The organism is Streptomyces sp. NPDC020898 (assembly GCF_044333925.1).
Lineage (GTDB): Bacteria > Actinomycetota > Actinomycetes > Streptomycetales > Streptomycetaceae > Streptomyces.
Window position 1 is genome coordinate 496,179 of record NZ_JBIRRV010000002.1, and the last position, 57,671, is coordinate 553,849.

Annotated in this window: 45 protein-coding genes (2 of these 45 cut by a window edge); 20 read left to right on the forward strand and 25 right to left on the reverse strand. The window is 72.0% G+C overall.

The features are described 5' to 3' along the window. Positions 1-249: the final stretch of an anthranilate synthase component I family protein gene (locus ACH4TV_RS10160; RefSeq protein ID WP_398396180.1), read on the forward strand. It extends 1,278 nt beyond the left edge of the window; 249 of the gene's 1,527 nt are visible here — the last part of the coding sequence; the start codon falls outside the window, past its left edge; it ends in the stop codon at positions 247-249. Continuing rightward, positions 246-827: an anthranilate synthase component II gene (locus tag ACH4TV_RS10165; RefSeq protein ID WP_398396182.1), complete on the forward strand. Its 582-nt coding sequence runs from the start codon at positions 246-248 to the stop codon at positions 825-827. Before ACH4TV_RS10160 ends, ACH4TV_RS10165 begins: the two co-directional genes overlap by 4 nt. Here the strand turns inward: ACH4TV_RS10165 and ACH4TV_RS10170 are convergent. After that, on the reverse strand, positions 820-2,202 hold the full coding sequence (locus ACH4TV_RS10170) for a PLP-dependent aminotransferase family protein (RefSeq protein ID WP_398396184.1): 1,383 nt from the start codon (positions 2,200-2,202) through the stop codon (positions 820-822). The genes ACH4TV_RS10165 and ACH4TV_RS10170 overlap by 8 nt on opposite strands. A 99-nt stretch (positions 2,203-2,301) precedes the next feature. On the opposite strand from ACH4TV_RS10170, the gene trpD reads away from it, so the two are divergent. Then, a complete protein-coding gene (gene trpD, locus ACH4TV_RS10175; protein ID WP_398396186.1) occupies positions 2,302-3,372 on the forward strand; it encodes an anthranilate phosphoribosyltransferase in 1,071 nt (356 codons plus the stop codon). A gap of 284 nt (positions 3,373-3,656) precedes the next feature. Here the strand turns inward: trpD and trpC are convergent, their stop codons facing one another. The 12 genes from trpC to ACH4TV_RS10235 form a co-directional block, all read right to left on the reverse strand. Beyond that, a complete protein-coding gene (gene trpC, locus ACH4TV_RS10180; protein WP_398396189.1) occupies positions 3,657-4,436 on the reverse strand; it encodes an indole-3-glycerol phosphate synthase TrpC in 780 nt (259 codons plus the stop codon). 85 nt (positions 4,437-4,521) lie between these two features. Next, positions 4,522-5,472 carry a TauD/TfdA family dioxygenase gene (locus tag ACH4TV_RS10185; RefSeq protein WP_398396191.1) on the reverse strand — a complete coding sequence of 317 codons (951 nt, stop codon included), beginning with the start codon at positions 5,470-5,472 and terminating at the stop codon, positions 4,522-4,524. A gap of 1 nt (position 5,473) precedes the next feature. Then, positions 5,474-6,721: a cytochrome P450 gene (locus ACH4TV_RS10190; protein WP_398396193.1), complete on the reverse strand. Its 1,248-nt coding sequence runs from the start codon at positions 6,719-6,721 to the stop codon at positions 5,474-5,476. A gap of 43 nt (positions 6,722-6,764) precedes the next feature. Continuing rightward, on the reverse strand, positions 6,765-7,643 hold the full coding sequence (locus tag ACH4TV_RS10195; RefSeq protein ID WP_398396195.1) for an ABC transporter permease: 879 nt from the start codon (positions 7,641-7,643) through the stop codon (positions 6,765-6,767). Positions 7,644-8,009: 366 nt separating this feature from the next. Then, positions 8,010-19,280 carry an amino acid adenylation domain-containing protein gene (locus ACH4TV_RS10200; RefSeq protein ID WP_398396197.1) on the reverse strand — a complete coding sequence of 3,757 codons (11,271 nt, stop codon included), beginning with the start codon at positions 19,278-19,280 and terminating at the stop codon, positions 8,010-8,012. A 43-nt stretch (positions 19,281-19,323) separates the two neighbouring features. Beyond that, positions 19,324-20,028, reverse strand: a complete 705-nt coding sequence (locus tag ACH4TV_RS10205; protein ID WP_398396199.1) for a 2-hydroxychromene-2-carboxylate isomerase — start codon at positions 20,026-20,028, stop codon at positions 19,324-19,326. 18 nt (positions 20,029-20,046) lie between these two features. Then, positions 20,047-20,793: a 3-oxoacyl-ACP reductase FabG gene (gene fabG, locus ACH4TV_RS10210; RefSeq protein ID WP_398396201.1), complete on the reverse strand. Its 747-nt coding sequence runs from the start codon at positions 20,791-20,793 to the stop codon at positions 20,047-20,049. 63 nt (positions 20,794-20,856) lie between these two features. Continuing rightward, on the reverse strand, positions 20,857-22,107 hold the full coding sequence (locus tag ACH4TV_RS10215) for a beta-ketoacyl synthase N-terminal-like domain-containing protein (RefSeq protein WP_398396203.1): 1,251 nt from the start codon (positions 22,105-22,107) through the stop codon (positions 20,857-20,859). Then, entirely contained in the window at positions 22,107-23,387 is a 1,281-nt protein-coding gene (locus ACH4TV_RS10220) for a beta-ketoacyl-[acyl-carrier-protein] synthase family protein (RefSeq protein ID WP_398396205.1), read from the reverse strand. The genes ACH4TV_RS10215 and ACH4TV_RS10220 overlap by 1 nt, the downstream gene beginning before the upstream one ends. Before the next feature lie 32 nt (positions 23,388-23,419). After that, positions 23,420-23,698, reverse strand: coding sequence for an acyl carrier protein (locus ACH4TV_RS10225; RefSeq protein ID WP_389348509.1), 279 nt, complete (start codon positions 23,696-23,698; stop codon positions 23,420-23,422). Between the two features lie 103 nt (positions 23,699-23,801). Next, positions 23,802-24,737 carry a LysR family transcriptional regulator gene (locus tag ACH4TV_RS10230; RefSeq protein WP_398396207.1) on the reverse strand — a complete coding sequence of 312 codons (936 nt, stop codon included), beginning with the start codon at positions 24,735-24,737 and terminating at the stop codon, positions 23,802-23,804. 192 nt (positions 24,738-24,929) lie between these two features. Beyond that, the gene (locus ACH4TV_RS10235) at positions 24,930-25,715 is read right to left on the reverse strand and encodes a BTAD domain-containing putative transcriptional regulator (RefSeq protein ID WP_398396209.1); all 786 of its coding nucleotides are present in this window, start codon (positions 25,713-25,715) and stop codon (positions 24,930-24,932) included. Positions 25,716-26,059: 344 nt separating this feature from the next. Here ACH4TV_RS10235 and ACH4TV_RS10240 point away from each other — a divergent pair, with 344 nt between their 5' ends. From ACH4TV_RS10240 to ACH4TV_RS10260, 5 genes are all read left to right on the forward strand, one after another. Then, positions 26,060-27,610, forward strand: a complete 1,551-nt coding sequence (locus ACH4TV_RS10240; protein ID WP_398396211.1) for a tryptophan halogenase family protein — start codon at positions 26,060-26,062, stop codon at positions 27,608-27,610. Between the two features lie 21 nt (positions 27,611-27,631). Beyond that, the gene (locus ACH4TV_RS10245; protein ID WP_398396213.1) at positions 27,632-28,924 is read left to right on the forward strand and encodes a cation:proton antiporter; all 1,293 of its coding nucleotides are present in this window, start codon (positions 27,632-27,634) and stop codon (positions 28,922-28,924) included. Continuing rightward, positions 28,921-29,442: a flavin reductase family protein gene (locus ACH4TV_RS10250; protein WP_398396215.1), complete on the forward strand. Its 522-nt coding sequence runs from the start codon at positions 28,921-28,923 to the stop codon at positions 29,440-29,442. Before ACH4TV_RS10245 ends, ACH4TV_RS10250 begins: the two co-directional genes overlap by 4 nt. Positions 29,443-29,529: 87 nt before the next feature. After that, complete coding sequence (locus ACH4TV_RS10255; RefSeq protein ID WP_398396217.1) at positions 29,530-30,327, forward strand: ABC transporter ATP-binding protein; 798 nt, start codon at positions 29,530-29,532, stop codon at positions 30,325-30,327. Continuing rightward, a complete protein-coding gene (locus ACH4TV_RS10260; RefSeq protein WP_398396219.1) occupies positions 30,324-32,855 on the forward strand; it encodes an FtsX-like permease family protein in 2,532 nt (843 codons plus the stop codon). Before ACH4TV_RS10255 ends, ACH4TV_RS10260 begins: the two co-directional genes overlap by 4 nt. 132 nt (positions 32,856-32,987) lie before the next feature. Here the strand turns inward: ACH4TV_RS10260 and ACH4TV_RS10265 are convergent, their stop codons facing one another. The 7 genes from ACH4TV_RS10265 to ACH4TV_RS10295 all read right to left on the reverse strand — a co-directional run bounded on the left by ACH4TV_RS10265 (position 32,988) and on the right by ACH4TV_RS10295 (position 39,240). Further along, positions 32,988-34,010: an ArsR/SmtB family transcription factor gene (locus ACH4TV_RS10265; RefSeq protein ID WP_398396221.1), complete on the reverse strand. Its 1,023-nt coding sequence runs from the start codon at positions 34,008-34,010 to the stop codon at positions 32,988-32,990. A gap of 41 nt (positions 34,011-34,051) precedes the next feature. Further along, complete coding sequence (locus tag ACH4TV_RS10270; protein ID WP_398396589.1) at positions 34,052-34,990, reverse strand: ATP-binding cassette domain-containing protein; 939 nt, start codon at positions 34,988-34,990, stop codon at positions 34,052-34,054. 42 nt (positions 34,991-35,032) lie between these two features. Then, complete coding sequence (locus tag ACH4TV_RS10275; RefSeq protein WP_398396223.1) at positions 35,033-35,254, reverse strand: MbtH family protein; 222 nt, start codon at positions 35,252-35,254, stop codon at positions 35,033-35,035. 142 nt (positions 35,255-35,396) lie between these two features. Beyond that, positions 35,397-36,947, reverse strand: coding sequence for an amino acid adenylation domain-containing protein (locus ACH4TV_RS10280; RefSeq protein WP_398396225.1), 1,551 nt, complete (start codon positions 36,945-36,947; stop codon positions 35,397-35,399). Between the two features lie 120 nt (positions 36,948-37,067). Beyond that, the gene (locus ACH4TV_RS10285; protein WP_398396227.1) at positions 37,068-37,715 is read right to left on the reverse strand and encodes a 4'-phosphopantetheinyl transferase; all 648 of its coding nucleotides are present in this window, start codon (positions 37,713-37,715) and stop codon (positions 37,068-37,070) included. After that, a complete protein-coding gene (locus tag ACH4TV_RS10290; RefSeq protein ID WP_398396229.1) occupies positions 37,700-38,551 on the reverse strand; it encodes an alpha/beta hydrolase in 852 nt (283 codons plus the stop codon). Before ACH4TV_RS10290 ends, ACH4TV_RS10285 begins: the two co-directional genes overlap by 16 nt. Next, a complete protein-coding gene (locus ACH4TV_RS10295) occupies positions 38,548-39,240 on the reverse strand; it encodes a tryptophan 2,3-dioxygenase family protein (RefSeq protein ID WP_398396231.1) in 693 nt (230 codons plus the stop codon). Before ACH4TV_RS10295 ends, ACH4TV_RS10290 begins: the two co-directional genes overlap by 4 nt. A 255-nt stretch (positions 39,241-39,495) precedes the next feature. Between ACH4TV_RS10295 and ACH4TV_RS10300 the strand changes: the two genes are divergently transcribed. Together ACH4TV_RS10300 and ACH4TV_RS10305 are read left to right on the forward strand one after the other, a co-directional pair. Beyond that, on the forward strand, positions 39,496-39,687 hold the full coding sequence (locus tag ACH4TV_RS10300; RefSeq protein ID WP_398396233.1) for a hypothetical protein: 192 nt from the start codon (positions 39,496-39,498) through the stop codon (positions 39,685-39,687). 59 nt (positions 39,688-39,746) lie between these two features. Beyond that, positions 39,747-42,014 (forward strand): TOMM precursor leader peptide-binding protein, encoded by a 2,268-nt coding sequence (locus ACH4TV_RS10305; RefSeq protein WP_398396235.1) that lies wholly within the window; start codon positions 39,747-39,749, stop codon positions 42,012-42,014. Between the two features lie 223 nt (positions 42,015-42,237). Here ACH4TV_RS10305 and ACH4TV_RS10310 read toward each other — a convergent pair whose 3' ends face one another. After that, positions 42,238-43,158, reverse strand: a complete 921-nt coding sequence (locus tag ACH4TV_RS10310; RefSeq protein ID WP_398396237.1) for a LysR family transcriptional regulator — start codon at positions 43,156-43,158, stop codon at positions 42,238-42,240. Positions 43,159-43,480: 322 nt separating this feature from the next. Here ACH4TV_RS10310 and ACH4TV_RS10315 point away from each other — a divergent pair, with 322 nt between their 5' ends. The 6 genes from ACH4TV_RS10315 to ACH4TV_RS10340 all read left to right on the forward strand — a co-directional run bounded on the left by ACH4TV_RS10315 (position 43,481) and on the right by ACH4TV_RS10340 (position 51,255). Then, positions 43,481-45,946, forward strand: coding sequence for a CaiB/BaiF CoA transferase family protein (locus tag ACH4TV_RS10315; protein WP_398396239.1), 2,466 nt, complete (start codon positions 43,481-43,483; stop codon positions 45,944-45,946). After that, positions 45,943-46,743, forward strand: coding sequence for a crotonase/enoyl-CoA hydratase family protein (locus ACH4TV_RS10320; protein ID WP_398396241.1), 801 nt, complete (start codon positions 45,943-45,945; stop codon positions 46,741-46,743). Before ACH4TV_RS10315 ends, ACH4TV_RS10320 begins: the two co-directional genes overlap by 4 nt. 199 nt (positions 46,744-46,942) lie before the next feature. Further along, a complete protein-coding gene (locus ACH4TV_RS10325) occupies positions 46,943-48,124 on the forward strand; it encodes a thiolase family protein (RefSeq protein ID WP_398396243.1) in 1,182 nt (393 codons plus the stop codon). Between the two features lie 12 nt (positions 48,125-48,136). Next, positions 48,137-48,553 (forward strand): Zn-ribbon domain-containing OB-fold protein, encoded by a 417-nt coding sequence (locus ACH4TV_RS10330; protein ID WP_398396245.1) that lies wholly within the window; start codon positions 48,137-48,139, stop codon positions 48,551-48,553. 55 nt (positions 48,554-48,608) lie between these two features. Next, positions 48,609-50,081 carry an aldehyde dehydrogenase gene (locus ACH4TV_RS10335; RefSeq protein ID WP_398396247.1) on the forward strand — a complete coding sequence of 491 codons (1,473 nt, stop codon included), beginning with the start codon at positions 48,609-48,611 and terminating at the stop codon, positions 50,079-50,081. 85 nt (positions 50,082-50,166) lie between these two features. Next, complete coding sequence (locus tag ACH4TV_RS10340; RefSeq protein ID WP_398396249.1) at positions 50,167-51,255, forward strand: NAD(P)-dependent alcohol dehydrogenase; 1,089 nt, start codon at positions 50,167-50,169, stop codon at positions 51,253-51,255. A gap of 222 nt (positions 51,256-51,477) precedes the next feature. Here the strand turns inward: ACH4TV_RS10340 and ychF are convergent, their stop codons facing one another. Further along, positions 51,478-52,566 (reverse strand): redox-regulated ATPase YchF, encoded by a 1,089-nt coding sequence (ychF, locus tag ACH4TV_RS10345; RefSeq protein ID WP_398396251.1) that lies wholly within the window; start codon positions 52,564-52,566, stop codon positions 51,478-51,480. A gap of 196 nt (positions 52,567-52,762) precedes the next feature. Here ychF and ACH4TV_RS10350 point away from each other — a divergent pair, with 196 nt between their 5' ends. Next, on the forward strand, positions 52,763-53,302 hold the full coding sequence (locus ACH4TV_RS10350; RefSeq protein ID WP_398396252.1) for a DUF6542 domain-containing protein: 540 nt from the start codon (positions 52,763-52,765) through the stop codon (positions 53,300-53,302). Between the two features lie 38 nt (positions 53,303-53,340). Here ACH4TV_RS10350 and ppgK read toward each other — a convergent pair whose 3' ends face one another. Beyond that, positions 53,341-54,096: a polyphosphate--glucose phosphotransferase gene (ppgK, locus tag ACH4TV_RS10355; RefSeq protein WP_398396254.1), complete on the reverse strand. Its 756-nt coding sequence runs from the start codon at positions 54,094-54,096 to the stop codon at positions 53,341-53,343. Positions 54,097-54,125: 29 nt separating this feature from the next. After that, positions 54,126-55,142, reverse strand: a complete 1,017-nt coding sequence (locus tag ACH4TV_RS10360) for a 4-hydroxy-3-methylbut-2-enyl diphosphate reductase (protein ID WP_398396256.1) — start codon at positions 55,140-55,142, stop codon at positions 54,126-54,128. Between the two features lie 105 nt (positions 55,143-55,247). Here ACH4TV_RS10360 and xseA point away from each other — a divergent pair, with 105 nt between their 5' ends. The 3 genes from xseA to ACH4TV_RS10375 all read left to right on the forward strand — a co-directional run bounded on the left by xseA (position 55,248) and on the right by ACH4TV_RS10375 (position 57,439). Continuing rightward, on the forward strand, positions 55,248-56,456 hold the full coding sequence (xseA, locus tag ACH4TV_RS10365) for an exodeoxyribonuclease VII large subunit (protein ID WP_398396258.1): 1,209 nt from the start codon (positions 55,248-55,250) through the stop codon (positions 56,454-56,456). Between the two features lie 9 nt (positions 56,457-56,465). Then, complete coding sequence (locus tag ACH4TV_RS10370; protein WP_398396260.1) at positions 56,466-56,708, forward strand: exodeoxyribonuclease VII small subunit; 243 nt, start codon at positions 56,466-56,468, stop codon at positions 56,706-56,708. A gap of 140 nt (positions 56,709-56,848) precedes the next feature. After that, a complete protein-coding gene (locus tag ACH4TV_RS10375) occupies positions 56,849-57,439 on the forward strand; it encodes a malonic semialdehyde reductase (RefSeq protein WP_398396262.1) in 591 nt (196 codons plus the stop codon). A gap of 82 nt (positions 57,440-57,521) precedes the next feature. On the opposite strand, the gene ACH4TV_RS10380 is transcribed toward ACH4TV_RS10375, so the two are convergent. Continuing rightward, positions 57,522-57,671 carry the 3' end of a DUF4245 domain-containing protein gene (locus ACH4TV_RS10380; RefSeq protein ID WP_398396264.1) on the reverse strand. Its footprint extends 381 nt past the window's final position, so 150 of the gene's 531 nt are visible here — the last part of the coding sequence; the start codon falls outside the window, past its right edge — the gene reads right to left on this strand; it ends in the stop codon at positions 57,522-57,524.

The following is a 57,671-nucleotide window of genomic DNA, read 5'->3' on the forward strand; positions in this document are numbered from 1 at the left end:
GAGATCATCGACGGCCTGGAGACGGAACGCCGCGGCAGCTACGCGGGCGCGGTGGGCCTGATCGACGTACGGGGCCGGTGCGAACTCGCCCTGTGCATCCGCACGATCGAGTACGACGGCGCCGTCTACTCCACACAGAGCTCGGCCGGCATGGTCGCCCAGTCCGATCCGGAGGCGGAGTGGCGGGAGACCCTCGCGAAGATGGGCGCGGCGTACTGGGCGCTGACCGGAGAGGAGCTGCTGCCGTGAAGGTGCTGCTGATCGACGCGTACGACAGCTTTGTGCACATCATCGACCAGTACCTGCGCACCCTCGGCGCCGACACCCTGGTCGTCCGCTCCCTGACCCGGACACCCGCCGCTCTGGCGGGGCTGGAGCCGGACGCCGTGGTGCTCGGGCCGGGTCCCGGGCATCCGGCCGACTCGGGGCACGTGGAGCTGGTGCACGAGTTCGCGGGGCGGGTGCCGCTGCTCGGCGTGTGTCTGGGGCACCAGGCCATCGGGCTCGCGTACGGCGGACGGATCGAGGTGGCCGAGCGGGTGATGCACGGGCGGACCAGCACCGTGCGGCACGACGGGGCGGGGCTGTTCCAGGGGCTGGGCCACACGCTGGAGGCGACCCGGTACCACTCGCTGCTGGTCGCCGAGCCGCTGCCGGAGGAGCTGATCACCACGGCGGTGGCCGCCGACCACGGCTATGTGATGGGGCTGCGGCACCGGACGCTGCCCGTCGAAGGGGTGCAGTTCCACCCGGAGTCCGTGATGACGACGGGCGGGCTGACCATGATGCGCAACTTCCTGGAGCTCCGCACCTCCCCCGTCAGCTGAGGAGCGCGCCCAGCTCCGCGACGGCCTCCCCGATCCCCGTACGCGGAAGCTGGGCATGCCCCACCACCAGCGCGGGCGGCCCCTCCCCCGGCCGCGCGTGGAACGCCGCCGCGCCCCGCACCAGGACGGAGCGGCCGAGCGCCCCCGCCACCAGCGCCGCCTCGTCGGTGCGCGGGGGCAGCTGTATGCAGGCGTGCAGTCCGGCCGCCGGTCCCAGGACCGTGGCACCGGGCAGATGCCGTCGCACCGCCGTGTCCAGGACCTGTCGGCGGTCCCGGCACAGGGAGTTGAGGCGGCGCAGATGACGGTCGTACAGGCCGCTGCGCAGGAACTGTGCGAACGCCAGCTGCGCCAGGCTGTCGGTACCCAGGTCGTGCCGGGCGCGGGCACGCAGCAGCGGGGCGAGGATGGCCGGCGGTGCCACGAGCCAGCCCAGGCGCAGGCCGGGGGCGAGCGTCTTGCTGGCGGTGCCCGCGTAGACGACGTGGTCCGGGGCGAGCCGACGCAGGGCGAGCGGCCGGGGCGTGCCGCGCTCGTACCAGAGGCCGCCGTCGTAGTCGTCCTCCACGATCCAGCCCCCGGTCTCCCGTGCCCACGCGACGAGTTCGGCCCGCCGCCGCATGGAGAGGGTGACACCGGTCGGGTACTGGTGGGCGGGCGTGACGAGCACGGCACGCACCCCCGACGCCCGTAACGCCGCCACATCGAGGCCCTCCGCGTCGACCGGCAGCGGCACCGGCCGCAGTCCGCACTCGCGCACGAACTGGCGCTGGCGCGGATGCCCCGGGTTCTCCATTCCCAGGGCGTCCACGCCCAGTTCGGGCAGCGCCGCGCCGAGCAGCCCAAGGGTCTGGGCGAAGCCCGCGACGACCATGATCCGGTCCGGTGCGCCGGGCACACCGCACACCCGGCCCAGGTAGTGGGCGAGTTCGGTGCGCAGGGCCGGCACCCCGGCGGGCGGCGGGTAGTCGTGGTCGGCCGGGTCCGCGGACTGCAGGGCCCGCTGGTAACAGGTGAGCCAGTCGCGGCGCGGGAAGTGCGGGAACACGGGGGCGTTGGGACGCAGGTCCCAGCGCACGTCCGGCACCCGGCAGTCCTCCAGCAGGGTCGGTACGACCGGCTCGGGCCGCAGATGCCGTACGACGCGGGTGCCCGCGCCCTGCACCGCCTCCAGATAGCCCTCGGCGACGAGTTGTCCGTACGCCTCGACGACCACACTGCGGGAGACGCCGAGGTCGTCGGCGAGGCTGCGGCTGGAAGGCAGCCGGCTGCCCGGGTGCAGCACTCCGGCAGCGACCTCGCTCTTGATGAATCGCTGGATCTGTGACGTCAGCGGGACGTCGGAGTCCCGGACGACGTTCATCGCCACCTGCATGCCGCTCACATCCCTTTCGCCGAATTGGACCGTACGAACAATGCGGCGGTGGTCTGGAAAGGACCCGTCGCATTTCCCAGACTGAAACCGGACGGAAAAGTGAACCCATTCGCGCAGGAGGAGAACGCCGTGGAGAACTGGCCCCAATTACTGAACGCTCTGCTGGCCCGCCAGGACCTGTCCGCGCCCCAGACCGAATGGGCGATGAACGAGGCCATGTCCGGTGCGGCGGGTCCGGCACGCCTCGCCGCCCTGATGATGGGGCTGCGCGCGAAGGGCGAGACGGCCGCGGAGATCGAGGGCCTGGCGCGCGGCATGCTCCGGCACGCGGTGCCGCTGACCGTGCCGGGCCGCTGCCTCGACATCGTGGGGACCGGCGGCGACGGCTCGCACAGCGTGAACATCTCCACGATGTCGGCGCTCGTGGCGGCCGGGGCCGGCGCACGGGTCGTCAAGCACGGCAACCGCTCCGCGTCCTCGGCGTGCGGATCGGCCGACGTACTGGAGGAGCTGGGGGTGGCACTCGACCTGCCGGCCGCCGAGGTGGGAGCGGTCGCCGAGGAGACCGGCATCACGTTCTGCTTCGCCCCGCTGTTCCACCCGGCGATGCGGCATGCCGCCGGGCCGCGCCGCGAACTCGGCATCCGTACGGTGTTCAACGCCCTCGGTCCGCTGACCAATCCGGCGCGGCCGGCGGCCCAGGCGATCGGGGTCGCCGACCCGGCACTGGCCGAGCGCATCGCCGAGGTTCTCGCGCGGCGGGGCACGGACGCGCTGGTGTTCCGCGGCGACGACGGGATGGACGAGCTGACGGTCACCACTACCTCCACCGTGTGGTCGGTCACCGGCGGCGAGGTGCGCCGGGAGTCGTTCGATCCGCGGGACATCGGTGTCCCGCGGGCCGCCGCGGGGTCGCTGCGGGGCGGGGACCGGGTGTACAACGCCCGGGTGGCCCGGGACGTCCTGGCCGGGGCGCGGGGGCCGGTCAGGGATGCGGTGCTGTTGTCGGCGGCGGCGGGGCTGGCGGCGCTGGACGGTGGTACGGCGCCCCTGACCGAACGCCTGGCGGCCGGTCTGGACCGTGCGGGGCGCTCCGTGGACTCGGGGGCGGCCGCGGGGGTGCTGGAGCGGTGGGTGGCTCTTGCGGGGCGGGGAGTCGCGGTCGCGTGAGCGGGGTGGGTGCGGGTGTCGCTGGGCGGCTGCGGGTGCGTCGTGGCTGGTCGCGCAGTTCCCCGCGCCCCTGAAACGGCGCACTCCGTGCACCGTTTCAGGGCACGCTTCCCGCCCCGCCGTTTCAGGGCACGCTTCCCGCGCCGCCGTTTCAGGGCGCGCTTCCCGCGCCGCCGTTTCAGGGCGCGCTTCCCGCGCCGCTTGAGTGCGCGGCGGAGCCGCGCATCTCAGGGGCGCGGGGAACTGCGCGATCGGCCACGACGGGCCCGCAGCCGGCGACGGCGTCAACCCCGCAGGCGCGAGACCGCCGACGCCGCGTCACCGTCGGTGACCAGTAACGAGCCCACCAGCACCGCATCCGCCCCGAGCGCCCCGTACTCGGCCACGTCGGCAGGCGTCCGCACCCCCGACTCCGCGACCCGCACGACGTCGGCCGGCAGATACGGAACGACCCGGGCGAACGTCGACCGGTCGACCCTCAGCGTCCGCAGATCACGCGCGTTGACGCCGATCACCCGCGCCCCGGCCGCGAGCGCGCGCTCGGCCTCCGCCTCGTCGTGGGTCTCCACCAACGGCGTCAGGCCGACCTCCGTGGCGAGTGCCGACAGATCGGCCAGCAGCGGCTGTTCGAGCGCCGCCACGATCAGCAGCACCAGGTCCGCGCCGTGTGCCCGCGCCTCCCAGACCTGGTACGGGTCGACGACGAAGTCCTTGCGCAGCACCGGCAGGGCGACCCTGGCCCGCACCGCGTCCAGGTCGGCGAGGCTTCCGTCGAACCTGCGACGCTCGGTCAGCACACTGATCGCGGCCGCGCCGCCCTTCTCGTACGCCGCGGCGAGCCCGGCCGGGTCGTCGATCGCGGCCAGCGGACCGCGGGAGGGACTCGCGCGTTTCACCTCGGCGATGACCCGGGGGCGCCCGTCCGCGGCCCTCAGCAGGGGCACGCAGTCCGCACCCGGGCCGCGCGCCGCCGCCCGCTGCCTCACCTCTCGTTCCGGCACGGCGCGCCGGCGCTCCGCGAGGTCCTCGCGCGCGCCCGCCACGATGTCGTCGAGCACTGTCATCCGTACGCTCCCCCTGGTTGTCTGCCGTGCCGGAGGGACCCGGCACTCTGGGCCGGGCCCCTCCGAACCGTTCGGTGCGCCCCGCTCAGGTCATCGAGACGACGACCTTGCGCGTGCCGGTGAACGCCTCCCGGCCGTGCAGGACGGAGAGGTTGTGGACGATCATCACGTCGCCCCGCTGCCAGGGCTCGGTCAGCAGGTGCTCGCGCTGCGCCGCGCGGACCTCGGCGAGGTCCTCGTCGGAGAGGGGGGTGCCGTCGGCGTACGTCACCCAGTGCGGCAGGTCGTCGACCGAGTCGGTCAGGGACAGGAGCAACTCCCCTTCGTCGTCGGGGAGGTTGGAGGGATGCCACTGGTCGGCCTGGTTGAACCAGGTGTCGCGGCCGGTGCGCGGGTTCTTGCGGACGCCGGGGCGGTGCTGGCTGACCCGCAGGCCGCCGTCGGCCGTCCACACGAAGTCGGCGCCCGACTCCGTGAGGAACTCCTCGACTGTCGCCCTGTCGTCCGTCTCGAAGGTGTCCTGCCAGGACTTGCCGAGCCCGGCCCCGCCGTGCAGGTACTGGCGGTAGACGACCCCGGCGGCGAACCGCTCCCGTACCTCGGGGGAGAGCGCGCCGAGCAGGGCCTCGCCGTCGCAGACGGGGGTGGCGCCGCCGGTGTCGGGTGCGTCCAGGCAGCAGAAGTACAGCCGGTCGGGCCAGCTACGGGCGTACGACAGCTCGTTGTGCAGGGTGATGTCGTAGCGCGCCGGGTACTCGGTGGAGGTGAAGACGCCGTCGGAGAGCGTCTTGCGGGGGGTGTTGCCGCCGCGATAGCTCTCGATGAGGTCGTCGCCGAAGCCGCTGACGGCGGCGTGGAACGCGGTGGCGTCGGGGATTCCGGCGCCGCGCAGCAGGACCACCCCGTACGAGTCGAGCAGCACCCGCGTCCGGCCGCGCACCTCCTCCCAGCGTGCCTCGTCCCAGGCGTCGGCCGGGGTGTCGGTGTGCAGGATCGCGAGCGTGGTGCCGCCCGTGGTCCGTGTCGTGTGCCGCATCTCAGCGAACCTCCTCGACGGCCGGCTCCGCGCGCAGTGCGACGGGCAGGCCGCTGTAGCCCTGGATGAAGTTGGAGTAGAGGCGCCGCGGGGGGCCGAGCAGCGTGATGTCGGCGACCATGGCGCGCAGCGCCTCCACCATGGCGTTCACATGGACCCGGCCCAGGAAGGCGCCGAGGCAGAAGTGCGGGCCGTGGCCGAAGACCACGTGCTTGTTGGGGGTGCGGCCGACGTCGAAGGCGCACGGGTCGGTGAACACGTCCTCGTCGAAGTTGGCGGAGGCGTTCCACAGGGTGACCACGTCACCGGCCCGGACGATCCGGTCCCCGAGTTCCACGTCGGTCAGGGCACGGCGTCCGAAGTGCATGGCGGGCGTCGTCCAGCGCAGGATCTCCTCCGTGGCCGACTCCGAGGTGACGTCGCCGCTCTTGAGGCGGCGCCACTGTCCGGGGTTCTCGGCCAGCGCGATGAGCCCGCCGGTGATCGACATCCGGGTCGACTCGTCGCCGCCGAGGATGAGGCTGTAGCTGTTGAGGACGATCTCGTCGTCGGTCAGGAGTTTGCCGTCGATGGTGGCGGTGGCCAGGGTGCTGAGGACGTCGTCGCCCGGCTTCGCCCGGCGCTCGGCCGCGAGTTGGGAGAGGTAGAGCAGGATCTCGTTGCGCGCCAGGAGCGATTCGAACTCGCTCTCCTCGGAGCTGTGCCGCGACAGGGTCCGGGTGTTCCACTCGACCAGCTGCGGGCGGTCGGCGGCCGGGATGTCGAGAAGGTCGCCCATGGTGTGCATCGGAATGTGGTCGACCACGTCGGTGACGAAGTCGATCCGGTCCGACTCGACGGCCGCACCGAGCAGTTCACGGGTGTGCCGGTGCACGCCGTCCACGACGGGCGCGAGGACGCGCGGCGAGAACGACTTCAGCATCAGGTTGCGGATCTCGCGGTGGCGCACTCCGTCGGTGACGGCGAGCATCTTGCCGGAGGCCGAGTCCGCGCCCTGGAGCAGCGTGGTGAGGACGGTCCCCTTCTCGGAGGTGAACCGCTTGTTGTCGCGGTAGACGGCGACCGCGTCGGCGTACCGGGAGATCACCCAGAAGCCGGGGCCGGCCGGGCCCGCCGGGTGCCAGTGCACGGGGCTCTCGGTGCGGAACCTGCGCCACATGGCGTGCTGGTCGACGTCGAGGAAGGTCTGCGGATCGGTGAGGTCGAGCGAGGCGGGATCAGGTGCCGCCGCGCGTTCTGTGACAGGCATGGTGGGTGTTCCTCACGGCTATCGGGGCTCAGGGCTTCGGGGCTCAGGGCTTTCGGAATCGGCGCAGGCTGAGGGTGAGGCAGGCCGCGAACAGCACGCTCAGGGTCACCGCGACCACGATCAGCGGGTGCTCGCCGACGAAGCCGGGGCTCGTGGTGGCGGGGTTGCCCCACAGGTCGCGGCAGGCCGCGATGACGGCGCTGACCGGGTTCCACTCGGCGATCGGGCGGATGGCGCCCGGCATGGACTGCGGGGAGAGGAAGGCGCTGGACAGGAAGGGCAGCACGACGACGATGAACGGCGCGACGACGCTGATCGTCTCGATGCTGCGCAGGGTCATGGCGAGCAGCACGCCGAGCCACAGCATCACGTACGTGAAGACCGCGACCAGGGCGAACCCGGCGAGCGTGGGCAGCGGCCCGGTGTGCGAACGCCAGCCGAGCAGCAGCCCGGCGCCCGTGGTGACGGCGAGCGCGGCCAGGGCGACCAGGAAGTCCGCGCCGGTGTGCCCCAACGGCACGGCGGACCGGCTGATCGGCAGCGAACGGAACCGGTCGATGATGCCGCCCTGCAGGTCCATCGCCATCGACACGGCGGTCGGTCCCACGCAGGCGAGCCCCACCTGGACGGCGCCGCCGGCGAAGACGTACTCCACGTAGCTTCCGCCGGCGGGCAGCGTGATGGCGTCCCGGAACAGATAGCCGAGCAGCACCATCGACACGAGCGGGTTGAGCACGACGCCGATGGCCCGGCCGGGCCCCCGGCGCAGCCGCCTGAGCCTGCGTCCCAGTACGGCGAGCACCTCGGTCCCGAAGGTCCGGGCTCCGCCCGGCCGGGCCCCGTCGAGGAGGGGGTTCGCGACGAGGGCCCGGCCGGGGCCGGGCGCCGCGGGGGGCGGCGCCTGCGGGAGGGTGGTCGTCATGAGGGCTTCCGTTCGTCCGGGGCGGGGTCCGCCGGCCGCCACGGCGCGCGGGGCGACGGGCCGTCGTGGGTGTCCCGTGCCGCGCCAGGGCCTGTCCGGCGGATCAGGTCGCAGGAAATCGGCGGCACTCCATCAGCGCCGGAGAGCGGGGTCATGGGGCTCCCCCCGCGCGAGGGTGTTCGAGCGTGGGGGAGTCGGCGACCGACGACAACGCGGCAGACGAGCGTGCCAGACCCCGCGTCTGCGGCATGATCCGCCGGACAGGCCCTAGGTCCGGCGTCAGGAGGACGCCCTTCCAGCCGGCCCGGCGGGCGGCCGCCCACAGGCGACGCCGGCGCACGGCCCGGGCGCGGGCGGCCGCCGCCGTCACCGCCCGCTCCTGTCCGACTCCGCGTGCAGCCGTTCCAGCTGGGCCGCGACCGCGCGTCCTATCTCGTCCAGCGGGCCGGGGCTGAGCATGTCGTCGTGGGCGCAGTCGACGTGGTGCGTGGTCACGGTGCCGTTGGTGTACGGGGCCCAGAGGCGTTCCTTGTCCGTCTCCTCGCCCCACGGGGAGCGGTCGGCCAGGAACAGATGCATCTCGCCGTCGTAACCGCGGGGCCGGTAGCGGGTGTTGAGGATCTGGTGGCGGGCCATCAGATCCACCATGCGGGCCATCCGCTGCTCCCCCGTCCGGGCCAGCGCGCTGCCGTCCCGGCGCAGGGCGTCGACGATGTCCGCCGGGGTGAGTTCCCGGTCGCCGAACTCGTCACGGCTGTGCCCGATGCCCTCCAGCAGCCAGGCCAGGCTGCCCTGCACGTCCCGCTCGTCGACGGCGCCGGTCCGGGGGTAGGAGTCCAGGTTGGCCAGCAGGCCCACCTGGTGTCCGGCGGCCCGCAGTTGCACCGCGATCTCGTACGCGAGCAGTCCGCCGAACGACCAGCCGAGCAGGTGGTACGGCCCTTCCGGCCGGACCTGGCGGATGAGGTCGATGTACGCGGCGGCGTTCGCCTCGATGCTCTCGGGCAGCGGCGCGCCGTCGACGACGCTGGGCGACTGGATGCCGTAGACCGGATGGTCCGGCCCGATGTAGCGGGCCAGCGGCAGGTACGAGAGCGCGAGGCCCACACCGCTGTGGACGCAGAAGACGGGCGGGCGCCCGCCGGTCGGACGGATGCACAGCATCCGTGCGAACGTGTCCGCGTGGTCGAGGCTGTCGATCTCCTCGATCGCCTCGGCCGCCAGGCGCATGGTGTCCCTGGGGGCGGGGGCCGTCGGCTCCTGCGCCGTCCCGGGATCCGGTTGTGGGCGCAGCGCCGTCGCGAGCGCGGCCACGCTCTGGTGGGTGAACACGTCGGCGATGCTGAGCTCGATACCGGCCTTGCGGGCCCGGGCCACCAGGCGCAGCGACTTCATGCTGTCCATGGACCGGGTCTCGAAGAAGTTCTCCGACGGGGCCACGGACTCCGCCCCGACCACCTCGGCGACGATCTCGCAGAGCCGGGCCACGAGCGGGTCGACCGCCTCGGCCGCGTCGGCGACCGGCCGCGGCTGTACCGGCTGTGCCGGCTGCGTCATAGCGTTGGCGCCCCGGGTCACCTTCCGGCCCGTCCGCCACATCCGGGCCCCCGCCTCGCCCCATGGATCGGCGACGAACCGCTCGGCGGTGACGCCGCCCCGGCCCGCGTAGGACCGGGCGACGGCCGCCCCCGCGAGATACAGCTCGCCCTCCGTGGCCGGGCTCAGCGCCTCGTCCAGTACGTAACCGTGGGCCGGCCATCGGTCCGTGTCCGCCGGGAACGTGTCCGGTGCGGCCCATGCCGCGGACGGGCGCTCCCGGGTGGCGACGCCGGTCCCGGCGAGCAGCGCCCCGAACAGCCCGGCCTCGCCGGGCCGTCCGCCGTCGAGCGCGGCGGCGACCCGGGCGGCGGCCGTGCGGTGCTCCACCACCGTGCCCGCCGTGCCGCCGCGGATCACATACGCGGCCTGCTCGGGCCGTGCCGTGGCGGTCACGGGCCGGCCCGCGTCGCCGGCCGTGCCGCGCAGCCCGGGGACGTCGAGGACGAGCACCGGCACCCCGGTCGTCCGCAGCCGTCCCGCCATGCCCACCGTCGTCAGGACGCACACGGGGTCGGTATCCGCGAACAGCGCCCGGATCCCGTCACCCGGTTCGTCCGCGGCCAGCGGCACGTACGCCGCGCCCGCCTTGAGGATCGCGAGCGCCGCGAGGGCCTGGTCGGCCGCGCGCGGCACGGCGAGCGCCACGGTGCGCTCGGGGCCGGCCCCGGCCGCGACCAGGGTGTGCGCCAACGCGTCGGCGCACCGGTCGAGTTCGGCGTAGGTCAGCGCCTGGGGCCCGCTGCCGGTGGCGACGGCGTCGGGTTTCTGGGCGACCAGTTCGGCGAACAGGTCGATCAGGGTCACCTCGGGCAGCTCCCGTACGACCTCGGCGAAGTCCTGGGCGGAGGCCTCCGGGGCCCGGGCCGGCGCCGTCGGCTCGTCCGCGCCCGCGATCTCCAGGTCCCCGATCCGTACGCCGGGATCGGCCACCGCGTCCCGCAGTACCTGCGTGAACTGCCGCACCAGGCCCTCGGCCGTCTCCCTCGTGAACAGGTCCTTGCTGAAGGTCAGCAGCCCCTGCATGCCGTCCTTGTCGGGCCACGGCACCAGTTCGACGACGAGGTCGAGCTTGGCCTGCCGGGACGGGACGTACTCGGGGCGCGCCGTCAGGCCGGGCAGGCCGAGGTCGCGTACGCCGTCGTACTGCACGGTCAGCGACACCTGGAACAGCGGGTGCCGGTTCAGTGCGCGGGCCGGCCGCAGCGCGTCGACGACCTGGTCGAACGGCACGTCCTGGTGGGAGAAGGCCGCGAGGTCGGTCTCCCGGAGCCGGTCGAGCAGTTCGCGGAAGGTCGGGTCGCCGCTCGTGTCGCCGCGCAGCACCAGGGTGTTGAGGAACATGCCGACGACGTCCGAGAGCGCGTCGTCCGTGCGGCCCGCCACCGAGACACCCACCGGGATGTCGGTACCCGCGCCACGCCGGGTCAGCAGGGCCGACAGCGCCGCCTGGAAGACGATGAACTCGGTCGTACCGGTGGCGCGGGCCAACTCCCCTGTCGCCGAACGGAGGTCGGCGTCCACGTCGAACAGCACCGCGTCGCCCTCCCGCGTACCCCGCGCCGGGCGGGTGAAGTCGGCGGGCAGCGGTGTCTCGTCGGGCAGGCCCGCGAGCGCGTCGCGCCAGAAGTCGAGCTGTTCGGTGGCGAGGCCGTCGGGGTCGTCGCCGCCGAGCAGTTCGCGCTGCCAGACGGCGAAGTCCGCGTACTGGACGGGCAGCGGCTCCCAGCGGGGGGCGCGGCCCTCGCTCCTGGCCCGGTAGGCGGCGGTGAAGTCGCCGAGGAACGGGCCCATCGACCAGCCGTCGAACGCGATGTGGTGGATCACGAACAACAGCACGCACTCGTCGGGTCCCACCGGGAAGAGCCGGACGCGCAGCGGGGTCTCCTCGGTGAGGTCGAAGCCGCGGTCGGCCTCGGCGGCCACCGCCTCGGTCACCTCGTCGGCCGGCACCGACACCACCTTGACGGCGGGCGCACCCGCGGCGGTGTCCAGGACGCGCAGCGACGGCACCCCGTCGGTGTCCGGCATGACGGTGCGCAGCACCTCGTGCCGCCCGGCGACGTCGCGCAGCGCGACCCGCAGGGCGTCCGTGTCGAGTTGCCCGGTGAGCCGGAACGCGAGCACCGAGTTGTACGAGCCGTCCGCCGCGCCCTCGCGGCGGTTGAGGAACCACTGCCGTTGCTGGGTGAAGGAGAGCGGCCGCTCGGTTCCGGCGGGCGCGGGTGCCAGCGGCGGCCTGGCCCGGTCCGCCTGCTCCACCCGGGCGGCGAGGGCGGCCGCGGTGCGGGCCTCGAAGAGGGCGCGGATGGGCAGTTCGGCGCCGAGGACTCCGCGGACCCGGCTGACCAGCCGCGTGGCGAGCAGCGAGTGCCCGCCGATCTCGAAGAAGTCGTCGTCGGCGTGGACCTGGTCGCGGCCGAGGATGTCGGCGAAGAGGCCGCACAGGATCTCCTCGACGGGCGTGCGCGGGGCGCGGCCTCGCGCACCGGCGCCGAGGTCCGGGTCGGGCAGGGCGGCGCGGTCCAGCTTTCCGTGGGCGGTCAGCGGGAGCGAGTCCAGGGCGACGACGGCGGACGGCACCATGTAGTCGGGCAGTTCCCGGGCGAGGCGGTCGCGCAGTGCTCCGGTGTCCGCCCCGGCCCCGGCTCCGGAAGCGACCACGTACGCCACCAGGCGCCGCTCCCCCGCCTCGTCCTCGCGCATCACCACGGCGGCCTGCTCGACCGTGGGCATGGCCGTCAACGCGGCGGAGATCTCGCCGAGTTCGATGCGGATGCCGCGCAGCTGCACCTGGTCGTCGGCGCGGTCCAGGTAGTCCAGCTCGCCGTCGGGCAGCCAGCGCACCAGGTCGCCGGTGCGGTACATGCGGCTGCCGGCCGGCCCGTACGGGTCGGCCAGGAACCGCTGGGCGGTCAGCCCCGGCCTGCCGAGATAGCCGCGGGCCAGTCCTCCGCCGACGTACAGCTCACCGACGCAGCCGACCGGTACGGGCCGCAGCGCGCGGTCCAGGACGTACGCGCGGTGGGCGTTGGTCGGGCGGCCGATCGGCGGCCGGCCGCGGCCGGGGACGAGGGGGCCGCTGACGGTGCAGCCGACGACGGCCTCGGTGGGGCCGTACCCGTTGAACATCCGCACGGAGCCCGCCCAGCGGTCGACGACCTGGGTGGGGACCGCCTCGCCGGTCACCACCATGCGCAGGTCCGCGGGGAGCGTGCTGCCCTCCGGGAGCGCGCCGACGACGACGGGCGGCAGCGCCGCCAGGTTGATCCGGGCGTCGTTGATCAGGTCGACCAGGGGACGGCCCGGGGTGCGGTGCTCCTCGTCGGCGATCACGAGGGTGCCGCCGTTGAGCAGCGCCAGCATGATGCCGAAGACCGACGCGTCGAAGCTGAAGGACGCGAACTGCAGGACGCGCACGTCGTGGTCGAGGTCGAATCGCTGGGTGAGGCTGTCGACCATCGCCATCAGCCCGGCGTGCGGCACGGTCACGCCCTTGGGGCGGCCGGTGGAGCCGGAGGTGTAGATCATGTACGCGGTGTGCAGCGGGTGCAGTGTTCCGTTCCGGTCCGCGTCGGTGAGGTCGGCGCCGGAGAGTCCGTCCAGCTCCGCCACGGTGTCGGGGGCGTCGAGGATCAGGGGCACGTCGGTGCGGCCCGGCCGTTGCGGCAGCCCTGTCGCACGGGCGGCGGTCGCGGTGTCGGTGAGCAGCACCGCGGGGCACGCGTCGTCGAGGAGGTGGCCGACGCGGTCGGCCGGGTAGCCGACGTCGACGGGCAGGAACACGGCGCCCGCCTTCAGCGCGGCCAGGGCCGCCACCACCAGCTCCACGGAGCGCGGCAGCATGACGGCGACCGGTTGCTCGGGACGCACCCCTCGGGCGACGAGGAGCCGGGCGATCCGGTTGGCCCGGGTGTTCAGCTCGGTGTAGTCGAGGACCTCGGCACCGAGGGAGACCGCGGGCTTGTCCGGGAACCAGGTGGCCCACCGCTCGAAGGTTTCGGTGGCGAGCAGGGCGGGCTCGGGCAGTGCGGCCTCGGCCCCCGCCCAGTCCGCGGTGAGCAGGCGCCGCTCGTTCTCGTCGAGGGTGTCGAGGCGGCCGAGCGGGACCCCCGGGTCGGCCGCCAGGCGCTCCAGGACACGGAGGAAGCGGCGGACGAACGCGTCCGTCTGCTGCTCGGTGAACACGTCGGGCCGGTACTGGGCCTCCACCCTCAACTCGCCGTCCGGGGCCGGGAAGACGCCGATCGCCAAGGGGTACTCGGCGACGACGCGCGCCTTCCAGCCGAGCATGGTCAGGCCGGGGATGTGCTCGCCGATGCGGTCGAGGGCGCCCGTCGGATAGTTGTGGAAGCTGACGACGGTGTCGAACAGCTCGCCCGTGCCGGCGCACTGCTGTACCTCGGCGAGGCCCAGGTGGTGGTGGGGTTCGAGGCCGAGCTGGCGGTCCTGGAGGTCGGCGAGCATCGCCTCGAAGGGCTGCGCGGCATCGAGCCGGGCGCGGACCGGGAGGGTGTGCAGGAACGCGCCCACCATCCGTTCCACCTCCCGGAGTTCGGCCGGCCGGCCGGAGACGACGGCGCCGAAGGTGACGTCCCGTCGTCCGGTGAGCGCGCCCAGGACCGCGGCCCAGGCACCCTGCATCACGGTGTTCATGGTGAGACCGCGGGTGTGCGCCCAGGGGGTGAGCGCGGCGGTGACCTCGGCGGGCACGTCTGCCACGAGGGTCTCGGGCAGGCCGGAGACGCGGTCGCGGTCCGCGGGGCCGAGCCGGGTCGCACCGCCTGCTTCCTCGATGTCGGCGAGTTCGGCGCGCCATGCCTCGCGGGCGGCGTCCTTGTCCTGGGCCGCCGACCACTCCAGATGGCGGTGGGCGGGGGCGACGCGGGCGAGGGCGGTGGTGTCGGCACCGTTGGACCACAGGGTGACGAGTTCCCCGGCGAGCACGGCGGACAGGGACCAGCCGTCGACCAGCATGTGGTGCGTGGTCCACACGACACGGTGCCGGTCGTCCGCGATCCGGTAGACGGTGAACCGGGTCAGCGGACCGCGGGTGACGTCGAAGCGGTGCAGCCACTCCTCGTCGGTGCGGCGGGCCACCTCGGCGTCCACGTCGGCTGCGGCGACGCCGGTCAGGTCGACCTCCGTCCACGGCAGTTCGACGTGCTCGGGGATCAGCTGGACCGGGTCGCCGGTGTCGCGTTCGCGGAAACTGGCGCGCAGAGCCGGATTGCGGTCGAGGAGCGCGACGGCGGCGGCCCGCAGCGCCGAGCGGTCCATGGCGCCGCCGACGTCCATGACGACCTGGAGGGTGTACGCGTCCATGCCCTGACGGTCGAACTCGGCCTGGAAGAGCAGTCCGCGCTGCAACGGGGAGAGCGGCAGGATGTCGGTGACACCGCGCAGTTCGCTCTCGTACGCGTCGATCTCCCGCTGTTCGACCTGGACGAGCGGGAAGTCGGACGGAATGCGCCCGGTGGTGCCCGGCCGGTCCGCGTGCCCGACCAGGGTTTCCAGGGCGCGGAACCAGGTCTCGGCGAGATCCCGTACGTCGGCCTCGTCGAGCAGGGCGGAGGCCCAGGTCCATTCGGCGACGAGGACGGGGCCCTCAGGGCGGTCCTCGGTGACGGCCACGAGGTCGACGGGCTGTCGCAGCGGTGTGCTGGGGGCCGCGGTCTGGCCGGCGCCGCCGGCCTGCATGGACCAGTCGCCGCCGCTCGCGGCGAACCGGCCCAGGTAGTTGAAGCCGAGCTGCGGGACGGGGGTGCGGGCGAGAACGGCGGCGGTCTGCGGGTTGAAGTGGCTCAGCAGACCGTGGCCGATGCCGTGGTCCGGCAGGGCGCGCAGGGTGGCCTTGACCCGCTTGAGCGCGGCCGTGAGGGAGGGGCCGCCCTGCCACACGTCGGCCCGGTCGAGCTCGCCCACGTCGAGGCCGACGGGGAAGACGCTGGTGAACCAGCCGACCGTACGGGACAGGTCCAGGTCCCCCGCGATCTGCTCGCGGCCGTGTCCCTCCAGTTCGATCAGTGCTCGGGTGGCATGCGGGGCTCCGGTGCGGCGAGCCCGTTCGACGAGTGCGAGGGCGAGGCCGGTCAGGAGCACCTCGTTGATCTCGGCGTGGAAGGCGGCGGGCACCTGGGTGAGCAGGGCCGCCGTGTGCTCGGCCGGCAGTTCGACGCGCAGCCGGCCGGCGCTGCCGTGCACGTCACGGGCCGGGTCCAGCGGCTGTTCGGTGAGCGCTGCGGACGTCCCGCTCGACTGCTGTGTCCACAGCGGCAGTTCGGCCATGCGGTCCGCGGTGCGGGCCTCCTCGGACAGGGCCTTCGCCCAGCGGCGGTAGGAGGTCGGCACGGGGTCGAGCCGCGGTTCGCGGCCCTCGGCGACGGCTTCCCAGGCGGCCTGGAGGTCGGGCAGCAGAATCCGCCAGGACACGCCGTCGACGGCGAGGTGGTGGATGACGAGGAGCAGGGTGCCGGTGCCTTCCTCCGTCAGGAGCACCGCCTGCGCGACGAGGCCGTCCTCGGGACGCAGGCGGGCGCGGGCCGCGGCCAGTTCCTCGGCCAGGCGTACGGCCCGGTCGGCGCCCTCGGGAACAGTGGCGGTGGTGAGTACGTCGGACGCCGCGACGGCGCCCGGGGGCCGGGTGCTCAGGGACCACAGACCGGGAACCGGGCAGGCGAGGCGCAGACGCAGCGTGTCGTGGCGGTCCAGGACGGCCTGCAGCGCGCGTTCCATCCTCGGGGCGTCCACCGCGGCGGGCACGGTCACGGCGAAGTGCTGCGCGAACTCCTTGGTCTCGTCCGGAAGATGGGACAGGAGTTCACGCAACTGCTCAGCCACGGGAAGGAGTTCGACTTCTCCGATGCCGTCCTCCTCGGCTGTGGGCGCTGCCTGTCCGGCGTGTCCCGCGACGGCGGCGATGGCCGCCGGGGTGCGGTGCCGGAAGACGTCGCGGGCCGTGACGACCAGGCCTTCCCTGCGCGCCCTGCTGACCACCTGGAGGGAGCTGATGCTGTCGCCGCCGAGGGCGAAGAAACTGTCCTCCGGGCCGACTTCGGGCACCCCGAGGACCTCGGCGAGGACCTGGCACAGGATGCGCTCGTCGTCGGTGCGCGCGGCGCGCCCCTGTGCGGAGGCCCCGAAGTCGGGGACCGGCAGGGATGAGCGGTCGACCTTGCCGTGCGCGGTCAGCGGCAGTTCGTCCAGGGCGACGAGGACGGTCGGCACCAGGGCACCGGGCAGCCGCTCGGCCAGCAGGGCGCGGGCGGCCGCGGTGTCCGGGCGGGCTGTGTCCCCGACGACGTACCCGACGAGCCGCTGCTGTCCGGCCGGGTCGGTGACGGCGGCGGCCACCGCGTCGGCGACGCCGGGCAGCTGACGCAGGGCCGTCTCGACCTCGCCGAGTTCGATGCGCTGGCCGCGGATCTTGACCTGGTGGTCGACGCGGCCCACGAAGGCGAGCTGTCCGTCGGGGCGCAGGACGACATGGTCGCCGGTGCGGTACATGCGGGAGCCGTCGGCGGCGAACGGGTCGGGCACGAACGTGGTGGCGGTGCGGCGCGGGTCACCGAGGTAGCCGCGGCCGACTCCCCGGCCGGAGATGAACAGTTCGCCCTGCGCGCCGCGCGGCACCGGCCGCAGGTCGGCGCCGAGGACATGGAGGCGGGTGTTGCGCAGCGGCCGGCCGATCGGCACGACGGGCGCGTCCAGATCGCCGGTGGTGCGGACGTAGGCGTGGGTGACGTCGTCGGAGCACTCGGTGGGGCCGTAGAGGTTGGCGAGCGGGATGTCCGGATAGCGGGCGAACCAGCGCCTGCAGAGGTCGGCGGGAAGGGCCTCGCCGTTGGAGATCATCCAGCGCAGGGCGGGGAGTCCGGGTGCCGAGCCCGCCGCGTCCCAGACGTCGAGGGTGGCGCGCAGCAGCGACGGCACGACCTCGATGACGGTCAGCTTCTCGGCGCCGATGGCGGGGAACAAGGCGTCCGGGTCGGCGGCGTCACCGCGGCTGAAGGCGCGGACGCGTCCGCCGACGAGCAGCGTCGTCAGGGTCTGCCAGACGGTGACGTCGAAGGTGACGGGTGCGTTGTGGACGAGCGCGTCGGCGCTGGTGAGCCCGAACTCCTCGATCTTGGCGAGGAGATGATTGACCATGCCGCCGCGCTGCACCATGGCGCCCTTGGGCTTGCCGGTGGAGCCGGAGGTGTAGATGACGTACGCGAGGTCGAGCGGGCCGCCGGTGACGGGGGCCAGTTCACCGGCGGTGTCGGCGCGGGCGTCGAGGACGTGCACGGGCAGCGGGTCGGCCAGGGCAGCCGCCGCCGCGCGCGCCAGGCCGGCGTGCTCGTCCTGGGTGAGCAGGAAACCGGCGCCGCTGTCGCGCAGCAGTGCGGTCAGCCGGGCCAGGGGCGCCCCGGGGTCGAGGGGCACAAAGGCGCGTCCGGCGCCGAGGACGGCGAGTTCGGCGGTGACGAAGTCCCGGCCCGGCTCGGAGAGGATGGCCACCGGGCCGTGGCCGGTCAGGACACGGGAGACGGCGGAGGCCCGGCCGACCAGTTCGGCGTAGTCGGCGCTTCCGCCGTCGTCGGTGACGGCCACCGCGTGCGGCGCCCGCGCCGCATGCTCCCGTACCCGCTCCACGACTCCGCGGTAGGGCGTCTCACGGACGGGCCCGGTGAGCGCGGCGGTGAGGCCGGCCCGCTCGTCGGCGGTGAGCAGGTCGAGGCCGCCGAGCCGGGCGTCGGGCGGGGCCTGGAGGAAGGCGTCCAGGAAGGCCATGAACCGGTCCAGGTGTGTGCGGATCTCGGCACGGTCGTAGCGTGCGGTGTTGCCGCTGAGGTCGATGGCGATGCCCGCGCCTCCCTTGTCGAAGACGGTGATCTCCAGGTCGTCGACGAGTCCCGTGGAGGGGGTGTAGATGGTGGCCTCGCACGGACCGATGGCCAGCTTCTCGGGCTGCGGGATCATGTTGAGGTACGGGCCGAACGGCCGCCGGTCGTCGCTGGGAAGACCCATGTCCCTGCGGATCCCGCTGACCCGGTGGCGCTGGTGTCGGAGTCCCTGCGAGAACACCTCGTGCGTCGCCGTGAGCAGTTCGGCGCGCGTGGCGCCGGCGGACACGGTCAGGCGCAGCGGCAGCGTGTTCACGACCACGCCGGGGATGCGCTGCATCGTGCCCCCGAGGCGCCCGGTCACCGGCAGGGCGAGGAGGACGTCCTCGACGGCGGCGGTGCGCGCGGTGTAGGCGAAGAGGGCGGCGGCGAACGTGCTCTGCCAGATCACCCGGGACTGCCAGGCGACCGTGCGCAGCAGCTCGGCCGTCCGCTCGGGCAGCACCGCGCTCTCCTGGTGGAAGGACGGGGCGGGCTGGGCGTCCCGCGTGGCCAGGCTGATCAGTGCGGGGCCGTCGCCCACCTGCTCCCGCCAGTACGCCGCGTCCCGCTCGCCCTTCACCGAACCGGTCGATGCGGCCTCGGCGTCGACCAGTTCGGCGAGTGCGGGGAAGCGGCCCTCGTCGAGCGAGGTGCCGTCGAGCAGGGCGTCGTAGATCTCGGAGAGCCGCTGGAAGGAGATGACGTAACTGAACCCGTCGGAGACGAGGTGATGGGTGAGGAGGCAGAGGAAGGTGCGCTCCGGGCCGAGCACGAACACGCTCAGCCTGAACAGCGGGCCGTGTCCTTGTGTGCCGTCGGCGTCGTCGTCGAGCGGGAAGGGCACCGCCAGGTCGTCGCGGATCGCCTGCCGCGCGGCCGCCGCGGGGTCGGGTGCGATGCTGACGTCGGTGACGACCAGCGGCAGCGTCTCGACGGGTTCGACGAACTGGCGCGGGTCGCCGCCCTGTTCGTCGAACCGGGCGCGCAGGCACTCCGACTCGTCGACAAGCCGTGCGAGCGCGGTGCGCAGGAGGTCCGTATCCAGCGGGCCGCGGATGTCCCAGTAGGCGGAGTTGTTGTAGGTCGCGCCCCCGCCGGAGAGTTTCGCGTCGAACCAGATGTCCTTCTGGCCGGCGGTGAGCGGGAGGCCGACCGTCTGAACAGGTGTCATAGCAGTGTCCCCTAGGTGAAAGGTGGTGGGGGCGCGGCGGCGGTCAGCCGCAGCCGCCCGCGTGCCCGTCGTCGGTGGCCGTGCCGATGCCGGCGGCGGTGAGCTCGCGCGGTGCCGCGGTGGCCGGCTCCTCCTGGGAGCGCAGGTGCTCCACGAACGCGTCGAGCCGGTCGATCCCCCAGAAACGGCTGTAGCCGTGCACGAAGAACGGGACGCCGAACACACCGTCCGCGCAGATGTCCAGGAGGATGCGGATGCCCTCGGCGCGCAGCTCGGGCCGGTCGCTGGCGCGGGACAGGCTCAGTGGGTCGATGCCCAGCTCCCAGCCGATGTCCTCGATGGTCCGCCGGTCGCAGATGTCGCGGCCCTGGCCGAACCTGGCCCGGTACACCGCGTCGATGTAGTCGTGGCCGCGGCCCTGGGCGCGGGCGACGAGATAGCCCAGGTGCGGGACCTCCCAGATGGAGTCGCGGTCGACCGGCCAGACGACCTTGATGCCTCGGGACTTGGTGAGGCGGCCGATGTCCTGGAGCACGTAGCGGTGCTTCTCGCGGGACATCTCCGAGTAGGGGAACCGGCCGCCCTGTTCTTTCATGAGCCGTGCGCTGAGCTGGTCGGGCTCGAAGAAGGGCACCCATTCGAGGCGCTCCGCGAGGTCCGGATGTTCGGCCATCACCGTGCGGTAGGCGAGCCAGGAGTATGGGCTGCGCAGGGAGAAGTAGATCCGCGGCGTCTTGTTCTTGGGCATGGTGGCGCCCCTTTCCGGTCAGACGACGAGACCGCCGTCGACTCCGAATACCTGTCCTGTGATGTACGAGGCGCGGTCGGACGCGAGGAACGCCACCAGGTCGGCGACCTCCTCGGGGCGGCCGAGGCGGCCGAGCGGGATGCGCTCGGTCATCCTCTCGACGTGCCCGGCGGCGAGGCCGGAGAGCATGTCGGTGTCGATGAAGCCGGGCGCGACCGCGTTGGCACGGATGCCGTAGCGACCCGACTCCTTGGCGAGGGCCTTGGTGAAACCGATGATTCCGGCCTTGCTCGCCGAGTAGTTGGCCTGGGTGGCGTTCCCGTACACGCCGGCCACGGACGACAGCGTGATCACGGAACCGGCCTTGCGCTTCATCATCGCGAAGACCGCGGCTTTGCAGAGGTTGTACGTGCCGTCGAGGTTGACCCGCACGACCGCGTCCCAGTCGGCCGGTGCGAGGAGCACCAGCGGGTTGTCGCGCACGATGCCCGCGCAGGACACCACGGTGCGCAGCGGACCGAGTTCGCGTTCGGCGGCCTTGACGAAGCCGCGTACGGCGTCGTGGTCGGCCACGTCCGTACGCGCCGCGTACACCCGGGCGCCCGCGGCGGTGGCCTCCTCGGTGACGGCTTCGGCGGCCTCCTTGTCGGACTGGAAGCAGAACGCCACGTCGTAGCCGTCGCGGGCGAGCCGGGTCACCACATGGCGGCCGATGCCGCGCGAGCCGCCGCTGACGAGGGCGACGGGTCGATCGGTTGCGGACATGCTGGTCTCCTGAAGGTTCTTGAGGCAGGGCTCCGTCGGCTCGGGCCCGGATGTGGGCACGGCTCAGCCGCCGACGAACACGGCGCAGCCGACCTGGCCGTCCCGCTCGACACCGGTCACCAGGGCCGCTTCACCGGGTCCGAGGCCCCGCTCACCGGCCGTGGCGAGGACGGCGGCCAACTGGAGCGCGGTGGCCGCGGCGGAGGTGTCGCCGATCCGTTCGCGCAGACGTATCCACTCGGGGTGCGCGCCGGGCAGGGCGTCGGTGACGGCCTGCTCCTCCTCGGCGGCCAGTGCCCCGGCAGGCAACGTTTGCCCATTAAGGAGCGGCGTCCGGTGCGTGCTCTCGGCGTGCCGGCCGGAAGCCCTCGTACTGGATGTACTTGGGCTTTCGGCCGGTGCGGCGAGAGGGCGTGCCGGGCGTCGCGACGGGGCGAACGTTGCCTGTCGGGGCACTGGCTTCCCACCGCCCCCGAGCGGGGCCACGAACCGGATGTCCTCGGGTGCCACCCCCGCCGTGTCCAGCACGTTGCGAACGCACACGGAGAGCGCCTCGCGGGGGCCGTCGGTCCCCCGGTAGCCGCGGAAGCGGACGGCTGCGACGCGGGCCAGGGCGGTGCGGCCCGCTGCCGCGGCGTCCTCGGCGGGCTCGACCAGGAACACGGCGGCACCCTCACCGAGGGGGGTACCGCGCTCCTCGTCGGCCCGCCCGTGCCACTCCAGCCAGGCGCGCTGCGTGGTGAACTCCTCGGCCGCCCCGCAGAACACGCGCGTGCAGTGTCCGCCCCGGTGCAGCCGCAGCGCGTGGTTAAGGGCAAGCAGGCCGGTCAACGAGCCGCCCGCCACCGTGGTGTTGGGGCCCTTGATGCGGTGCCAGATGGCACTGTGTCCGGCCGCCCGGTTCATCACGGTGTTCGGGAAGCGGGCGGGCTCCACGTGGTAGGGGCGCTCCCCGGTGAGGGAGTCCTTGGTGAAGTCCATGATGCTCTGGACGCTGCCGGAGCCGGTGCCGAGGACCAGGGCGGTCTGCTCGGGCTCGGCCGCAAGTTCCCCGGCGACGGCCTCGACGACTCCGCCGACGGCGGTGACGGCGAGCGCGGTCACCCGGTCCATGGTCCGGGTGCCCTTCTTGCCGAGGTACTGGGCGGCGGTGAAGTCCGGCACCAGGGCGGCCTGCTGGAAGGGAACCTCGTAGATGGCGCGGTCGAGGGCGGCCACGGCGTCGCGTCCCTCGGCGAGCCCTTTGCGCAAGGGGGCGTTACCGACGCCGTAGGGGGAGATCGCCGACCAGGCGGAGATGACGAGGGACGACATCAGGCAGCCTCCTTGACGGGCTCCGCGCGTTCCGCGCGTTCCGCGCCCGACACGCGGTTCACGCGGCCGAGGATCACCACGGCGTTGTTGCCCGCGAAGGCGAGGGCGTTGTTCTGCACGACGTTCAGGACGGCCGGACGGGCCTCGTTCGGCACGCAGTCCAGTGCGCACTCGGGGTCCGTCTCACGGTGGTTGAGGGTCGGCGGGATGAAGTTCTCGGTGATGGCAAGGGCGCAGGCCGCCGCTGCCAGGGCGCTGGCCGCCCCCATGGAGTGGCCGAGCATCGACTTGATGGAGATCGTGGGCGGCGGGGTGTCGAAGACCTGCCGGATCGCGCCGGCCTCCGTCACGTCGTTGGCCCGCGTCCCCGTGCCGTGCGCGGAGATGAAGTCGATGTCCTCCTGCGCCACACCGGCGTTGCGGTGCGCGATCTCCATGCAGCGGGCGAGGCTGTCCTGGTCCGGCGACACCGGGTGGTGCGCGTCGCAGTTCAGTCCGTAGCCCAGCACCTCGGCGTAGATCCGCGCCCCGCGCGCGAGGGCGGAATCGAGGCTCTCCAGGAGGAGGACACCCGCTCCCTCGCCGGTGAGGATGCCCTTGCGGTCGATGTCGAAGGGCTGGCAGACCTCCGGAGCGATGGTGCCCAGGCGGTAGAAGCCGGTGAACGTCTTGCGGCAGACGGCGTCGGCGCCGCCGCACAGGGCGGTCTCCACCTCTCCGTGCCGGATGGCGTCGAAGCCGCTGCCGATCGCGTAGTTGCCGGCGGCGCAGGCCGTCGGGATGGTCAGGGCCTCGACATCGACCAGGCCGAGTTCCCGGACGATGCCGCTGGACAGGCGCCCGGCCTGCGCCCTGCGCGCCAGACCGGGCGACAACCGCTCGGGTCCTTCCTCCAGTTGGATGCCGGCCAGGGTGTCGAGATCGCGCGACTCGGCGTCGGTGGTGCCGATCGAGACCAGCACCCTGCGCTCGCGCAGGTCCCGCGCGCTCAGACCGGCGTCCGCGACAGCCATGTTGGCCGCCGCGACGGAGAACTGGGTGGCCCGGCCCAGCTCCTGGGGGTCGACGTGGTGGATCCACTCGGTGGGCACGAAGTCGGTCACCTCGCATGCGTTGGCATGCGCGAAGCCGGTCGTGTCGAAGGCCGTGATGGGCTTGACCTCGCTGCGGCCGGACTTCAGTCCGTCCAGGAAGGCCGGGGCTCCGAGCCCGATGCTGGTGACCGCGCCGAGTCCGGTGATGACCACCCGGCGCGGCCGCTGCTCCTCGTCGTACACCATGCTCTCCCGTCGTGTCCGTCAGGCCGCGGTTGCTAGTTGGTCCGGGCGAGCTTGGCCGCGACGGCCTCGCCGACCACGGTCACGACGCTGTCCAGGTCGACCATGCGGGAGAGCTCGGCCTGGTCGATGTCGGCACCGAAGGCCCGCTCCAGCTGGGAGAGGATCTCGATGGCGCCCATCGAGTCCGCCTCGTGGTCCTCCTTGAAGCGGCTGGTGCCGGTCATGTCCTCCGGTTCGATCTCCAGGATGTCGCAGATGATCTCCTTGATCCTGGCGCGGTCCTCGGCGTTGAGCTCATTCGTTGTTGTCATGCCGACGATGCTGGCGGACCGCGCTGATCCCTCACTGACGAGTCACTGACCACCCGCTGACAGACTCGCCCCAAGGTCTTGTGTCCCGCGGTTCTGTGAGGAACTACGTGAGGAACGGCTGGAGTTCGGGAAGCTCGGCGTGGTGCTCGACGAGCCATTCCCAGTAGCCGGGCACCGTGCGCGCGTAGGCGCAGTAGTAGTCGCGGACCGCGTCCACGAGGCGGCGCAGCGTCTCCTCGGTGACCGCGCCGCGGCGCCACACCAGGAGCATCTCGACGAGCTCGGTGTCGGGGAGCGGCTGCAGGCGTACGTCGGCGGTGGCACCGGAGGGCGTGGCCAGGGCCGCGGCTCCGCTGTCGTGCACCCATGTCATCGCCTCGCGCTGCGTGCTGACCTGGTGCAGCACCGTGGCGGGGCCGGCCCGGCCGAGCCGGCCGAGCAGCCGCTCCTCGACGGTGTGCAGCCAGTGGTGGCTCGAGTAGCGCACCCAGACCCGTCCGACCCGGTCGCCGTCCGTGGGCAGCGCGAGCCAGACGGGCTCGCGCACGACGACCGCGCTGCCGAGGGCGGGATCGGCCACGTCGGACGCGTGGCCGGACAGCAGAGCGAGGCCCGGCACCAGGGCCACGGAGAGCGCGCCGCGGCGCACGCCCGCCACCGCGGCGGCGGGTGAGAGGGTCTCGGTCGCCACGGTGGTGTCGGGCAGCACGCTCTGCAGGGCGTCGCCGAGGGTGGGCGGGGTCCATTCGGTGTTGCCGAGGCGCAGTTGGCCGGCGGTGGCGCAGCTCGCCTGGGCGACGACCTCGTCGGCTCGCTGCACGAGATCGCCGAGCAACGGGATCAGCCGTTCCCCCAGAGGGGTCGGTGTGACGCCGGTTCGGGACCGCACGAACAGGGTGCCGCCGACTGCCCTTTCGATACGTTTGAGCTGGGCGGTGAGACTCGGCTGGGGCAGATTGAGTTCGCTGGCGCCGCGCGAAATGCTCCCGGCTTCACTAATGGTGACGACGATCCGCGCATGCCTTAGTTCGATGTCCATGAGCCGCCTTACGTCCCAGAGCGGGCATACGGACTCCGCCCGTTCCGGGACCTGTTCGGAAGGTCAGGAGCCGGAAGGGGCGGAGAATCCACTGCCGATCCACGTTAACTGCGACGCGGGAGGACGGACAGTCACCTATTGCCGTACTTCAATATCCTTTCAGCATTCCCTCAGCATTTCCTCAGCAGGACTTCAGCGGTGGGCGAGAACCTGCCGCGGTTCACCGAGTCTGGGGTCCTGTTCCAGAATCGCCTGATAGGCGTGGTGCAGTGCGCGGCCCGGTTCGAGCCCCATGTCGTCCACGAGCCTGCGACGCGCGCGATGAAACACATCGAGGGCTTCGGCCTGCCGCCCCGCGTGGTAGAGCACCAGCATCAACAACTCGCTCAGCCGCTCCCGTTCGGGATGTTCGGCGGCCGTCCCGCGCAGTTCCGGCAGTGAGATCCGGTGCGGGTCCACCGCCAGACGCGCGGTGATCAGATCCTCGTACGCGGTGATCCGCTGCTCCTCCAGATCGGCCGCGGCGATCCGCACCCGAAGCCCGTCATGGACATCGCTCAGGGCGGGACCGCGCCACAGGGACAGGGCCTCTTCCAGCACGACGGCGGCCAGGGCGGGGTCACCCGTCACCAGGTCGGCACCGCTGCGTGCCTGCTCACGGAAGCGGTGGGCGTCCACAGAGCCGGCGGGGACGTCGAGTTGGTAGCCGCCGCCCACGGTGCGGATCAGCTCGTCGCCGCGCAGGCCCGTGATCGACCCCAGATGTTTGCGCAGCCGGCCGACGCTGGCCTGCAACGCGTTGCGCGCATTGGTGAGGGTGCGGCTCGCCCACAGCTCGTCCTCGAGCTGGTCCGCCAGGATCGTGCGGCCCGGCGAGAGCGCGAGCAGGGCGAGGATCGCCGTCAGACGCTTCGACACCACGGTGTGCTGCCGGGTGCCGTACCGCACAGAAACAGAACCGAGAACCTGTATGTCCACTGAGAATGCCCCCGTATTCGTCGGTTGGTGGGGCCAAATATCGCCTGTGTCCACCGGTCGGGGGAAATACCATTCGCGCCACCGACAAGCACCCGGATGGTATGGCCACAGCGGGAACAAGCCTGTCCGGTACGCGCACACGCCCCGGCACCCCTTGCCGCGCGTGCGGCGCGTGGGCATAATTCCGAACCTCACTGACGGTTCGCTGACGCCGCCGGATCCCGGCCACCGAACCGTTTCAACCGGCGTGTTTCAGCGCCCGCTTAACAACCTGTTGCGCTCCTTGGCCGGTTCCTAGGCTCCTCCCGTGTACGGGAAGTCGGTCAGCGAACAGGAGTCAACTCATGCTCAACAGACTTGTGATTGTCGGCGGCGGAACAGCGGGATGGATGACTGCCTCGTACTTCAAGGCGGCATTCGGGGACCGGATCGACATCACGCTGGTGGAGTCCGGCAACGTCGGCACGGTCGGTGTCGGCGAGGCGACGTTCAGTGACATCCGGCACTTCTTCGAGTTCCTCGGGCTCAAGGAGAAGGACTGGATGCCGGCGTGCAACGCGACGTACAAACTCGCCGTCCGGTTCGAGAACTGGCGAGAGAAGGGTCACTCCTTCTACCACCCCTTCGAGCAGATGCGATCGGTCAACGGCTTCCCGCTGACCGACTGGTGGCTGCGCGGGGGCCCCACGGACCGGTTCGACAGGGACTGCTTCGTGATGCCCTCCGTCATCGACGCCGGGCTCAGCCCCCGCTACCTGGACGGCACGCTGATCGACCAGCCCTTCGTCGAGGGCGCTGACGAGATGCAGGGCCTGACGATGTCCGAGCACCAGGGCAAGACGCAGTTCCCCTACGCCTACCAGTTCGAGGCGGCCCTGCTCGCCAAGTACCTGACGACGTACGCGGTGGAGCGCGGCGTCACGCACATCACGGACGATGTCGAGAAGGTCAATCTGGACGAGCGCGGCTGGATCTCCGGTGTCACCACGGCCGAGCACGGCGACATCGAGGGTGACCTGTTCGTCGACTGCACCGGGTTCCGCGCACTGCTCCTGAACAAGGCCCTCGAAGTCCCGTTCATCTCCTACGCGGACACCCTGCCCAACGACAGCGCGGTCGCCCTCCAGGTCCCGCAGGACATGAAGGCACGCGGCATCCTGCCCTGCACCACCGCCACCGCCCAGGACGCCGGCTGGATCTGGACGATCCCGCTGATGGGCCGCATCGGCACCGGCTACGTGTACGCCAAGGACTACCTGTCCCCCGAGGAGGCCGAGCGCACCCTGCGCGAGTTCGTCGGCCCGGCCGCGGCCGACGTCGAGGCCAACCACATCCGCATGCGGATCGGCCGCAGCGAGAACTCCTGGGTCAACAACTGCGTCGCGATCGGCCTGTCCAGCGGCTTCGTCGAGCCCCTGGAGTCCACCGGCATCTTCTTCATCCACCACGCCATCGAACAGCTCGCCAAGAACTTCCCCGACGAGTCGTGGAGCCCCGTCCAGCGGCAGCTCTACAACGACTCGATCGCCCATGTCATGGACGGAGTACGGGAGTTCCTCGTCCTGCACTACGTCGCCGCCAAGCGCGACGACACGCAGTACTGGCGCGACGCGAAGACCCGGCGCATACCGGACGGGCTGGCGGAGCGCATCGAGACGTGGAAGACCCAGCTCCCCGACACGGAAACGGTCTTCCCCTACTACCACGGCCTGCCGCCCTACTCGTACATGTGCATCCTGCTCGGCATGGGCGGAATCGAACTGAAGCCCTCCCCGGCCCTCGCCCTGTCCGACCCGGGCGCGGCGGAGCGGGAGTTCGCGGAGATCCGCGACAAGACACGCCGGCTGACCGAGACCCTGCCGAAGGCGTACGACTACTTCGCCGCGCAGCACTGACCGGCTGGAAGGTGCTGCGCAATGGACTTCCTGCATACGTTGGGCCACGCCGCGCACCTGGCGGCGCTGCTCGCCGCAGTTCTGCTGCTCGCCCGCATGGGCCGGGGCGTGGCCCGCCGGCTGCGCCAGCCCGAGGTGATCGGCGAGATCGTGGTGGGGCTGCTCGCCGGGCCCGCCGTGCTCCATCTGCTCGGCCAGGACACGTTCGACGCGGTACTGCCCGGCTCCGCCCTGGACGCGCTGAAACTCGTCGCCAAGGCCGGGCTCGTGCTGTTCCTCGTCGGGCTGGCCCATGAACTGCGGGCCGGGTCCGGCGCCGGGCGGCGCGCCACCCTCTGGGTGGCAGCCGGATCCCTGATCCCGCCGCTGTTCGCGGGCACCCTGCTCGCCGGTTTTGTGCTGCTTCAGGACGACCCCGCGGTGCGCGGAGCCGCCCCGCTTCCCGCGTTCGTCCTGATGGTCGCCGTCACGTTGTCCATCACGGCCGTCCCGGTCATGGCCCGCATTCTCGCCGACCGCGGCATGAGCTCCACCTCGGCCGGACGGCTCGCGCTGGCCGCGGCCGTCGCGATCGACGCGGTCGGCTGGCTGCTGTGCATGCTCGCGATCAGCCTGGGCGCCGGAAGCGCGACGGGTTTCCTGCACTCCGTCCTCGGCATCGGGTTCGGTGCGGCGGGCGCGCTCGCCGTGCGGTACGGGCTGCGCACGTCGGCCGCGCGGCAGGCCTGCGCGCGCCGGCCACGGGCGGCCACCGTGGTGCTCGGTGCGGCGGCGCTCGCCGTGGCGCTGACCGTGGAGCACCTCGGCATGACGGCGATCCTCGGCGCCGCCCTGGTGGGTCTCGCGATCCCGACGGGCGACGACACCCCGTGGACCCCGGTCGTGGCGAACCTGACCCGGGCCGGGCGGACGCTCGTACCCGCGTTCTTCGTCGTCACCGGCATCACCGTGCTCAACAAGGCCTTCTCCCAGCTCTCCTGGACACTGCTCGTGGCGACCCTCGTGCTCGCCTGCGCGGGCAAGGGGATCGGCGGCTACCTCGGGGCGCGCCTGGGAGGTCAGCCACGCGGAGCGTCCCGCCGGATCGCGGTGCTGATGAACGCACGCGGGCTCACCGAACTGATCGTGCTCCAGGCCGGCTTCAGCGCGGGGATCCTGACGGCTCCCCTGGTGCTCGCGCTGACCCTGATGGCGGTGGCCACCACCGCCGCGACGGGTCCGCTGCTCGGCCTCCTCGACCGCGGTGCGAGCGGACCCGAACCCGCTCGCACCCCCGAACCGGTCGCCGCGGCGGCGGAAAGCGGTACCCGATGACCCGGTCCAGCGTCCGGACGGCGACGGCCACCACCCCGTCCGACGACTTCCGCACGATGATGGGCAGCTTCCCCACCGGGGTCGCGGTGATCGCCGCGGAGGATCTCGACGGCACCCCGCGCGGCATGACCTGCTCGTCGGTGTGCAGCGTCGCCGTGGCCCCGCCGACCCTCCTGGTGTGCCTGCGGGACGGCAGCCCCACGCTCCAAGCCGTGCTCGCCTCGGGTGAGTTCACCGTGAACCTGCTGCACGAGGACGCCCGGAGCGTCGCCGAACTGTTCGCCTCGGGGGACCCGGAGCGGTTCCGGATCACCCACTGGGAGAGGACGGCCGGCGCCGCCGGACCGCACCTCCCCCGGCACGCGCACACGATCGCCGACTGCACCGTGTCCCTGACCCAGCGCATGGGCGACCACGTGACGGTCTTCGCAACGGTGCGGCACATCAGCCGACCGAGCGGGCGGCCCCCGCTCCTGTACGGGCTACGGCAGTTCGCCGCCTGGCCCACGACCCCCTGACCACCGGGTGCGGGGCGCCCGCCTCCCCGGAGGCACGCCCCGCACCCCCGATCCGGCCCTGCCATTCCCACGCCCCTAAGGACACCCATGAACGGGACCCAGGACCCGCCCGCCCAGCCAGTCGTCCGCCTCGAATCCGTCAGCCGCCTCTACGGCGGACCCAAGAACGGGGTGACGGCACTCGACAACGTCAGCATCAGCCTGGAGAGGGCTACCTTCACCGCCGTCATGGGCCCCTCCGGATCGGGGAAGTCCACCTTCCTGCACTGCGCCGCGGGCCTCGACCGGCCGACGTCCGGGTCGGTGCACCTGGACGGGGTGGACCTCGCCTCGCTGCGGGAGAAGTCCCTGACCAAGTTCCGCCGCGAGCGCATCGGCTTCGTCTTCCAGGCGTTCAACCTCCTTCCCGCGCTCAGCGTCGTGGACAACGTGACGCTGCCGCTGCGCCTGGCGGGCACCCGCCCCAAGAAGGCCGTCGTCGACGAAGTCCTCGAACAGGTCGGTCTGTCCGGCAAGCGGCGCAGCCGTCCCGGTGAGCTGTCCGGTGGCCAGCAGCAGCGCGTCGCCATCGCGCGGGCGCTCGTCACCCGGCCCGCGGTGATCTTCGGCGACGAACCGACCGGCGCTCTGGACACACGTACCGCCGCCGAAGTGCTCACGCTGCTGCGGCAGTCGGTGGACGTGGTGGGACAGACGATCGTGATGGTCACCCACGACCCGGTGGCCGCCGCATACGCGGACCGGGTCGTCTTCCTCGCCGACGGCCGGCTCATCGGCACGCTCGAACGTCCGTCCGTCGACCAGGTCACGGAGCAGATGCAGAAACTGGGCACATGGAGCGACCCGTTCGCGCTCCAGGGACCGGAACACGGGGTGCGCCGGTGATCCGCATCGCGCTGCGCACCCTGCGCTTCCACAAGGGCGGCTTCATCGCCTCGTTCGTGGCCCTGTTCTTCGGTGCCGTCATCGTCATCGGCTCCGGCGGGCTCCTGGAGACCGGAATCCACAACGCGGCGCCGCCGCACCGGCTGGCCGCCGCGCCGATCGTCGTCACCGGCGACCAGCGCTACGCCTACACACGGCAGGAACTCGTCTTCCCCGAACGGCTCCACATGGACGCCGCGTACGCTGACAAGATCGCGGAAGTCCCGGGCGTCGAGGCGGCGGTGCGGGACCTGTCGTTCCCGGCGGCCCTCACCGAGGGCGGCCCGGTCACCGGTCACGGCTGGTCCTCCGCCAAGCTCTCCCCCTACCGGCTCACCGACGGTACGGCCCCCGGCACGGACGGCCAACTGGTCCTGGGCCAGGGCCTGGCGGACCGTACGGGGCTGAAGACCGGCGACCGGATCCGCCTCCTCGTCCACGGCGTGGAGAAGAGCTACCAGGTCTCCGGACTCGCCACCGGTCCCGACGACGGCGCGGACGTCTTCCTCGCCGACGCCGAGGCCGCCGAGGTCGCCGACCGCGTCGGCACGACCGACAACATCGGCGTCTTCCCGGCCTCCGGCGCGAACACCCAGGAGGTCGCCGCCGCTGTCCGCGAGGTCGTCGACGGCTCGGCCGTCACCGTGCTGACCGGGGACGAACGCGGCCGCGCCGAGGACCCGGACGTGATGGCCGACGGCAGCGATCTGGTTCCGCTCGCCGCCGCGTTCGGCGGTCTGTCGGCGATGGTCACCGTGTTCGTGGTGGCCAGCACGCTCGGCCTCTCCATCCAGCAGCGGCAGCGCGAGATGGCACTGCTGCGCACGATCGGCACGACACCGGGGCAGCTGCGCCGCCTCATCCTCGGCGAGACCCTGTTCCTCGCGATCATCGCCACCGGGCTCGCCACCATCCCGGGCCCCCGCTTCGGCCACTGGCTGCTGAACGCGTTCGCGGACGCGGGCGTCGTACCGGAGTCGATCGCCTACCGGGCCGGTTCCTGGCCGGTGATCGTCGGCGTGGGCACGGCGCTACTCACCGCTGTCGGCTCCGCGTACATCGCGGCGCACGCCGCGGCGCGCACCAGGCCGACCGAGGCGCTGGCCGAAGCGACGCTGCAGCGCCGCTGGTTCAGCGCGTTCCGGCTGATCGTCGGGCTGCTGTGCCTGGCCGGGGGCGGGGCCCTCGCCTGGGGCACCGCGCGCTCGGCGGGGCCGGACGCGGCCGGGGTCGCCACTCCGGCGGCGATGGTGTGGGCGGCGGCGTTCGGTCTCCTCGGACCCGTCGTCGTACGCGCCATGGTGGCCGGGCTGCGCCGTCCTGTCAGCAAGGTGTCCGGGCTCGCCGGTGAACTCGCCGCGCACAACGCGCGGGCGCGCACGGCCCGCCTCGCGTCGGCCGTGATGCCGGTGATGCTGGCGAGCGGTCTGGCGGTCGGCCTGATCTACATGCAGACCACGCAGTCCGACGGTGCCCAGCAGGCGTTCGACGAGAACCTGCGCGCGGACGTCGTCGTGACATCGGCCTCCGGTGGTCTGCCGCTCGGCCTCGTCGACACGGTCCGCAGGCAGCCGGGGGTGGCGGCGGCGTCCGCGCAGATCCCCACGACCGGCTACATCGAGCCGGACGAGCCGATGCGGCCGAGCGAGGGCGAGGACAAGGGCCCGCAGCCCACCGAGCTGTCGCTGCAGGGAGTCACGCCCCAGGGCCTGGACCGCACGACCGCCTATCACGCGGCGACGGGCAGCCTCACCGCCCTGAGCGGCGACTCCGTGGCGCTGCCCGCCACGTACGCCAAGGACCGTGAGCTCGGCGACCTGGTCCCGATGCGGCTCGGTGACGGTACGCAGGTCAAGCTGAAGCTGGTCGCCACCATCGACGGGCGGCGCGGTTACGAGACCGCGCTCGTGCCGGCGTCGGTACTCGTCGGGCACACGAACGGCGGGCTCGTCCCGCAGATCCTGGTGCGCGCGGCCCCCGGCACGGACCCGGCACGGCTGAGCGCGTCACTCTCCACGCTGGCGAAGCAGCAGCCCGGCCTCCAGGTGGTCGGACGGGAGGTCCTGGAGGCGGCGCAGGCCGACGCGGACGACACCCAGGCGTGGATGGCGTACCTGGTCCTCGGAGTCGTCGTCGGCTACTCCACACTCGCCCTGATCAACACGCAGGTCCTCGCGACGACCGAGCGACGCAAGGAGTTCATGCTGCAACGCCTCATCGGGGCCACGCGCCGCCAGGTCCTGCAGATGATGACGGTCGAGGCGTCCCTGGTGGCCCTGGCCGGCATCCTCCTCGGTCTCCTGGTCGCCGGGGCGACGCTGGTGCCGCTGAGCATGAGCATCCTCGGCACCGCGCTGCCCGGCGGCTCACCGTGGATCCTCGTCGCGGTGGTGGCCGGAGCGGCGGCGCTGACCCTCACGACGACCTTGCTGACGGCGGGCGCCGTCCTGCGCGGCCGGCCCGGGGACATGGCCGGCATCAAGGAGTAGCGGAGCACACGCCGACGGCGGTGCCCGGCACGGTGGTTCGTGCCGGGCACCGCCGTCGGCGTCGCAGCGGGGTGCGCACAGCGGTGCGCACAGAACACGCCCCGGCGCCGGGCCGGAGGGAGAGACGGAACGTCAGGCGGCCGGAGTCGTGCGTGCCGTCAAGTCGGTCACCGGGCGCGGCTCACGGTGGCCCACCGCCCCGCCGGCCGGGCGACGGCGGGCCGGGACCCCCGCGGCGGCCGGTTTCGCCGGGCGGGGGGAGATTCCCTTGAGGAGGGCGACGCCGAGGGGGGTCAGGGTGTGCAACACCGTGTTGCGGATGCGGCGGGTCGTGATGAGACCCGCCCGGCGCAGTACCGCGGTGTGCTGGCTGGCGCCCGCCGCCGAGATGCCGAGCCGGTCCGCCAGCTGGCTGGTGGTGCAACTGCTGCGCAGGGCGTGCAGCGCGGCGGCCCGGGTCTGCCCGACCAGGGCGCCGAGCGACTGGCCGCTGTCGTCCGGCTCGTCCCACAGCCCGGTCGCCTGGTGGGTGTCGGGCGGCGCGGCGAAGGCGAGCACGACCGGACCGTTGTCGTCGAGGCGGCGGGTGACCCTGCCCGGCCGGTGTGCCAGGAACACGGACGGAGCGAGCACCAGACCGCGCCCGTCGAGGCGGATGTCCTCGTCGGGGCCGTCGTGGATCTCAAGGACCGGAGCACGCCAGGTGATCTTGGAGTGCAGGGTGGTCAGGAGCAGTTCCACCCCGCCGGCCATCAGTACGCGGCCGCGGGCCTCGCACTCGGCCTCCAGATAGGCCCGTACATGCTCCCAGTACGGTGCCACGGCGACCCGCCACACCAGCGACAGATCGCCGGCCGCCGGGTGGAAGGGCGGACCGGGTGCGTTCCGCGCGGCGGCGGCGTCGGTGCCGACGTAGCGGCCACTGCGTTCGATGAGGTCGATCAGCCCGTCGAGTCCGGGGGCGGCGCTGCCGCCGGTCAGCGGGAGCGGCCACTGGGCCAGCCGCTCCCCGACCTGGCTGCGCCAGCGGGCGAACGGCGCACCGACGCCGCGCCCGAGCAACCCGTACGCGAAGGCGCTCTCCACGAGCGGGCCGGCGGTCGTCCGCAGCCGGACCCGGGCGAAGTCAGCAGGGATGAAGTGGATTCGTTGCATGGTGATGCCCCCGTGGTCGCGCTGCTGGCGGCGACCGCCGCTCAGGTCGACTTGCCGGTGAGGGAGATGAAGACGTCGTCGAGGGTGGGTCTGCGCAGGGCGAAGTCGGCGACGTCGACCCCTGCCTGGCGCAGCGCTGCCGCAGCGGTCTCGATGCTCTGTATGCCGTCGCTCAGGACGATCGACACGGTGCCGTCGGCGAGGTCCGCGGACGGCTCGCCGGGGGCGACGCGGCGCAGCGCGTCGGCAGCCCGCGTCACGCTCTCCGGCCGGGTGAGGGACACTTCGAGCCGCTCCTCACCCGCGGTGCGTTTGAGCTCCTCCGGGGTGCCCTCGGCGATGACCCGGCCGGTGTCGATGACCGCGATCCGGTCGGCGAGGACGTCGGCCTCTTCCAGGTACTGCGTGGTCAGGAGCACCGTCACACCGTCGGCGACCAGCTCCTTCACCGCGTCCCACAGCCGGGAGCGGCTGACCGGGTCGAGGCCCGTCGTCGGCTCGTCCAGAAAGAGGACGGACGGCCTCGCCACCAGGCAGGCCGCCAGGTCGAGGCGGCGCCGCATACCGCCCGAGTACGTGCGCGCCGGGCGGTCGGCGGCCCCGGTCAGCTCGAACCGGTCGAGCAACTCGGCCGCCCGGGCGCGCGCGGCACCCCGGCCCAGGTGGGTCAACGTGCCGATGAGGACGAGGTTCTCCCGTCCGGTGAGCATGTCGTCCACCGCCGCGTACTGTCCGGCGAGGCCGATGCGCCGCCGTACCTCGGCCGGCTGACGCACCACGTCGTAGCCGGCGACCCGGGCCCGGCCGCCGTCCGGTTCGAGCAGGGTCGCGAGCATTCTGACGGTGGTCGTCTTGCCCGCCCCGTTCGGACCGAGCAGGCCGAGCACGGTTCCCGACGGCACCGCCAGGTCGACTCCGCCCAGCGCCTGCCGTCGCTCGTACCGCTTGCACAGGCCCTCGGCCTCGATCGCAAGTTCCACCGCTGCCACCGCTGCTCCTCCGCCCCGACTCGGCCGGGCTCGTCAGGCGGCCGGAGCGTCGGCGGACGGGCCGCGCAGGCTGCGCGGGCGCAGGTCGGTCCAGTGCTCCTCCACATACGCGAGCGCCTTGTCGCGCGAGCTCTCGTCGAGGGCCACCGTCCAGCCCGCGGGGCGGTCCGCGAAGGCGGGCCACAGGGAGTGCTGGCCCTCGTCGTTGACCAGCACCAGGAAGGTTCCGTCCGGGTCGTCAAAGGGGTTCGCCACGTCACACACTCCAGGTCGTGTCGGTTTCGATCGCCGGTTGTCGTCCACCGGACTCATCGAGGATCTCGACCCGCGCTGACGAAACGCTGACTGCTCACTGATGTGCGCCACGCGCGACCCGATGGTGAGCGGCCGCTCCCGTTCACGCCACGCGCGACCTCGTCGCCGCGACGTCACGCTTGCCGTTGGCGTTCACGACGATCTCCGGCACGGTGTGCACGGTCTCCGGCACCAGGGCCGAGGGCAGCACCGCCGTGAGCGCGGAGCGGACGGCGTCGGCGAGGCCGTCGGTGCCGGCCGCCGCGACAGGCCGTACGAACAGCTCCAGCGTGTCGATCGGGCCGCGCACGACGTCGAACACCGCGTCGGCGACACCCGGCACGGACAGCACGTGATGGCGGAGTTCCCCGAGTTCGATCCGGTGACCGTTGACCTTCAACTGGTCGTCCGCGCGCCCGAGGTAGAGCAGCGTGCCGTCGGGCCGCAGCTCCACCGTGTCGCCCGTGCGGTAGGCACGCCCGGCCGCCCCGCCGAGCTCGGCCTCGTCGATGAACCGCTCGCCCGACGGCTGCGGGCCCAGGTAGCCGGCCGCGACCGCGCGGCCGGCGATGACCAGTTCGCCCGGACTGCCCTGCCCCACCGGACGCAGCTGGTCGTCCACGACGTACGCCCGGGTGTTCCACGCGGGCCGGCCGATCGGCACGGTCGGCGTCGCGGGCAGCGTCGCACGGTCGAAGGGGAACGCACAGCAGCCGATGGTGGTCTCGGTCGGACCGTAGTGGTTGACGAGCCGGACCCCGTCGAGGCGGTCACCCAGGGAGGCGATGAGCGCCGGGTCGAGGCCTTCGCCGCCGAACATCAGCAGCCGCGTCACCCGGTCGTAGCGGGGCGGCTGCGCGAGGACGTCGAAGAAGCGGGCGTGCGAGGGAGTCATCTTCACGAACGTGTACTTCTCCGGGCGCTCGCCGAACAGCGTCTTCTGGTCCCACAGCCCGGCGACGGTCACGACGGTGCGGCCCTGCGCGAGCGGGAGCCACAGCGACGTCATCGCCAGGTCGAAGCCGAGGCTGCCGAACAGAGGGCTGCCGGTCCCTTCGGAGCCCACCAGCTCGCCGCACCAGGACACGTAGTTGACCAGCGAGGCGTGCGGCACCAGAACGCCCTTGGGGACGCCGGTCGAGCCGGAGGTGAACACGACGTACGCGATGTCCTCCGGGCCCGGCAGGGTGGCGCTCCGGTCGGGGGCGTCGGCGTCCGGCAGGGCCGCCATGTCGATGAACGGTATGGATCGGGCGGGCAGTCCCCCGGTCGCGTCGGGTCCCGAGTGCAGCAGCGCGGTGGGAGTGGCGCCGGCGAGTACGGCGGCGGTGCGCTCGCCGGGGTGCTCCGGGTCGATGGGCACATAGGCCGCGCCGAGCGCCATCACCGCGAGGGCTCCCGCGACGGTGTCCGGGGTCCGCGCGGCGATGAGGGCCACCCGGTCCCCCGCGACGACGCCCGCCTCGTCCAGGGCGGCGGCCACGACAAGGGTCCGTCGCCACAACTCCCGGTAGGTGAGCGCGCTGTGGGCCGACCGCACCGCCACGGTGTCGGGCCGGGCCCGCGCGTGCCGTACGACCAGGTGGACGACGGACGCCTCCGCGACGGGGCGCACCGCGCCGGACACCGAGCTGGGGTGGGGTACATGGACCATGACGGGGGCTCCTGGGTGCGGACGGGTCAAGGACAGCGGCGCGGTCTTCCGGACGATCGCCAGCGTAGGAACACGCGGCCGCCCGGACCACGCTCTTAAGCCCCCGCCGAAACTCACCGGTCAGCCGTCGAAGGCGACGGCCACCAGAAGCCCGTCCCTCGCGAGCCAGCGGCCGGTGAAGTCACGCCGGTCCGGGACCAGGACAGCGGCTCGGAAGGTGTGGTCGGCCGGGTCGAACGCCACCGACACGTCCCGGAAGGTCAGTTCGGTCCCGGTGTCCGGGAACCACGCCTTGTAGACCGCTTCCTTCGCACAGAACAACAGCCGGTCCCAGCAGGCGAGTCGGGAGTGTGACGCCTCCAGCGCCGCCAGCCGTTCGCGTTCCCCGGGCAGCGAGACCGTGCCGAGCACACCCTCGCGCAACGGGCGCCAGGGCTCGGCGTCCACCCCCAGTGCGCGCACGTCGCTGCGCCGCGCCACGACGGCGGCCCGGTATCCCCGGCAGTGCGTCATGCTCCCCACCACCCCGTCGGGCCAGCGCGGCACCCCCCGCGCGTCCGGTATCAGGGGCGCGGGGGTGTTGCCGAGCGCGGACAGCGCGCGGCGGGCGCAGTGCCGGACCGTGGTGAACTCGCGGCGTCGCCCCTCGCTCACCCCGGCGACCGCGGCCCGCTCCTCGGGGTGCAGGGCGTCGTCCGCCGCGTCGGCGCGGGCCTCGGCCCCGGCGACGTACGACGGCAACAGCCCCTCGATCAGCGGCCGTTGCACAGGATGCCCAGCACCGCGGCGCCCAGCACCGTGTCCGGGTCCGCCAGGTCGAAGGGCAGGTCGAAGTGGTGGCGTCCGGGTACGACGAGATCGGTCACCTCGGTGCCGCCCTCGCGGGCGGCACCGACGAACCGGTGGTGCTGCGCGGTGAACGCGTCCGTCTCGTTCTCGCCCAGGGCGACGACGAGCCGGGGAAGCCGGGTGGGCATGCGGTGCAGCGGGCTGCAGTCGCGGGCCTCGTCGGCGTCCATGCCGAGGGCGTCATTGACGTAGGTGTGGCGCAGGGGCTCCAGGTCGTAGACGCCACTGATCAGCGTCGCGGAGGCGATCGTTTCGGCGGGGCCGAGGCCGTCGGCGTCGAGGAGTGCGCTCGCGACGAGGTGGGCCCCAGCGGAGTGACCGCCGAGGTGAACGGCCCTGGGCGCTATGGGCAGTTGGGCCCGGCCGGTGCAGATTCGGCGCAGTGAGTCGCTGACGGCCGCGGTGATCGCGCGCAGGCGGTGGCGCGGCGCCAGGCCGTAGCCGAGCGCCGCGAAGGAGATGCCGGCGGCCAGGAAGTCCCGTGCGGCGAAGGCCGCTTCGGACGTGCTGAGCTCCTGCCAGTAGCCACCGTGCACGAACACGAACAGGGGGGCGTGCGGGTCGGGCGCCGGGAACAGGTCGAGCCGCTGCTCGGGCAGGGGGCCGCAGGGCAGGTCCAGGTGGACGGGGAGATCGGCGCGGGCGCGGGCGCTGTCAGTGGCGTACCGGGTGAGGTGGACGTCGAGGTCGGTGACGCGCGAGCTGGGCGAGTACTCCCGGTCGAGGCGGGTGCGCGCCGTGTCGGGCGCGGTCACGGCAGGGGGGTCCAGACCTCGGGCAGCATCCGGCGCAGGGCGGCACGCCACAGGTAACCGGCGCCCTCGGATCCGGCGGTGCCCACGGCCGTGCCGAGGAAGCGCTCGGCGAGCACGGCGTGCCGGGCTCGCCAGACGGCCGCGGCGTCGTCGAACTCAAGAAGGGCCAGCCGCACTCGTTCGGCGGCCGCCGGGTCCGCGCACCTGCCGACGAAGTCCCGGTAGGCCTCGGCCACCGTCCGTTCCCCGAGCCGCTTCTCGAGCCGCGCCCGGTCCTCCTCGGTGAAACCGCCCGTGGTCAGGTAGCGGGAGTCGCGCAGGCCGCAGAGGAACTCGATCTCGCGGAACTGCGCGGACTGGAATCCGCTGGCGTCGCCCAGGGCTGTCCTGATGCCCTCGAACGCGGCCGGGGTCAACGTCGCGAGGACGTCGAAGTGCCGGGTCAGCGTGGCCATCAGCCGCGGCAACGGGGCCGCCCTGCGTACGGCCTTGTCCGCGTCGCCCGTGTCCAGGGCCGCGCGTATCTCCTCCAGATGGCGCAGGGTGACGGCGAAGAGGATCTCGCAGGACTGGTGTGTGGCCAGGAAGAGGACGTGGTCGACATCGTCGTCGTGGACACGGGCGGTCCGCAACAGCTCGTCGAGCCGAAGCACGTGGCCGTAGGGCGGGGAGGCGGTCTCGGCAGTCACAGGGGCCTTCTTCCTCGCGTACGGAAGCCGAAAAGGAGCGTCCCGTGAGCGTGCCACGCGACGCCGGACGGATCACCGTGATCAAGCGGAGCCTTAAAAGGCCACCTCCGGCCCCACGTGAGTTCTTCATCTCCCAGTGATGAGACCGGCACTGTGCGCAGCGAGGCCGACTTCGCAGAATCTTCCACGGAGCACGCAGCACCACCGAGGCAAGGAACACACACCAACACACACCACACCAACGAGGGATGAGACATGAATCTGCTTTCCTCCGGCATTCAGTTGAAGGCCGACAGCACCGTTCCCGCCCGCGCCGCCCGGTCCGTCCTCGTGATCGAGGAGCTCGACTCGGTGGCGGACCACATGGTCGCGCTCTCCACGTTCTGCATCCAGGCCGAGAGCGCTGTCCCCGCCGCCGCGCGGAGGGCCGGGCGGCTCGACGCGTGACTCCTTTTGACGTACGGAAGGACGGGTCCCCCGTGCTCGCTGCGGGGGACCGTGTCCTGGTGGGTTTCAAGAGCCACCTCCGCCCCACGGTCCTGCCGGACGACGCGACGTATCTGGTGTCGCGCCGCGGCGTCACAGCACTGCACGGCCACCCGGCGGAGGTCCTGGTGCCGCTTCTGGACGGTACGCGCAGCCCGCATGCCGTGCTGCGTGAGGCCGCCCCGGAACTCGGCATCGAGGACGCCGAGGCGGCGCTGCGTGCCCTGGACGGTGCGGGTCTGCTGCGCTTCGACGTTCCCGAACCGCCGCACACGGACCCGGCCGCCGAGGCGTACTGGGACCTGATCGGCCTGGACGGTGGCCGGGCCGCGGCCACCGTCGCGGGCGCCACCGTCGCGGTCGAGGCGCTGCCCGGAGTGGCGGCGGATCCCGTGGTGCGGGCCTGTCGCGCCGAGGGGATCACCATCTCCCCGCCCGGCACCGACGCCGACCTGTCCCTCGTCCTGTGCGACGACTATCTGTCACCCCAACTCGCCAAGGTGGACGCGGCACACCGCGCCGCCGGGCAGCCATGGCTGCTCGCGAAGCTGTGCGGGGCGGACCCGTGGGTCGGTCCGGTGTTCCGACCGGACAACGGCCCCTGCTGGCACTGCCTTTCCGTACGGCTGCGCGGGCACCGCCACTCGGAGGTGCCGGTGCAGCGGGCCCTCGGGCTCGACGGGCCGCTCCCCCGCCCCGTCGCGTCCCTGGCCGCGGGACGCTCTCTCGCCATCGGCATCGCCGTCCTGGAGACGACGAAGTGGCTGGCCGGGGTGCGTGATCCGGAGCAGGGCCACATCCACACGATGGACACGGTCCGTCTGCGCACCGCCTCACATCCGGTGAGCCGACGCCCGCAGTGTCCCGAGTGCGGGGACGCGGATCTGGTCGCCCGGCGGGTGCGCGCCCCGTTCCGGCCGGTCACCCGCCTCAAGGCCGTCACCGTCGGCAGCGGCCACCGGGCGCTGACGGCACAGCAGATGCTCGGCACGTACGGCCATCTGGTGAATCCGGTGACCGGTGTCGTCAAGGAGATCAGAAAGGCGCCCGGCTGCCCGGACTTCGTCACCTCCTACGTCTCCGGTCACAACCTGGCGATGGGGTCCGCGACGCTCGCCGGGCTGCGCTCCGGTCTGCGCGCGCTCAGCGGCGGCAAGGGCCTGAACGAGACGGAGGCCCGCGCCAGCGCCCTGTGCGAGGCGGTGGAGCGCTACAGCGGAACCCGGCACGGTGACGAGCCGGTGGTACGGGACTCCTACCGCGGCCTCGGCTCAGCAGCCGTGCACCCGAACGACTGCCAGCTGTACGCGGACCGACAGTACGCCCAGCGGGAGCTCTGGAACGCGACCCACTCCCGGTTCCAGCACGTCAGCGCCCCCTTCGACGAGACACTGCCCACCGACTGGACCCCCGTCTGGTCCCTCACCCACAACACCCGGCGCCTGTTGCCCACGTCGATGCTCTACTTCGCGGGCGCGGGAGCGGGTACACGGACGGGGCCAGGAACCGACGACGGCCTGTGGGCCGACTCGAACGGCAACGCCGCCGGCAGCAGCCCCGAGGACGCCCTCCTGCAGGGCTTCCTCGAACTGGTCGAGCGGGACGCGGTCGCCCTGTGGTGGTACAACCGCACCCGGCAGCCCTCGGTCGACCTGGACGCCTTCGACGAGTCCTACGTGGAGCGGCTGCGCCACGGATACCGGCGCGTCCACCGGGAGATCTGGGTCCTCGACCTGACCTCGGACTTCGGGATCCCCGTCATGGCGGCGCTCTCCCGTCGCACCGACAAGCCGGCCCAGGACGTCATCTTCGGGTTCGGCGCCCACTTCGACCCGCGGACGGCGCTGCGGCGCGCGCTCACCGAGATGGGGCAACTGCTTCCCGCGGTGTCCGACGTCCTGCCCGACGGGTCCGGGTATCGGATCGACGATCCCGAGCCGACGCGCTGGTGGCGGCACGCCACGGTCGCCAACCAGCCCTATCTGACGCCGGATCCGCAGGTCGCGCCACGCGGCCCCGGACACTGGCCGGCCCCGCACCGCCCCGACCTCCTCGACGATGTGCACGCGATCACCGAGCTGGTCCACGCCACCGGTCTGGAACTCCTGGTCCTCGACCAGCTGCGTCCCGACCTGAGCCTGCCGGTGGTGAAGGTGATCGTGCCGGGCCTGCGGCACTTCTGGGCCCGGTTCGCACCTGGCCGCCTGTTCGACGTACCGGTGGCGCTCGGCCGTCTCCGGGAGCCGACCGCGTACGAGGAGCTGAACCCGACACCACTCTTCGTCTGACAGCGGCGGAACATCCTCACAGCTGCCGAAGGTCCCGTACCCACCCTGCCGGGCAGGGGACCTTCGGCGTAATTTAACGCTCAATTAAACATTGAAGCGGAACGTTCACCACAGCGCTCCCACCTGCGGAAACAAGATCCTGAGAGATCCAGGTGAGCACAGAATCAGCACGGGTTCAAACAAGTCGGCATCAGCGGCGTCCAGACAGCCGCACATGCTCCCCTTACAGGGAGATCGGGTTCGCGCCGTACCCGTCGCGCAGGGCGGTGAGCACGTCGTCCAGGCCGGGCACCTGGTTCTCGCTGCCCGGGCGCCAGGCCACCCCGATGGACACAGTGATCCGCGGTGCGCTCAGCGGCACCAGCCGGTAGTCCGGGGAGCGGAACACCCTGGCTGCGGGATGGTTGGGGCCGCCCGGTGTGAGGTTGAGGGCTCCGGTCCGTGACACCTGCGTGGCCACCTGTATGGCATCGGTGTGCGGGAGGTCGATGATCCGGGTGATGCCGGCGGCGAGCATGGCCGCTCGGATTCCACCCATGAAGAAGGGATGCACCTTCGGAGATGCCATCAGGAATTCCCGGTGCCGCAACTCCGAGAGGGCCAGTGAATCGCGCCCGGCGAACTCGTCGTCGGCTCGCATGGCCACCGCGTACGGGCCGCGGCCGACGGTCAGGCTGTTCAGATCCGGTACGCCGATCGGAAGGTGGACGACCGCGAGGTCGAGGCCGTCGCCGGTCAGTTCGGCCAGCAGTTCCGCGGAGGGAGCGGGCGTGAGCGGCAGCTCGACATCCGGTGCCGCCTTCTGGAAGGCGTCCAGGACCGCGTCGACGACCAGCGGAGCCGCCAGCGGCGCCACCCCGAGCCTGCAGCGGCGGCGCCGGTAGGCCTCCGGGTCCTGGGAAAGGTGTTTCAGGGCGTCGAACCGTTCCAGGACCTCGCGGGCCGGTTCAAGGAAGTCGAGGCCGAAAACCGTCAGCCGGACGCGGTGATATTCACGGACGAACAGATCCGATCCGAGCTCGTGTTCCAGTTCCCTGATGCGCCGGCTCAACGGTGACGCGGTGACGTGCAGACGCTCCGCGGCACGTCCGAAGTGCAGCTCGTCGGCGACTGCCACGAAACAGCGCAGCTGCTGGATGTCCACATTGCCCAGTAGATCACCGGGATCCCGCCACGGCTACGGTCGTGCACGGCCGGAGGCACATTGCGGTTACGAGCACGTACACGTGCGGAAATCGGCCATGGGCAGGGGCGCGGTCCGAGTGTCACCATGACGCCGGCGCCGTTAACAGCACGGTAACGCGGGACGACCCGAGCCGCCGGACCGGCGGACGCCCGGGCCCGCGTCCCCGCGCACCTACCGCTCTCCCCCATTCCCTGACGGGTCCCCCCAGGTCATCCGGCATGCCCGGACGCCTCGGCGACCCCGGACGGGTCCGAAGCGCACGGAAGGAACGTGGTGACCGATGGCAGCTCACCGTGACACCGGACCGGGACCTCTGTCCGGGGTGCGAGTGGTCGACATGACCGACAGCCGTGGGGAGACCGCCGGCCGATTCCTCGCGGACCTCGGAGCCGACGTGATCCTGGTCGAGCCGCCCGAGGGCGCCGCCGCCCGGCGCCTGCCCCCGCTGATGGGCGACATCAGCCTGTACTTCGCGACGCACAACGCGAACAAACGCGGCGTCACGCTCGATCCGCGCGTGGACACCGACCGTGCACGGCTGCTGACGCTGCTGGACAGCGCCGACATCTGGATCGAGTCGGGCGCCCCCGGCGCCACGCGCGGACCGGGGCTGGACTTCGCGGCGGTGGCCGCTCGCAACCCCCGGCTGGTGACCGTCTCCATCACCGACTTCGGCCACACCGGCCCGTATCGCGACTACTCCGCGACCGAGCGCGTCCACTGGGCGCTCGGCGGCGTCCTGTCGCGCTCCGGCCTCCCCGGACAGCCCCCGCTGTTGCCCCCCGGCTCCCTGGCCACGGAGTCCGCGGCCCTCCAGGCGGCCTGGTACGCCGTACTCGCGTACCTCAACCGGCTGGACACCGGGCTCGGCGACCATATCGACTTCTCGCTCCACGAGGCCGTGGTCCAGGTCCTCGACCCCGGCTTCGGCATCGGCGGCTCGGCCACCGGCGGCCGCCGGGCCAGCGAACTCCCCAGGGGCCGCCCCGACGCGCGGCACATGTATCCGATCTTCCCGTGCGCCGACGGCCATGTCCGGATCTGCGTCCTCAGCCCCCGGCAGTGGCGCGGCATGCGGGCCTGGCTCGGCGAGCCGGAGGAGTTCGCGGATCCGAGGTACGAGTCGCTGGGTACCCGGTTCCAGGCCGCCGGCCGGATCCACCAGCTCATCGGGGAGCTGTTCCGGGACAGACCACGGGATGAGCTCGTACGGGAGGGTCAGCGGCTGGGCGTACCGATCGCCTCCGTCCTCACTCCCGGCGAGGCGCTGGAGGCAGGGCACTACCTGGAGCGGGGTGCGCTGACCGACATCGAGGTGGCGCCCGGCCTCGATGCCCGCGTACCGACCGGCTTCCTCGAACTCGACGGCACCCGGGCGGGTTTCCGGCACCGGGCCCCGCTGCTCGGCGAGCACAACGCGGAGGTCTTCGCGGAGCCGGCCCGTACGGCGTACGCCACCACGCCGCCTGCCACCGAGCAGGAGGCCACCCCCCGGCAGGAGCCCGCCACCGAGCAGGAGGCCGCCGCCCGACGGCACCCGCTCAACGGGCTGCGGGTCCTCGACCTGGGCGTCATCGTGGCCGGGGCCGAGCTGGGACGGCTCCTCGCCGACTACGGCGCCGACGTCGTCAAGGTGGAGAACCGGGCGTTCCCCGACGGCGGCCGCCAGTCGATCACCGGGGAGGCCATCACCGCCTCCTTCGCCTGGGGCCACCGCAACAAGCGCGGCCTCGGCATCAACCTGCGCTCACCGGAAGGCGTCGAGCTGTTCAAGCGGCTCGCCACCGGAGCCGACATCGTCCTGTCCAACTTCAAGCCCGGCACGATGGACTCCCTCGGCCTCGGCCACCAGGAGCTGTCGAAGCTCAACCCGCGGATCGTCATGGCCGACACCAGCGCCTTCGGCTCCTGGGGACCGTGGAGCGACCGCATGGGATACGGACCGCTGGTACGGGCTTCCACCGGACTCACCGAGCTATGGCGCTACCCCGGCGTGGAGGACGGCTTCAGCGACGCCATCACCATCTACCCCGACCACCTCGTCGGCCGGGTCGGCGCCGCCGCCGTCCTGGCCCAGCTCGTCGCCGTGCGCCGCACCGGGCGCGGCGGCACCGTCAGCATCTCGCAGGCGGAGGTCATCCTCACCGCCATGTCGGACCTCCTGCTCGGCGAAGGGCTGAATCCCGGATCTCTCACCGCCCGGGGCAACCTGGGTGTCTCGGACGCCCCTCAGGGCCTCTACGCCTGCGCGGGCGACGACGAATGGTGCGCCGTCGAGGTCAGGGACGACGACGACTGGCAGAGCCTCACCGCCGTGATCGGCCGGGCCGACCTTTCCGGGGACCCCCGGCTGAGCACCGCCGAGGGCCGCCTCGCACACCGCCAGGAGATCGACGAGGCGCTGTCACGGTGGACCGCCGGGCACGAGCCGCGCAAGGTCATGGAACTGCTCCAGCAGGCCGGCGTTCCGGCCGGCGCGATGCGACGGGTGCCCGAGCTGACGAGCGACCCGCAGCTGACGGCCCGCGGCTTCTTCGGCGTACTGCGACAGCCGGGCATCGACGAGGACCTGCCCACCGAGGCGCGGCCCGCGCTGTCCCGGCGGATCGCCGACCCGCCGCTGCGCCCCGCTCCCCACCAGGGCGAACACACCAGGGAGCTGTGCCGGGAGTGGCTGGGCCTCGCCGAACACGAAATCGACACACTGGCAGCCGCCGGTGTGCTGGAAGAGGGAGAGTCCGCGTGAGCAACGACACCGTCGCACCCCCCGTACTGGTCGAGCGCCAGGACCACATCATGATCGTGACGCTCAACCGCCCCGAGGCCCGCAACTCGGTGAACCTGGAGGTCACCCTCCGGGTCGGCGAAGCGCTGGAGGAGGCCGAGCAGGACCCGGACGTGTGGGTCGTGGTGGTGACCGGCGCCGGGGACAAGGCGTTCTGCGCCGGAGCCGACCTCAAGGCGGTGGCGCGCGGCGAGGCGTTCTTCCCGGAGGGCAAGGAGCACTGGGGCTTCGCGGGTTACGTCTCCCACCACATCAGCAAGCCCACCATCGCCGCCGTGAACGGCTTCGCGCTCGGCGGTGGCACCGAGATCGCGCTCTCCAGCGATCTGGTGGTGGCCGCCGACACCGCGCACTTCGGCCTCCCCGAGGTCAAGCGCGGCATCATCGCCGGCGCCGGCGGTGCCTTCCGGCTCGCCGCGCAGCTCCCCACGAAGATCGCCATGGAGCTGCTGCTCACCGGCGACGCCGTGGACGCCGCCACCGCGCAGGGGCTCGGGCTGGTCAACCGTGTCGTCCCGCAGGACAAGGTGCTCGACGAGGCGCTGGTCCTCGCTGAGCGCATCACCGTCAACGCGCCGCTGTCGGTACAGGCCAGCAAGCGCATCGCGCTCGGGATCGTCGACGGAAGGGTCGCCTCCGAGGAGGCCGCGTGGCGGCTCAACGAAGCCGAGATCAAGGTGCTGATGGCGTCGGAGGACGCCAAAGAGGGCCCGCGCGCCTTCGCCGAGAAGCGCGCCCCGGTCTGGCGGGCCCGCTGATGTGCGGCGCCGGGCACAGCGTGCCCACGGCGGGTACACAGCGGCGCACCGAGACGACCGCGACCGGAACGCCGCCCCGGACCCCGGCCGCGCCCCGGACCACGACCCCGACGCGGACCCGTACCCCGGCCATGACCCGGACTCGGACCACGATCCCGACGCGGACCCAGACCCCGACCACCAGTGAAGGAGACCCCGCGTGAACAGCACGTCAGGAGTCGGAGCGCGCCGACCGGTGATCGCCGGACTCGGTCTCACCGAGATGGGCAAGGTGTACGGCCGCTCCCCCGCGGAGTTCGCCGCCCAGGCCGTACGGCTCGCGGCCGAGGACGCCGGGCTGCGGCTGTCCGACATCGACGGCCTGCTGTTCAGCAACGGCGTCGGCGGGGGCGTCGGGCTGACGCTCCAGCGGGAGCTGGGGCTGCGGGACCTGCGCATGCTGTCGGAGGTCCAGGCGTACGGGTCGACCGCCGGCGCGATGGTGCAGTACGCGTCCATGGCCGTCCAGTCCGGCATGGTCGACACCGTGGCCTGCGTTTTCGCGGACGCGCCACTGCGGGAGAAGGGTTCGGCCGGCGCCGCGTACAGCTCCGGCCTGAAGTTCACCGGCTGGCAGCAGCTGGACTTCGCGAGCGGCCTGGCCGGCGCCAACCCGATGTACGCGCTCGCCGCCCGGCGTCACATGGACACGTACGGCACGACCAGCGAGCAACTCGCCCACATCGCGGTTTCCCAGCGCGCCTGGGCCGCGAAGAACCCGCTGGCCCAGATGCGGGACCCGATCACGATCGAGGACCACCAGAACTCCCGGATGATCTCCGATCCGTTCCGCCTCCTCGACTGCTGCCTGGTGAGCAACGGGGGCGTCGCCGTCATCGTCACCTCCGCCGACCGGGCCGCCGAACTGCGGCAGCCGCCGGTGCACGTACTGGGCTGGGGCCAGGCGCACCCGGGCTACGAGATGGGCCGGGACAGCGAGTTCGGGCTGGTCAGCGGGGCGGCCGTGGCCGGGCCCGCGGCGATGAAGATGGCCGGGGTCGGCCCGTCCGACATCGACATCGCGGAGATCTACGACTGCTACACCTACACCGCGCTGATCACCCTGGAGGACTACGGCTTCTGCGCCAAGGGCGAGGGCGGCGCCTTCGTCTCCAGCGGGGTGCTGGGCCCCGAGGGCTCGTTCCCGCTCAACACCGGGGGCGGCGAGCTGTCCTCGTACTACATGTGGGGCATGACCCCGCTCTCCGAGGCCGTCATCCAGGCCCGCGGACAGGGCGGCGAGCGCCAGGTGGCCAGACACGACCTCGTCCTTGTCAGCGGCAACGGCGGCGTCCTCGACCACCACTCGACGCTCGTCCTCAGCCCTCACCCGCACAGCTGAAGGGAGACCGCGATGACGGTCGGCATCATGCAACGGGACCCCGCCACGGCGGAGTTCTTCGACGGTACGGCCAGGGGCGAGCTGCTGATCCGCCGCTGCGCCGACTGCAACCACCACAGCGCGCCGCGCTGCGAAACCTGTCCGGCCTGCGGCTCGGCGGCACTCGACCGGGTCCCGGCCAAGGGTACGGGGACGATCGCCTCCTGGACGCTGGTCCACGGTCGCCCGCCGCGCGACGGCGGGCCCGCTCCGGTCACCGCCGTGGTCGTCGTCGAACTCGACGAAGGCCCCTGGCTGCACTCGCAGGTCATCACCACCGCCCCGCAGAAGGTATGCACCGGCCTGCGGGTGACCGTGGACTTCGAACGCCCCGAAGGCGGGGAAGCGATACCTGTCTTCCGACTGGCACCGGACACCGTGCCCGAGTAGGCCCTCCCCTCCCCCGCCCCTCCTCCACCCCCTCCCGCCCACGCCAGGAGCGCGCATGTCCGACAACGAAGTCATCACTGCAGGCGGAAGCTCCGACTTTCTCCTCTACATCGACGGCGAGTTCACGTACCCGCTGTCGTCCGCCACCATCCCCGTCGTCGAAGCCGCCACCGAGAAGCCGCTGGGGCACATCCCCGATTCCTCCGCCAAGGACGTCGAGCGCGCCGTCGACGCGGCGCGGCGGGCCCGGTCCGGCTGGGCGGCCACCGACCCGACCGAGCGCGCCGCGCTGATGGAGCGGCTGGCCGAGGAGGTGGAGCGGCGGGGCAAGGAGATCAGCGAGACGGTCTCCCGGCAGAACGGCATGCCTCTGATGCTGTCCCGGATGTCCGAGGTCGATTCGGTGGCGGGCACGCTGCGCTACTACGCGTCCCTGGCCCGTGCCGGCTTCGACGACGAGAAGCGCCCGGCGCTGGCGTTCCCGGGCGAAGTGCGCATCCAGCGGGAACCGGTGGGTGTGGTGGCGCTCATCGTGCCGTGGAACTACCCGCTGGGCCTCACCGCCATGAAGCTGGCCCCGGCGCTGGCGGCCGGCTGCACCGTGGTGCTCAAGCCGGCGCCGGAGACCTCGCTGGACACCAGGTATCTGATGGAGGCGGTGCACGCGGCCGGCCTGCCCGCCGGTGTCGTCAACCTGGTGACCGGCGGACGGGACACCGGAGAGGCCCTGGTCCGCCACCCGGGGGTCGACAAGGTCGCCTTCACCGGCTCGACGGCGGCGGGGCGTGCCATCGGCGCCCTCTGCGGCGAGGCCCTCAAGCCCGTCACTCTGGAACTCGGCGGGAAGTCGGCCGCCCTGGTGCTGCCGGACGCGGACCTCTCCCAGGTGCTGCCAGGTCTCGCCTTCCTGTCCTTCGCCAACAACGGCCAGTCATGCTTCCTCAACTCCCGGGTGCTGGCGCCTCGGGAGCGCTACGACGAGGTCGTCGACGGCCTCGCCCAGCTCGCGCAGTCCTTCAAGCTCGGCAATCCCCTGGATGCGGACACCACGATGGGCCCGCTCGTCAGCGACCGGCAGCGGCAGCGCGTGGAGTCGTACATCAGCGCCGGCCGGAGCGAGGGGGCGCGGGTGGTGGCCGGCGGCGGCCGCCCGCGCGGCCTGGACCGGGGCTGGTTCGTCGAGCCCACCGTCTTCGCCGATGTCGCCAACACCATGACCGTGGCCCGGGAGGAGATCTTCGGACCCGTGATCTGCGTGATCCCGTACGACACCGAGGACGAGGCCGTCGCCATCGCCAACGACTCTGACTACGGGCTCGCCGGCAGCGTGTGGAGTACGGACTCCGCACACGCGCTCTCCGTGGCGAGCCGTATCGAGACCGGCAGCATCGGCGTCAACATGTGGACGCTCGACCCCGGTTCGCCGTTCGGCGGCTGGAAGGCCAGCGGCATCGGCAAGGAGTTCGGCCCCGAGGGCCTTGCCGCGTATCTGAAGACGCGGTCGGTCTTCGTCCCCTCCGTCGCCTAGCCATCTCCTTCCCTTGGCCGCCCTGGCCACCTCTTTCCCGTGGGCGTCCGCGGGCGACCCCACCTTCCGTACAGCAGGAGCACCCATGAAGATCACAGCCGCGGTGTCGCACGGACCGCAGGAGCCTTTCGCGATCGAAGAGCTGAACCTCGACGGACCCCGGGGCGGAGAGGTCCTGGTCCGCCTGGTGGCGACCGGCGTGTGCCACACCGACCTCACCATCAAAGGGATGCTGCCGGACGGTCTGGCGTACGTCCTCGGACACGAGGGCGCCGGCGTGGTGGAGGAGGTCGGCCGGGACGTCACCGGTGTGCGGCCCGGCGACCAGGTACTGCTCAGCTTCAACTCCTGCGGCACCTGCCTGCCGTGCGCCGCAGGGCGGCCCGGCTACTGCGACAGCTTCCGGGTGCTCAACACCGGCGGCACCCGGCCCGATGGATCGACCGTGCTGACGAAGGACGGTACGCCGGTCCTCGGCTCCTTCTTCGGCCAGTCCAGCTTCGCCAGCCATGTGATCACCACACCGCAGAACACCGTCGTCGTGCCGGACGACGTCGACCTGCGTATCGCGGCCCCGCTGGGCTGCGGCATCCAGACCGGCGCCGGAGCCGTGCTCAACGTACTGCGACCGGGCGAAGGCAGCCGGTTCGTGGTCTACGGGGCCGGCGGTGTCGGACTGGCAGCGCTGATGGCCGCCGTGACCACCGGAGCCACTGCCGTCGTCGCCGTCGACCCGGTGCCCGCCCGGCGGGAGCTCGCGCTGAAGCTGGGCGCCACCGCCGTGATCGACCCCGCGGACGGCGACCCCGTGGAAGCGGTGCGGGAGCTCACCCAGGGCGGCGCGACCCACGCCCTCGACACGACGGCGAAATCCGCGGTCATCTCGGGCGGCGTCAAGGCGCTCGGCGGCGGGGGAACACTGGTGGCGGTCGGCATCGGAGCCCCGGACCTGACCGTCGACGTGCAGGACATGATCTCGGGCGGCAAGTCGCTGCGCGGCAGCATCGAGGGAGACGCCGTGCCCCACGACTTCCTGCCGAGGCTGCTGGAGATGCGTGCCGCCGGGCAGCTCCCCGTGGAGGAACTCATCAGCTTCTACCCCTTCGCGGAGATCAACCGTGCGGTCGACGACACCCGGTCGGGGGCAGCCGTCAAGCCAGTGCTCGTCTTCTGACACCGTTCCCGTTAGGGAATCCGCAGGCAGGGCCCACCACTTGCAGCCCGTATCGACGCCTGCCTGCTGGCGGGTCGGCTTCGACGCGGGCACCTGCCGCGAGGCGCCCCACAGGTCAGCACCCAGCCAGCACGCGAATGCAGAAGGGGTCGGACTCGCCAGAGCCCGACCCCTTCTGATCTGCACGCTTGACGGATTACCTAGCATGCAGTAGCTGGACGATTACACGTTGAAGCGGAACTCCACGACATCCCCGTCCTGCATCACATACTCCTTGCCCTCCATACGCGCCTTGCCCTTGGCGCGGGCCTCGGCGACCGAGCCCATCGCGACCAGGTCCTCGAAGGAGATGACCTCCGCCTTGATGAAGCCCTTCTGGAAGTCGGTGTGGATGACTCCGGCGGCCTCGGGGGCGGTGGCGCCCTTCTTGATGGTCCAGGCGCGGGATTCCTTCGGGCCGGCCGTCAGGTAGGTCTGGAGGCCCAGGGTGTCGAAGCCGACGCGGGCCAGGGTGGCCATGCCGGGCTCCTCGACGCCGACCGACTCCAGGAGCTCCATGGCCTCCGCCTCGTCGAGCTCGGCGAGGTCCGCCTCCAGCTTCGCGTTGAGGAAGATCGCCTCGGCGGGGGCGACCAGGGCGCGCTGCTCGTCCTTGAACGTGTCGTCGACCAGTTCGTCCTCGTCGACGTTGAAGACGTAGAGGAACGGCTTCGTGGTGAGCAGGTGCAGGTCGTGGAGGAGTTCCTCGTTGCCGGAGCCCTGGACGATGCCCGCGGAGAACAGGGTGTCGCCCCTCTCCAGGATCTCCTTCGCCGCCTCGACCGCCGCAACCTTCGGACCGATGCCCTTCTTGATGCGCGACTCCCGCTGGAGGCGCGGCAGGACCTTCTCGATCGTCTGGAGGTCCGCGAGGATCAGCTCGGTGTTGATCGTCTCGATGTCGTCCTTCGGCGAGACCTTGCCGTCGACGTGCACGACGTTCTCGTCCTGGAAGGCGCGGATGACCTGGCAGATCGCGTCGGACTCGCGGATGTTCGCGAGGAACTTGTTGCCCAGGCCCTCGCCCTCCGAGGCGCCCTTCACGATGCCCGCGATGTCGACGAAGTCGACCGTGGCCGGGAGGATCTTCTGCGAGCCGAAGATCTCGGCCAGCTTCGCGAGGCGCGCGTCCGGGACGCCGACCACGCCGACGTTCGGCTCGATCGTGGCGAACGGGTAGTTGGCCGCCAGCACGTCGTTCTTGGTCAGGGCGTTGAACATGGTCGACTTGCCGACATTCGGCAGACCGACGATTCCGATCGTGAGCGACACGTTGCGACTTCCCGTACGAGAGGAGGGTGCGGAGGGGTGGAAGGGTGGAGACGATCCCCCAGTCTACGGGCTGCCGTGACCCCTGCCCGGCTGTGTATCGAACGCTTGGCCAAGGCCAGTTTGTCGGCGTGTCTTCGGCGCGGCTTCGGCGTGTCTGAGGGGCCGTTCCGCGCACAGGCCGACCTAGGTTGGTCCAGTGGAGCAACACAGGATCCGACACCGCCCCCCGCACTCCGGCGCCGCCCGGCCAGGACGCGGCGCCCCGCTGCCACCTCAGGCCGGGCGGGCGGCGGGCGGATCCCGGCGGCCCGCTCCGCCGGTCGTGCAGGCCCTGCGCCGGATGCCGAACCCCCGGCTCACCGGGCTCGGCGGCGGGCTGTTCTGCGCGGCGGTGATGTTCGCGCTCGGGTGTCTCGACCAGCTGCTGTTCGGGGCGTCCCTGACGGTGTACGGCGTGCTGTTCCTGCCGGTGTGCGTGCTGACCGCCGCCTGGGTGCGGGGCGCGGACCTGGTGACCGCGCCCGTCGTCGTACCGATCGCCTTCACCGTGGGCCTCCTGCCCGTGGCCGACGGCGACGGCGGGGTCTTCGCCCGCCTGATGGGCCTCGTCACCGCACTCGCCACCCAGGCCGGGTGGCTGTACGGCGGGACGCTCGTCGCGGGCGTCATCGTGACCGTCCGGAAGGTCCGCCTGATGAACCGGCGACCGGGGCGGGGCGGGGGCGGAACGGTATGACCGTGTGACCCCGTCGGCCGACCCGGCCGCCCGTCCACCTACACCCCTTGCGCCTCCTTGGCCGCCCGCATGGCCGCGCCCACGATGCCCGCGTTGTTCTGCAGCTGCGCCGGGACGATCTCCGCCTTGATGCCCTCGATCAGCGGCAGGAACTTGTGGGACTTACGGCTGACTCCGCCGCCGATGATGAACAGCTCCGGGGAGAACAGCATCTCCACATGGGCCAGGTACTTCTGGACGCGCTGGGCCCAGTGCTCCCACGTCAGCTCGTTGTCGTCCTTGGCCTTGGTGGACGCGCGGGTCTCCGCGTCGTGGCCGTGCAGCTCCAGGTGGCCCAGTTCCGTGTTCGGGACCAGGACGCCCTCGACGAAGAGGGCGCTGCCGATGCCCGTACCGAAGGTGAGGAGGGCGACCGTGCCTCTGCGGTCACGGCCGGCGCCGAACTGCATCTCGGCCACGCCCGCCGCGTCCGCGTCGTTCAGCACCGTCACCGGGAGGCCGCCCAGCCGGTCGCTCAGCAACGCGCGCGCGTCCGTGTCGATCCAGTCCTTGTCGACGTTCGCCGCCGTGCGGATCGTCGCCCCGCCCGTGACGACGCCCGGGAACGTGATGCCGACCGGGCCCGTCCAGCCGAAGTGGCCGACGACCTCCTTCACGCCGTCCGCCACCGCGTCGGGCGTGGCCGGGTGCGGAGTCAGCACCTTGAAACGCTCCTCCGCGAGGTCACCCCTGTCCAGATCCACAGGGGCACCCTTGATCCCTGACCCGCCGATGTCCACGCCGAAGATGTGCATGGCTCTACGTTACGGCGTACGACTGACAGTCACTCACCCGAGGGGGTGGTAGCGGTGCGCCCGGCCATCAGTGCCGCCGCCTCCGCACGCAGGTCGCGGCGCAGTTCCTTGGGCAGCGAGAACGTGATGGACTCCTCGGCCGCCTTGACGATCTCCACGTCCTCGAAGCCGCGCTGCGAGAGCCACTCCAGGACCTGCTCGACCAGGATCTCGGGGACCGACGCGCCCGAGGTGACGCCGACCGTCGACACGCCCTCCAGCCACGCCTCGTCGATCTCGTCGGCGAAGTCCACGAGGTATGCGGCGCGGGAGCCGGCGAGCTTCGCGACCTCGACCAGCCGGATGGAGTTCGAGGAGTTCCTGGACCCGACCACGATCACCAGCTCCGCCTCCTCGCCCATCTGCTTCACCGCGAGCTGACGGTTCTGCGTGGCGTAGCAGATGTCGTCGCTGGGCGGGGAGATCAGCTGCGGGAACCTGCTCTTGAGGGCGTCGACCGTCTCCATCGTCTCGTCCACGGAGAGCGTGGTCTGGGACAGCCAGACGACCCTCGACGGGTCGCGGACCTCGACCTTGTCGACGTCCTTGGGGCCGTCGACCAGCGTGATGTGGTCGGGGGCCTCGCCGGAGGTGCCGATGACCTCCTCGTGGCCCTCGTGACCGATCAGGAGGATGTCGTAGTCCTCGTTGGCGAAGCGGACGGCTTCCTTGTGGACCTTGGTGACGAGGGGGCAGGTCGCGTCGATGGTCGCGAGCTTGCCCGCGGCGGCCTCGTCGTGCACGACCGGGGAGACGCCGTGCGCCGAGAACATGACGATCGCCCCCTCGGGGACCTCCGCCGTCCGCTCGACGAAGATCGCGCCCTTCCTCTCCAGGGTCTGTACGACGTACTTGTTGTGCACGATCTCGTGCCGGACGTAGATGGGGGCCCCGTACTGTTCCAGGGCCTTCTCGACGGCGATCACGGCGCGGTCCACACCCGCGCAGTAGCCCCGGGGGGCGGCGAGCAGGACACGGCGGCCAGGCGAAGCAGTCATGGGAACCATCGTAAGGCCGCGCCCGGCGGGGGCGGTGATCGTGCCCCGGCGGGACCCCCCAAGGGGCTGGAATCGTTGCCCGGTGTTGTCAGTGGCGGCCGATAGTCTCGCGGTATGGGTCTCAATACGTCCGCTGATGCTCCGCTGCCCGTCGGTGAGGTGTCGCGGCTCATCGGGGGGTGGATCGACCGGCTCGGGGCCGTGTGGGTCGAGGGGCAGATCACCCAGCTGTCGCGGCGGCCCGGCGCCGGTGTGGTGTTTCTGACGTTGCGTGATCCCTCGTACGACATCTCCGTCGGCGTCACCTGCTATCGGCAGGTGTTCGACTCGGTCGCCGATGTGGTCAGCGAGGGGGCCCGCGTCGTCGTGCTCGCCAAGCCCGAGTGGTACGCACCTCGGGGGCAGTTGTCGCTGCGGGCCACCGAGATACGGCCCGTGGGGGTCGGGGAACTGCTCGTGCGGCTGGAGCAGTTGAAGAAGGCCCTGGGCAACGAGGGGCTGTTCGCGGCCGAGCGGAAGAAGGCACTGCCTTTTCTGCCCCACCTCATCGGGCTCGTGTGCGGTCGGGCCTCCGCCGCCGAGCGGGACGTGCTGGAGAACGCCCGGCGCCGCTGGCCGGCCGTCCGCTTCGAGGTGCGCAACGTCGCCGTGCAGGGCGTGCACGCCGTGCCGCAGGTCGTCCAGGCCGTGAAGGAGCTGGACGACCTCGACGAGGTGGATGTGATCGTCGTGGCGCGGGGCGGCGGGAGCGTGGAGGATCTGCTGCCCTTCTCCGACGAGCAGCTCGTGCGGGCGGTCGCCGCCTGTCGTACGCCCGTCGTCTCCGCCATCGGGCACGAGCCCGACCAGCCGCTTCTCGACTACGTGGCGGACGTACGGGCCTCCACGCCCACCGACGCCGCCAAGAAGGTCGTACCGGACGTGGGTGAGGAGTACGAGCGGGTGCGGCTGCTGCTCGACCGGGCCCGGCGGTCCGTCCACGGCTTCGTCGAGCGGGAGGAGCGGGGCCTCGCGCACGCCCTCGGCCGGCCTGTCATGGAGGATCCGCACCGGATGATCGACGAGCGGGCCGATCAGGTCGCCGCCCTCGTCGAGCGGTCGCGGCGCACCCTCGGCCATCTCCTCGACCGCGCCGATTCCGAGCTGTCCCACACCCACGCGCGCGTGGTGGGCCTCTCCCCCGCCGCGACCCTGCGGCGCGGGTACGCGGTGCTGCAACAGGCCGACGGTCACGTGGTCCGGGATCCCGGCGAGGTGGCGTCCGGTGAGGCGCTGCGGGCGCGGGTCGCCGAGGGTGAGTTCACTGTCCGAGTCGATGTCTAGGGTGGGCGCATGACCAGCAACGTGAGTGAGGCGCTCGGCTATGAGCAGGCGCGGGACGAGCTGATCGAGGTCGTACGACGGCTGGAGGCGGGCGGTACGACGCTGGAGGAGTCCCTCGCCCTCTGGGAGCGCGGCGAGGAGCTGGCCAAGGTGTGCCGGCAGTGGCTGGAGGGTGCGCGCAAGCGGCTCGACGCGGCCCTGGCCGGGGAGGCGGAGGGCGAAGAGGGAGGCACCGGCGCCAGCTCCGAGTGACCCTACGGTGAGGTCGTATCCCGCTTCCTGTGAAGCGGATCACCATCGCCCGATTTTGGTTGAACTTTGAATTTGTTTTTCGTACCGTCGATGTCGTCAGCCGATCCCCACGGATGACGTACGTCTACAGAAAGTTCACCATGTCCCTCGTTCTTGACCCCGCCGCCCAGGACCTGCTCTTCCGCGAGGCCCGCACCTCGAACACCTTCACCGACGAGCCGGTGTCGGACGAGCAGGTGCAGGCGATCTACGACCTGGTCAAGTACGGCCCCACCGCCTTCAACCAGACCCCGCTGCGTATCACCCTGGTCCGCTCCGCCGAGGCCCGTGAGCGCCTCGTGAAGCACATGGCCGAGGGCAACCAGCCCAAGACCTCCACCGCGCCGCTGGTCGCGATCCTCTCCGCAGACAACGAGTTCCACGAGGAGCTGCCGGCCCTGCTCCCGTCGTTCCCCCAGGCCAAGGACCTCTTCTTCAGCGAGCGTTCCGCCCGTGAGGGTGCCGCCGGGCTGAACGCCGCCCTTCAGGCCGCGTACTTCATCATCGGTGTGCGCGCCGCCGGCCTCGCCGCCGGTCCGATGACCGGTCTCGACTTCGCCGGTGTCCAGAAGGAGTTCCTGGACGGCGACCACACCCCGCTGATGGTCGTCAACATCGGCAAGCCGGGCGCCGACGCCTGGTACCCGCGTTCGCCGCGTCTGGCGTACGACGACGTCGTCACCACTGTCTGACGTACCCCTGAGGCAGACCCGACATGACAGAGGCCCCCGGCTCGCGCCGGGGGCCTCTGTCATGTCGTGTGTCCCACGTGTCCTACGTCGTCTTCAGGGCCTGGGCCATCTTCGTGAGGTGGTCGAAGGACGCCGTGCCCGTCACCACCGTCGTGGAGCCCTTCTCGCGCAGCACCAGCGCGTCGTACCGCTCACCCTCGTACCGCGTCCAGGTCGCGTTCCCGATGCGCTG

Excerpts from the sequence above, each read along its gene's own strand:
- ACH4TV_RS10170 (WP_398396184.1), bottom strand. The coding sequence starts at position 2,202 with ATGCAGGTGGCGATGAACGTCGTCCGGGACTCCGACGTCCCGCTGACG.
- trpC (WP_398396189.1), bottom strand. The coding sequence starts at position 4,436 with ATGACAGTGCTCGACGACATCGTGGCGGGCGCGCGCGAGGACCTCGCG.
- ACH4TV_RS10185 (WP_398396191.1), bottom strand. The coding sequence starts at position 5,472 with ATGCGGCACACGACACGGACCACGGGCGGCACCACGCTCGCGATCCTG.
- ACH4TV_RS10190 (WP_398396193.1), bottom strand. The coding sequence starts at position 6,721 with ATGCCTGTCACAGAACGCGCGGCGGCACCTGATCCCGCCTCGCTCGAC.
- ACH4TV_RS10195 (WP_398396195.1), bottom strand. The coding sequence starts at position 7,643 with ATGACGACCACCCTCCCGCAGGCGCCGCCCCCCGCGGCGCCCGGCCCC.
- ACH4TV_RS10200 (WP_398396197.1), bottom strand. The coding sequence starts at position 19,280 with ATGACACCTGTTCAGACGGTCGGCCTCCCGCTCACCGCCGGCCAGAAG.
- ACH4TV_RS10205 (WP_398396199.1), bottom strand. The coding sequence starts at position 20,028 with ATGCCCAAGAACAAGACGCCGCGGATCTACTTCTCCCTGCGCAGCCCA.
- fabG (WP_398396201.1), bottom strand. The coding sequence starts at position 20,793 with ATGTCCGCAACCGATCGACCCGTCGCCCTCGTCAGCGGCGGCTCGCGC.
- ACH4TV_RS10215 (WP_398396203.1), bottom strand. The coding sequence starts at position 22,107 with ATGTCGTCCCTCGTCATCTCCGCCTGGTCGGCGATCTCCCCCTACGGC.
- ACH4TV_RS10220 (WP_398396205.1), bottom strand. The coding sequence starts at position 23,387 with ATGGTGTACGACGAGGAGCAGCGGCCGCGCCGGGTGGTCATCACCGGA.
- ACH4TV_RS10225 (WP_389348509.1), bottom strand. The coding sequence starts at position 23,698 with ATGACAACAACGAATGAGCTCAACGCCGAGGACCGCGCCAGGATCAAG.
- ACH4TV_RS10230 (WP_398396207.1), bottom strand. The coding sequence starts at position 24,737 with ATGGACATCGAACTAAGGCATGCGCGGATCGTCGTCACCATTAGTGAA.
- ACH4TV_RS10240 (WP_398396211.1), top strand. The coding sequence starts at position 26,060 with ATGCTCAACAGACTTGTGATTGTCGGCGGCGGAACAGCGGGATGGATG.
- ACH4TV_RS10245 (WP_398396213.1), top strand. The coding sequence starts at position 27,632 with ATGGACTTCCTGCATACGTTGGGCCACGCCGCGCACCTGGCGGCGCTG.
- ACH4TV_RS10250 (WP_398396215.1), top strand. The coding sequence starts at position 28,921 with ATGACCCGGTCCAGCGTCCGGACGGCGACGGCCACCACCCCGTCCGAC.
- ACH4TV_RS10255 (WP_398396217.1), top strand. The coding sequence starts at position 29,530 with ATGAACGGGACCCAGGACCCGCCCGCCCAGCCAGTCGTCCGCCTCGAA.
- ACH4TV_RS10265 (WP_398396221.1), bottom strand. The coding sequence starts at position 34,010 with ATGCAACGAATCCACTTCATCCCTGCTGACTTCGCCCGGGTCCGGCTG.
- ACH4TV_RS10280 (WP_398396225.1), bottom strand. The coding sequence starts at position 36,947 with ATGGTCCATGTACCCCACCCCAGCTCGGTGTCCGGCGCGGTGCGCCCC.
- ACH4TV_RS10300 (WP_398396233.1), top strand. The coding sequence starts at position 39,496 with ATGAATCTGCTTTCCTCCGGCATTCAGTTGAAGGCCGACAGCACCGTT.
- ACH4TV_RS10315 (WP_398396239.1), top strand. The coding sequence starts at position 43,481 with ATGGCAGCTCACCGTGACACCGGACCGGGACCTCTGTCCGGGGTGCGA.
- ACH4TV_RS10330 (WP_398396245.1), top strand. The coding sequence starts at position 48,137 with ATGACGGTCGGCATCATGCAACGGGACCCCGCCACGGCGGAGTTCTTC.
- ACH4TV_RS10335 (WP_398396247.1), top strand. The coding sequence starts at position 48,609 with ATGTCCGACAACGAAGTCATCACTGCAGGCGGAAGCTCCGACTTTCTC.
- ACH4TV_RS10340 (WP_398396249.1), top strand. The coding sequence starts at position 50,167 with ATGAAGATCACAGCCGCGGTGTCGCACGGACCGCAGGAGCCTTTCGCG.
- ppgK (WP_398396254.1), bottom strand. The coding sequence starts at position 54,096 with ATGCACATCTTCGGCGTGGACATCGGCGGGTCAGGGATCAAGGGTGCC.
- ACH4TV_RS10360 (WP_398396256.1), bottom strand. The coding sequence starts at position 55,142 with ATGGTTCCCATGACTGCTTCGCCTGGCCGCCGTGTCCTGCTCGCCGCC.
- xseA (WP_398396258.1), top strand. The coding sequence starts at position 55,248 with ATGGGTCTCAATACGTCCGCTGATGCTCCGCTGCCCGTCGGTGAGGTG.
- ACH4TV_RS10370 (WP_398396260.1), top strand. The coding sequence starts at position 56,466 with ATGACCAGCAACGTGAGTGAGGCGCTCGGCTATGAGCAGGCGCGGGAC.
- ACH4TV_RS10375 (WP_398396262.1), top strand. The coding sequence starts at position 56,849 with ATGTCCCTCGTTCTTGACCCCGCCGCCCAGGACCTGCTCTTCCGCGAG.